The organism is Coraliomargarita sinensis (genome assembly GCF_003185655.1).
Classification (GTDB): Bacteria; Verrucomicrobiota; Verrucomicrobiia; order Opitutales; family Coraliomargaritaceae; genus Coraliomargarita_B; species Coraliomargarita_B sinensis.
In genome coordinates this window covers 1-57671 of sequence record NZ_QHJQ01000011.1, presented here as the reverse complement: position 1 = coordinate 57671, position 57671 = coordinate 1, and the positions used below count along the sequence as shown (strand labels likewise).

Genomic DNA, 57671 nt, shown 5'->3' with positions numbered 1-57671 from the left:
CGGTAAGATAGCCGAGGCCGGCGAACTGGGCGTCTTCCACGCCTCCGCCAAGACCACGCGCGGATGCCTCAGCTCGGACGACGGTTGGGTCGGTGGCATGTTGGCCGCCATGGCCGGCACCGGAACGCTGAAACATGTTTACGTTGAAATGTTCGACCACGCCGACGAAGCGCTCGGCGCCCTACGCGAATTGGAGCCGGGCTTCGGCATCGATACCCGTGACGGCCGCAGCTACAACGAGGCGGTAGCCGACGCGCTTGGCGATGTGGCCCGGCGCCTGAATAATCTGGCAGCACGGGGGATTCTTTAGAAGGTCGCCCCGAGCGAAGCGCATTTTCTGCGCGCTCTGATCCGTCGCGTAGAGGCTTTCCTCGTGGAAGCCCGCGAACATTTGGAGGCTTACCGTCTCTTCGGAGGGCCCCGCCGGATTCGCGGGTGGCGACGAGCACCACCCCTACAAGTTTCTCTTCGCTTCGCGGAACACCTTCACTTGGTCCGGTCTCCCGCTCCGCGGGATCCGGTCATGTCGTCGCTTCGCTCCTCGGAACACCTTCACTTTCACCTTCACTTTCACAATTATTCCACGCAAGCTGCGCGGCATGTCTAAAGTGATTATCATTGGCGCCGGCGGCGTCGGCAACGTTGTCGCTCACAAGTGCGCGCAACTCCCTGATATTTTTACCGAGATCGTCCTCGCTTCGCGGACCGTGCAAAAATGTGAGGCCATCGCGGAGGACGTGAAAGCCAAGCAAGGTGTGACCCTTCGCACCGCGGCTCTCAATGCTGACGATGTCGATGCCACCACGACTTTCCTGAAAGAGGAAAAGCCGGAACTCGTGATCAATGTGGCCCTGCCCTATCAGGACCTGCCGCTGATGGATGCCTGTCTGGCCGCCGGAGTCCACTACCTCGACACCGCCAACTACGAACCGCCCAACGAAGCAAAATTTGAATACAAGTGGCAGTGGGCCTACCAGGAGCGTTTCAAGGAGGCCGGGCTGACCGCTCTCCTCGGCTCGGGATTCGACCCCGGTGTGACCAATGTCTTCTGCGCTTACGCCCAAAAGCACCTCTTTGACGAGATCGAGACCATCGATATCCTCGACGCCAATGCGGGTAACCACGGCTACCACTTTGCCACCAACTTCAACCCGGAAATCAATATCCGGGAGATCACCGCGAACGGCCGATACTGGGAAGAGGGTGAATGGAAGGAGGTCGAGCCCATGAGCGTCCACCAGGTCTACGATTTTCCCGTCGTTGGCGAACAGGACGCTTACCTGCTTTACCACGAGGAACTGGAATCGCTCTGCCAAAACATCAAGGGCCTGAAGCGCATCCGCTTCTGGATGACTTTTTCCGAAAAATACCTCACCCACCTGCGCGTGCTGGAAAACGTGGGCATGACTTCGATCGAACCGATCGACTTCAAGGGCCAGAAGATCCAACCGATCGAATTCCTCAAAGCCGTGCTCCCTGACCCCGCCAGCCTGGGCCCTCGCACCAAGGGGAAGACCTGCATCGGATGCGACATCGTCGGCACCAAGGACGGTGAAAAGAAGCGCGTCTTCATCTACAACACCTGCGACCACCAGGAGTGCTATGAGGAAGTCTCCAGTCAGGCCATCAGCTACACCACTGGCGTGCCTGCCATGATCGGTGCGCAGATGATCCTGAGAGACCTCTGGAAGGAACCCGGCGTCTGGAACATGGAGCAGCACGACCCCGATCCCTTCATGGAACAGCTGAATCAGCGGGGACTCCCCTGGCAGGTCATCGACCTGCCGTTGGAGAATTAGTACTCTCAGTTTGGAAAAACTGACAAAACTTTCGTTGAGTTTTCGTAGCTGTGTTGAAGAAGCGGACAGAAATGTCCGCTCTCCGTCTTCGGCCTACCGGAGCCAGGACATTCTTGTCCTGCCGTGCACTGTGGCTCTCGGACAGGATCTGCTGTCGCGGTCATGCAATCGTGTTCGTCGACCAGTGCGCTGCCCGGAGAAATCAAGAAAGGTTTTCTCTTCTCGAAATCGAAAGTGCCTGCTCTAGCGTCGGCGGGTTGCCGCCTCTCCCTTGTCTCCTAACTCGATAACTACTGTCATCGCATCCGCCGATTCGACTTCGTGGTCAAGCTTGAGTCCCTCCATCGTATACTTCACGCCATCCTGAAACCATCGAAGATTGGCGTTATTATGCCGATAGCGAAAGGGCTCAACCTTGTTCAAGGAACGGCTGCCCTGAGCGAGCCGGTTTGCGGTGACCACGATCCCGTCACGGGGGACGGCCAAGCGGAAGCTTTCAATATCCGAAGAACTGCGATTCACAATCTCGATGCCATCAATCGAGGGAGCGTGCCCACCGGGATTTGTCGCGGCACAGGCAGCCAGCAGGCAGGTCGCCCCCACCGCTAAAATGCGTTCGAGGTATTTCACCATTAAAGAATACCCTGGGGCCCGCCCCAAAGCAATCTAAACCAAGCGGGACCGTTCCTGAATCGGCGCGCTTCGCGCAAAAAGAAAGGCCGCCCTTTCGGGCGACCTTTAAATGGTGGTGGGAGCCGGATTGGTTCCGCTTGCGCGGAATCGCTGCGCGATCGCCCTCCGGGCGCCCCATCTCCAGTCGCTGCGCTCCTTACGTCGAACAAGTCCTCATCCGGCGCGCTTCGCGCAAAAAGAAAGGCCGCCCTTTCGGGCGACCTTTAAATGGTGGTGGGAGCCGGATTCGAACCAGCGAACTCATAAGAGAACAGATTTACAGTCTGCGTGCTTTAGCCACTTGCATATCCCACCGAAAGTGAGGAAAAGTCGGTGACAGTAGGTCAGAAGTCGTTCTTGCCAAGTAATTTTTTTGAAAATTCTGTTGTGCCCCCTAATTCGGCTCCTGTAAGGCAGAGTATGCCGCCGGTCGGAAGTTCGGCGGTTTTCTTTTTTCCGCGCGACTGCCGCCCATGACCCGAGAATCTTTCAGCCTGAATAATCTGCCCGATTGGATGCGGGGCCGCTTCGACGATGGCCAGCGCTTCCTCATGCTTTGTATCTGTGCGGGTGTGCTCTGCGGCTTGGTCGGGGTCAGCTTCCACCTGGCGATTACCAAGCTCTTCAACGGCCTCTTTGGCTTTTATCAGGAGCTCGGAGTCTGGGCCATCCCGGCCATGGTCTTTTCACCGGCACTGGCGGGCCTGATCGTGGGTTTGATGATCCGCTACATTTCGCCGACCGCGGCAGGTTCGGGCATTCCCCAAACCAAGGCCGCCTATCATCAAAAGTTCGGCGTTATCAAGACAACCGAAGCCTTTTGGCGCTTTATCATCGGTACGATTTCGGTCGCCTTTGGCAACAGCCTCGGGCGTGAAGGCCCTACTGTGCATATCTGCAGCGCTGTTTCTTCAAAGCTGGGTCGACTGTTTGGCCTGGGTAAACTGCGTGTTCAGGCCATGATCCCTGTCGGCATGGGGGCGGGTATTTCGGCTGCCTTCAATGCCCCGATCGCAGCGATCACCTTTGTGTTCGAAGAGCTGTTCGATAACAATTTCAGCAGTAAAGCACTGGGTGGGATCTTAATCGCCGTAGTGGTCGCTGCGGTTGTCGAGCGCAGCATTCTGGGAGAGCACAGTGCCCTCTACGCCACACGGGAAACCTTCGAAACCTCCACCTGGATGCTGGTCTGCTTGTTGATTGGCCCGGCTGCAGGTCTGCTGGGGCACGCTTTCACCACGCTCCTGCTCTTTCTTCGAGGTCATTTTATGCAATGGCAGCGCTTTCCCAGTTGGGCCAAACCGGCCCTGGGCGGCCTGAGTGTCGGCCTGATCGGCGTCACGGTCTGGCAGTTCAGCGAGGGTCATCACGGCGTTTTCAGCATCGGCTATCAGGACCTCAATTCAGCACTGAATGGACAGCTAATCTGGCAGGTCCTGCTTTTACTCTTTATCGGTAAATTTTTGGCGACCGTCATTTGCTACGCCTCCGGGGCCAGCGGCGGCATCTTCGCTCCCGTACTTTTCCTCGGCAGTATGCTGGGGGGTATCTTCGGCGCGCTCATGGTCCAATTCCTGAACTTGGACCACTCTGTCGCTGCCGCTTGCGCCTTATTGGGAACCGGAGCTTTCTTTGCCGCCGTCATTCGCTGTCCGCTCACGTCCGTGCTCATCATCTTTGAGATGACGCACAACTACTCGCTGATCCTCCCGCTGATGATCGGTAACTTTCTGGCCTATATTATCTCAGTGAAGCTGCGGCAGATCCCGATCTATGATGCACTGCTGCTTCAGGACGGAATCAGCTTGAAAAAACTGCCAGCCTATCAGGGCCAACAAGACTGGCGCAATTTGCCAATCAGCACGATCATGACCCATGATTGCCGCACCGCGGCGGGTGACCTGAACGCACAGGAAAATCTGGATGCGATTAAAGAGAGTGCATACACCCACCATGGCTACCCGGTTATCGAGGCCACTAATTCGCAGGCTCTCATCGGTATGGTCATGCACCACGAACTCGAAGAATTAATTGCTGCGGGCAACGATGCGCCGCTGAGCGAGATTCTGGCCGGGCAAAAAATTATCTCTATTAATCCTGACGATTCGATTCGAGGAGCAGCCAATACCCTGGTGGTCAAAGATGTGCTCCAGGCACCGGTGGTCAGTCGCAAGGATCCCCGCAAGTTGCTGGGCATCGTCACACTACACGACATCGCCCGCCAACAGAACGCCATCGAAGAAACCATGGAGCGGGAATGATACGCACCTGTCCTCTGAATAAAGACTAAGCTCCAAAAAAGAACGAGGCGAACTCGGCAAAGTACGCGTCCACGTATTGACTGAAACCGAGGAAGTAGATCAGGCCGGCCACAGCAAGCATCGGCCCGAAAGGCACCTGCGCGCCGAACTGTAGGTCCTCCTCGCAGTCGGCTTCTTCAACGACTGGTTCAGGCTCCTTCTTACCTCCGAAAAGGTGCCCCGCCAGGAGTATCGGCAGCAGAATAACCGATCCCACAAAAGCGCCGCCAAACATAGCGAAAATCGCGCCCTGCCAGCCACAGAAAGCCCCGATAAAACCGACGAACTTCACATCCCCCTCGCCCATCGCCGGCTTGCGGAAAACGATTTCACCAAGAACCGCGATCCAGTAAACCAGACCGGAACCAATCAGGGCACCAATTATCGAACTGACAACCGACTGTATCGCTGCCCCCAGCCAGAGCCCCTCAAACCCGTGCAGGCCGGGGACGGCAAAGGACAAAAGTACACCGATCACCATACCACCGATGGAGAAACGGTCCGGAATGATCATATGATCCAGATCGATAAAAGTCGCGCAGATCAAAAATGCAATAAAGAGCATGCCGACCAAAGCGACCAGGGGCGTGTAAATCAACCAGGCCCAAAGAAACAGGCAGGCCGTCAGGAGTTCGATACCCGGGTATCGAACACTGAACGAGGCGCCACAACAGGCCGCCTTCCCGCGCAGGAGAAGCCAGCTCAATATGGGGATATTGTGATAAAATGGAATCGGCTCGCCGCAGGCACAGGTGGAGCCCGGAGAGACCACGGATCGCTCTTCCGGGATGCGGTAGATACAGACATTGAGAAAACTTCCGACAATAGCGCCAAAGATAAAACTGATCCCCGCGAAAAACCAGGGGAAGTCATGGTTGATATATTCAAAGGTTTCCATCGTCGTATTGAACTCGGTGCCCGTTTATAAGTAGCCTGCTGAGTCTCGGTTTAAAGCTTAAAACCAAGCTTTGGCGCGGACAGTTGACAGAAGCGGACAGTCGATTGACCCTGTATTGATGCGATTTCTACTACTCGGAGCTACCGGCCAAATCGGGCGCCTGCTCGTGCCAAAATTATTGCAGGACGGCCATGAACTCACCGCACTTGTACGGGATGCCTCAGCCGCATCGGACCTTGCGGAAATCGGCGTTCAACTGGCGGAAGGTGACCTTGAAAACACGTTCGATGAAGCTGTCGCCAAAGGCTACGACGCAGTTATATTTACCGCCGGTTCGGGTGCCTCGACCGGAAAGGATAAAACCCTGACCGTCGATCTGTGGGGCGCAGTCCAGGCGGTACGCTACTGCGAGCGGCACAGCACGCCCCGTTTTGTCATGATCAGCGCACTGAAAGCACAGGATCCGAATCAGGGCAAGGAAGCGATCAAGCCCTACCTGGTGGCCAAACATGCTGCCGATGAAATTTTGAAGGCATCCAAGCTGGATTACACGATCCTTCGCCCGGGGCGCCTCAGCGACGAACCGGAAACCGGAACGATTCGGGCCGCCTCACGTCTGGATGACTTCAACGGAGTCATTTCCCGGGCCAATGTCGCCGAAAGTATCCGACAATGCCTGAATCACGAATCGACAATCGGAAAAACCATCGACCTTCTGGATGGCGACACACCGATCCCCCAAGCCTTGAGCCGCGTCGGGGAAGCCAACACGTAGAGGCATCCGCTTACGGATGCCGGAATTGAACGTCTATTCAATAACGCGGTGGCAGCTTCAGCGCGTGACAGGCTGCAGCCATCATGGAGTGGGCATTCACCTCGGTCTTCGACCAGATTTCCAGCGAGCGCGCCCCTTGGTGTACGAGCATGGACAGCCCGTTGGCCGTGGCCAGGCCGCGCTTGCCCGCCTCCTCCAGCAACTTGGTCGCCGCTGGGTTGTAGATCATGTCATACACCTTCCAACCGTCCGGCAAAAGCGCTACATCAAATGGCGCCGGATCATCGGTTTTAAGACCCAGGGAAGTGGCATTAATCAGGACACCGGTTTCCGGCAAATCCCTGGGCGGCGTATTCAAGGCGAATGCTTCGGCACATTGGCCGCCCGGCATTTCGTGAACGATCTCCATCAAGCCATCCAGGCGCGAAGGCGTGCGATTGCCCACATAGAGTTTTTTACAGCCATCGAGCACACACTGGACCGCAGCGGCCCGGGCGGCGCCACCGGACCCTAAAAGAATGACGGTTCCGTTCTTTAGATCAAAATCGAGATCTTCGAGCAGGCCCTTCTTCAGACCGTAACCATCGGTATTGAAGCCATCGTAGCCGAACTCGTTCCACACGAGTGTATTGACCGCCCCCATGCGCTCGGCATCCGGCGAGATACCTTTGATCAGTTCCATCGCCTGCACCTTGTGCGGGATGGTCAAATTCAAGCCCAGAAAGTTATGTTCGAAAAACCTGGGCACGGCACCAGCGAACGCTTCCGGTGGAACGTCAAAACGGAAGTAGGCCCAATCATTAAAACGGCTTTCCTGTTCGCACAGCTTTTTGATTGCCGCGTTGTGCATCGCCGGGCTGACGGAGTGCTGAATCGGATGGCCGATTACGGCCAGCGCCGTACCGCCGAAGTCAAACTTACCGAGATCATCGACGGTGTAGGTAAACTCTGTGTCTGGTTTTTTGCTCATGCCGCAGAACAACCCGCAAGGTTACTGTCGGGTGTAAAAGAGGCGACCCATATTTGCTGAAAGTCTAAGCCGGGGCTCCGGCGGGTGCTTCTTCACCGGACAGGCCACCCTTGTCCTCGTCTTCCTTGGCAGTCTTTTTCTTGTCCCCGTCTTCGGAAGATTCTTCCGGCTCGGGCTCGGGAATCTCGCGTTTGATGATCGGCGAACGAATTTCCCCATGATCGATAATCTCGTGAACATGCCGACCTTCGATGGTCTCGTGCTCTAACAATGCTTCGGCACAGACATCAAGCGCCTTGCGGTGCTCTTTGAGAATGTCCAGACAGCGGTGGTATTGCTCATCGACGATCCGATGTATCTCAAAATCGATCTTCTGGGCCGTTTGCTCGCTGTAGTTTTGAGAGCGCTGAATCTCCTGTCCGAGGAAAACATGATCCTTGTTTTCGCCATAGGCGACCGGACCTAGTTCCGTCATGCCCCAGTCGCAAACCATGTGACGAGCCGTCTTCGTGACCATACGAATATCACCAGACGCGCCGGAAGTAATGTCACCCATGACAATCTCTTCCGCAGCACGTCCGCCCATACCGCAACAAATCTGATTAAGGAGACGGCGCTTGGAGTGGTTGAGCACATCCTTCTTCGGCATGAACATGGTCGAACCCAGGCTCTGCCCACGTGGAATAATCGTAACCTTGTGGACCGGGAGATGCCCGTCATCAACGACTGCCTGTACAATCGCGTGCCCAGCCTCGTGGTAGGCGGTGATCTTGCGGTCTTCGTCGTCCATCAACTTGCGACGCTCGCGGCCAAAGGAAATTTTATCGCGGGCTTCGTCGATATCCTGCATCTCCACCACCTTCTTATTGAAGCGGGCGGCGATCAGGGCGCCTTCATTGAGAAGGTTGGCAAGGTCGGCACCGGAGAAGCCGGGGGTGTTCCGTGCGACGTGCTCAAGATTTACCTCTTCGGCAAGCGCGATCTTCTTGGCGTGCACTTTGAGTATTTCGTGGCGGCCATTCAGATCGGGCAGGTCGATCGTCACCTGACGGTCGAAGCGACCGGGCCGGAGCAGTGCGTTATCGAGCACATCCGGGCGGTTGGTTGCCGCAATGATAATGACACCCTCGTGACCATCAAAACCGTCCATCTCCACAAGCAGGGAGTTAAGCGTTTGCTCGCGCTCATCGTTACCCCCTCCCAGGCCGGCCCCGCGTTGACGGCCGACAGCATCAATTTCATCAATGAAGACGATACAAGGCGCATTCTTACGGCCCTGCTCGAACATGTCGCGCACGCGGGCCGCGCCCACACCAACAAACATTTCGACGAAGTCGGAGCCGCTGATGGAAAAGAAGGGGACATCCGCCTCACCGGCAACTGCCTTGGCCAGCAGGGTCTTACCTGTGCCGGGAGGTCCTACCATAAGAACGCCTTTGGGTATGCGGCCACCGATGCGCTGGAACTTCTTGGGGTCTTTGAGGAAATCGACCACTTCGGCAACTTCCTCCTTGGCCTCATCACAACCGGCAACGCCTTTGAACGTAACCGAGTCCTTCTCACGTGTCAGCATCTTGGCCTTGCTCTTACCGAAACTCATCGCTCCCCGGCCGGCATTCTTGAGCTGCCGAACGAAAAGGAAATAGAGGAGCCCGATAATCAGGACGAAGGGCAGCAGGCTGATCAAGACGTCCTGTAGTGCCGTACTGGTCGGTTTTTCCGTGAGCACTTCACGTAAAAGCAACAGATCTTCCTCGGTCACCCGGCCACGGGCAACGTAGGGAACCTTTTCAGAAATTTCATTAGTGGAGAGCCCGTCTTCCCGCGCCTGCAGGAAGGCATCGTTCACCATTTCGCCCTTGATGACGTACCCATCACGACCGTAAGAGGGATCGTAAGTCATGATACCGTCACCCTCGGCGATCTTTTCCCGCTTCACGGCATCGACTAACTCACTGATGGAGAGCTCCTTAACATTGGATCCGGCACCGGGATTCGCGAACCATATGGTGAGAATTGCAGCCACAATTACCAGGTAAATGAGCAGCACTTTAGGCTGGAAACGCTGGGGCGAGCCATTGTTTCCATTATTGTTCTTTTGTGGCGTGTTGTTCTCTGAAGACATTTGAACGGGTCAACGTGGATTTCTCGGCCGGTAAGTCAACCTAAGAGCCTGCTTGGTGTCGCGATTGATTTTGTAGCGATCGGCGGGCGGGAAGCCGGGCACCCAGATGACTTCACCGGATGCTGTGGTGACAACAGGCAATCGTTTTCGTTCCTTTCTGGGGATTCCGCGGTCAATAAACCAGTCTTTCAATTTTTTTGCCCCTGGCGACCCGAGTGGGGTGAAACGGTCCCCCGGGCGCCAACCCCTGACATGCAGGGACTCTTCGGAAGGTAAAATGAGCGTTGCCTCGAAGGACGGGTCAATTCGGCCGCAGAGGATAGCATCCCGTTTTTTCTCATCCAGCGTCTGCAGATCGGATTCGATCAAATATCCACTGGAAAGGACGACGGTCTCGCCCGGCTCGAATTGAACATGTTGCAGAGCGGCCTCCCCCTCCTCTTCTTCTTCAACCCAGATTGATTTTTTATCGCTGCAAATAAAGCTGGCACCGGCACTCTGTTTCCAGGTCCTGCGCTGACTGAGCAGGCTGTCGATCAGCATGTCCATTGCCGAAGCACTGAAAGATTCGGTCAGTTCATGAGCGTTCAGCCAGGCGACCAATGCGCGGCGCATCAGCGCACGCGGAAGTGCGCAGAGGTCCACCCTGGAAAGGCGCTCCTCGCTGGAAAACGCTTCCGGCATCCGTTCGCGGGCCAGCAAATCCAGCGCACATGCATCTTCCTCCAAGAGCTGGCGACTGCGCGCAGCACCCGTTGACGGATCGCGATCCAGGGCCTCGATCAAATCCGGGATCACTTCATGACGGAGCATATTCCGGGCGATGCTGGTGTCTTCATTGGAGCCGTCCTCCCGCCAGGGTATGCCAACCGCATTAAGTGTCATACGAATATCGCCGGAACGCAGGTGCAGCAAGGGCCGCAAATGAGTTGGCTGACCACTGAATTCGGCAACCGGTCTGGGGGCCGCCAGCCCTTCCGTGCCCACCCCGCGGGCAAGTCGTTGTAGCTGGGTCTCCAGAATATCGTCAAGCTGGTGGCCGAAAGCGATAAACGGACAATCCGCCTCCCGTGCCACCTTGCGCAGGAAATCCAAACGCAGCGAGCGGGCGGTCGTTTCCGTAAATGCGGCTTCGTTTTCGGGACGCTTCTCGAAATAAAAGGGGAGCTTCAAGCCTTCTGTGATGCCTCGCACAAAATCCTCATCCTGCTGGGACGCCTCGCCCCGCCAACGGTGGTTGTAATGGGCGACATGAAGCTCTAGGCCAAGTTCGGCACGCCGCGCCGCAAACAGGCAGAGCATGAATACGGAATCTGCCCCGCCGGAACAGGCAACCAGCAGACGGTTGTTGCGACCGGCCTTCAACCGGCCCCGCACGCTGCTTTCGATACAGTCGACATCAAACCGCTCACCGAGTTCGTCGGCGACACGGGGCCAATCCAAATTATCGCGGGGCTCCATCATGGATCCTTAATTTATGCCTCTCGGGAACGATTTCAGCAAGCACTCTTGTTTCGCCATGCCAACCCGGTTCGTCTTTTACCCGGAAAGAAACCGGACCGCTGAAATCCATGAATCGGATCTCAGGTAGCCAGATAAGTATGGCCCCGGAGGAATTCAGCATACTCGTCCAACATCCTTGTGCCTTCGCGAGGTTTGATCTCGTCGTCCTTGGTCGCCCGGTCGATCTGCTTCTTCATGCGTCGGGTTAGAATGTGCCCGTCATATTGGGTGAAGCCCAACACATCGGAAACAGCAAAACCTCGGATACTGTCTTCGATGTAGAAGCCATCCTCTTCATCGTCCTCCAGGAAAACATGCACTTCGTTAACCCGCCCGAAAAGATTGTGCAAATCCCCCATAATATCCTGATAGGCCCCGACCAGAAATACTCCAAGGTAGTAAGCCTCCTTCGGCTTCAGATCGTGCAACTTGAGCGTTTGGCGTACGTCCTCGACATCGGTGAACTTGCTCACCTTGCCCTCACTGTCACAAGTGATATCCACAAGCGTCGCATCCACTTCCGGTTCCTCGTTCAGGCGCTGCAAAGGAGCAATGGGGAAGAGTTGGTCGCATGCCCAGTGATCGATCAATGACTGAAACACGGAAAAGTTGCAGACATACTGATCCGCCATCATTGCGGGCAAGGATTCCAATTCTTCCGGAGTGTAACTACCATTTTTGGAAAGATTCGAGAGCTCCTCGCAAATTTTCCAATAAATCGCATCCGCCTGGGCGCGTTCCCTGAGGTCAAGGTATCCCAGATTGAAGAGATTGTTGGCTTCCTCGCGTTTTTGTTGGGAATCGTGAAACCGCTCCAGCGGGCTGGAACCATGCTCGTTTTCGAGTATGGCATTCAGGTCACGCAGGACCGGATTCTGTTTTTTGCTGGCTGCGGTTTTCTTGGGTGGGACGGATTTTTTCGAAATTCGGTCACAGACCTCGGTGACCAGAATCGAATGAGGCGCAACGATGGCTCGCCCACTCTCCGTCACCAGATCGGGCACCTCCACATCCGCGTCCGCGCAGACTGTTTTCACATTGTAGACCACATCGCGCGCATATTCGCGCATGGTGTAATTCATCGAGCTTTCGTAGTTGCTCCGGGAACCGTCGTAGTCGATGCCCAAACCACCGCCTACATCCAGCAACTCCATGGGAAAGCCCATTTTCTTAAGTTCGCAGTAAAAACGGGCGGCCTCGACGGTCGCTTTCTTGATCGTCTGAATATTCGGCACTTGCGAACCGATATGAAAATGAACCAGGCGCAAGCTGTCGGTCAGTCCGGCCCGTTTGATGCGACGGGTCGCATCGATAATCTCCGGACTGGTCAGTCCGAATTTCGCGTCTTCACCGGAAGAACTGGCCCATTTCCCCTCCCCCATGGTACTAAGTTTCACGCGCAGCCCGATCAGGGGTTTAATCCCAAGCTTCTTGGAAATCTGAATAATGCGGGGCACCTCGCTAAGCTGCTCCACTACAAGGTAAATCTCCTTACCCAGCTTGCGCCCAAAAAGCGCGAGGCGGATAAACTCATCGTCTTTGTATCCGTTGCAGATAATGAGTGACTCCGGGTCCTTGTGCATCGCCAGCGCAATCATGAGTTCGGGCTTGCTGCCACACTCCAAACCATAGTGGAACGCTTTACCGGCATCGCGGATTTCCTCCACCACTTCCCGCAACTGGTTGACCTTGATCGGGAAAACGCCGCGGTATTTCCCGCCATAACTCTCGTCCTGGATCGCTTCGTCAAACAGTTGGTTCAGTTCAACAACACGCGTGCGCAAGAGATCCTGGATCCGAATGGTAAGCGGCGGCTTGTAGCCCTTGCCGATCGCCTCAGTTACAATATCGTGTATGCGAATACTGCGATGGTCACCAAGAGGATGCACCTGCAGGAAGCCGGCATCGTCTGCGGAAAAGTGACGACCACCCCAATTCTTCAGACCGTAGTAGGTGGTCGCATCGGCAGTGGTCCACTCACGGCCGTGACCTTTCGCGGTAGAAGGCATATGAATGCTTGGATCAGCGGTAGGCTAAACGATGCTCTCGTAGGCATCCGCTTTCAGAAGTTCATCCAGTTGCTCCGGATTCTGAAGCTTGATTTTCAACAGCCAGCCTCCCTCGTAGGGTTCCTGATTCAGAAGTTCCGGCGAGGCATCCACGTCCTCATTGATTTCAATCACCTCGGCATCCACTGGCATAAAAAGGTCGGAAGCGGCCTTGACCGACTCCACCACGCCAAACGTATCACCGGAAGTAAAGGACTCTCCATCCTGGGGAAACTCAACAAATGTGATGTCGCCGAGACTTTCCTGAGCGTAATCGGTAATCCCGACTGTGGCGGTGCCGTCATCGTGGACTTTTACCCACTCGTGGTCTTTCGTATAGAGGAGATCAGCTGGAATGTTACTCATAAACTCAGGTAGAACGCAGCTGACTAACCTTGCGACTCAAAAAACTCAATGATCTGCTCGATAATGTATTTGTGTTCGAGCGGAGTGATTTCACCCGCCTCAAGCTTCGCATCAGCTTTGAGAGCTTGGATGGCCATTTTCTCAAATGGATCTGCCCCGGTGGAACTGGGCACAAGCTCGCTACGCATTTTGGCTTTCATCTTTCCGGGCTCGAGGTCGACATAATAGCCGAGGTCTTCCTGCAAACCAAAACGTACGAAATTCTTCGATTTTTCGTTGGGCACCGGCGTAAAGTATTTAACTGCCGGATTGTAACCGAGCTTCTCGAGCCGGATCTCGTGATTCATCTTACGGGGCAGTTCCAAGGTCATCGGAGTAATACCGGCAGCCTCTCCGTTAATGTAAACACTGGCCTCAGTCGGGAAGGATAAGATAACGACCTCTTGCGGCACACCCGTACGCATGTGCTCGCAACCGCTGAAAAAGGTCACAGATGTCAGAATAGTGAGTAGGGGTAAGAAATTTTTCATATTAATAATAAACTGCCGATAAGACAGAAAGCATCGGCGTGTCAGGTCAAGATTATAGCTTTGGTTCTTGGTAGGATTTAACCACTGCTAAAAATGCTTGAAAGCGATGCGAGGCGCGACACTACTGCAGGTGTGTCGCTCAGATTACTTATTTTAATAGGCATTTTACAGGGCCTGTCGACACCGTCGCAATGATAACAGTCTTTATTTTAGCTATCGTCTTCACCATAGGCGTCTCCGCCCTATGCTCAATATTGGAGGCGATGATCCTCAGTACCACAACCGCGGAGATCGAAGGCTTGAAAAAGTCGCACCCGAAGCGGGGTGAAAAACTGGAGCGGGCAAAGCTGGATATCGAAGAAACCAGCTCCGCCATCCTCAGCCTCAACACCATCGCAAACACCCTCGGAGCAACAATCGTGGGGGGACTCGCGGTGCAGATTTGGTCGGAACATGACAATGTCCTGTTCAATGTTTCTCTGACCATGGCTCTGGCCATCCTCTTTATTTCCGAAATTATACCGAAGAATGTCGGCGTGCTCTACCGGGCCAGTTTACAACCCGTACTGATTTTCCCGCTCATCTGGATCTGCAGGATCATGACACCGATCTCCAAGGTGGTCGGCCTTCTTGTCCGGTTCCTGCTGAAGAGCCAGGAACCGGAAACGGACAGCGATGAGGAAATCATGCTCCTGGCCGAGAAAAGTGAGAAAGACGGCACACTCTCCTCCAACGAACGCGAAGTCATTAATAATGCCCTCAGTCTCGACGAAATTCTGGTCGATGCCATCATGACACCACGCACGGTGGTTTACTCCATCGATGGCGAAGAAACGGTTGAATCCATTTTCGAGAAGGAAAGGAACATCCCATTCGCGCGAATCCCCGTTTACGAAGATCAGGCCGATAATATCCGGGGTATTGTCCGACGCAGAGACATCCTAAGCGCGATTGCCGAGGAGCGGGAAAACCTGCGTATTGCCGACCTGGCAACGGACGCGATCTTTGTGCCGGACACGGCGACCGCCGACGACGCGCTGCAAACTTTCCTCAAAAATCATCAGCAACTTGCCATCGCGGTTGATGAGTTCGGCAACATGTCCGGCGTGATTACGATGGAGGATGTGATCGAGCACATTATCGGGCAGGAGATCTTCGAAGCGGACGACCCGGCCGTGGACATGCGTGAACTCGCCCGAAAGCGGCAGTTTGCGGAGAAGCACCGGGCGCGAAAAGGAGCAGACAACTAAGTCAACCTTAGGGCGTATTCCTTCGCGAAATAGCTCAGTATCATATCCGCGCCGGCGCGTCGAATAGCCAGTAAAGACTCGTCACGACACTTCTCCAGATCGAGCCAGCCTTTCTCGGCAGCAGCATGGATTTGAGCGTATTCGCCGGACACCTGATAGGCGGCCAGCGGTAGATCCGTTTCCTCGCGCACTTCGCGGATAATATCGAGGTACGGTCCGGCCGGCTTCACCATCAGAATGTCGGCCCCCTCCTCCTCGTCGAGCGCCACTTCGGTCAGCGCTTCGCGGCGATTCCCGGGATTGAGTTGGTAAGTGCGTTTATCCAGGGCATGCGTGCCCGCGCTGGCCGCACTGCCCAACGCGTCGCGAAAGGGTCCGTAAAAGGCCGATGCAAATTTCGCGGAATAAGCCATGATCGCCGTCTTCTCGTGATTATTGTCATCCAGTGCTTCGCGGATCGCACCGACGCGCCCGTCCATCATGTCTGAAGGAGCCACGATATCGACACCCGCCTCAGCGGCCAGAACCGCCATCTCGGCCAGAACTTCGACCGTCGGGTCGTTCGCCAAGTCTTGGGCCGCCGTATCCCAGAGCCCGTCGTGCCCGTGCGTGGTGTAAGGGTCGAGCGCCAGATCAGTGATGACCGCGATCTGCGGCACTTCTTTTTTGAGCGCACGAATCGCCCGCAGGACGAGCGTATCCGGATTGGTGGCCTCGCGCCCGTCATCGCTTTTCACCTTGGAATCCAGTTTTGGAAACAGGGCCACTGCGGGAATCCCGAGGTCGGCAAGCGCCTTGCACTCTTCAATCAGTTTCGGAATGGAAAGACGAAACTGGCCCGGCATGGACTTGATCGGCTCCGAAGCCCCCTCCCCTTCAATGACAAAAAGTGGCTGAATCAGGTTGCCGGCCTCCAGTGTCGTTTCATTTGCGAGCGAACGCAGTGCAGCCGTCCGCCGCATACGACGGGGGCGCCGGGTGAGATCTAATTGATAAGAAGGCATGAAGATTTACTATTGGCACTTAGTCAGACAGTGGCACAACTCTCAACTCTCAACTCTCAACTCTCAACGCACAACTCAGAAATGTCCGTTCAACTCTACGATACCCACAGCCGTTCCGTAAAAGATCTCGCGCCCGAGGTCGGCCAACCGCTGCGTTTTTACTGCTGCGGCCCGACGGTCTATGGCCCGGCACATATCGGCAATTTTCGCACTTTCCTGATTCAGGATGTGCTCCGCCGCGTACTGGAGGTGGATGGCATTGAGGTGAAACACGTCCGCAACATCACCGATGTTGACGACAAAACGATCCGCCAGTCACAGGCGGATGGCGTCAGCCTATCCAAATTCACCCAGCAATGGGCGGAAAAATTTCACATCGATTGTGAAGCGCTCAACATGTTGCCGCCCACGACGGAACCGAGTGCGGTCGAGCACATCCCCCAGCAAATTGCGATCATTGAGCAGCTTGTCGAAAAAGGCCACGCCTATGCCACTGAAGACGGGTCGGTTTACTTTCGGGTCAACTCCTTTGAAAACTACGGCAGCCTCTCCAAGCTGAAACAGCGCGAACTCAAGACCCAGGAGGAGAACTCCGCGGGACAAGTCAACGACGCCGACGAATACGACCGCGAATCGGTGACCGACTTTGCGCTCTGGAAATCCCGTAAGCCGGAGGATGGGGAGAACTACTGGGATAGCCCCTGGGGTGAAGGCCGCCCGGGCTGGCACCTGGAATGTTCCGCCATGGTGGAGAGCGCCTTCGGCGGTGAGACCATCGACCTGCATGGAGGCGGCATCGACCTCTGCTTTCCCCACCACGAAAACGAAATTGCCCAATCCGAGTGTGCCCAAGGGCGCGATTTCTGCCGCCATTGGTTTCACAGCGCCCATCTCATGGTGGAGGGCGCCAAGATGTCGAAGAGCCTCGGTAACCTCTTTACCCTCGACGATTTGCGCGAGAAAGGCTTCAGCCCGATGGTCGTCCGCTACACCCTGATCGCCGGCAGCTACCGACAACAGCTGAACTTTACCTTCGACGGGCTCCACGCCTCGGAGAGCGCTTTGACCAAACTGGAACGTTTCGCCGAGACCCTCCTGGGAAAAACCGGCGAAGACCGCGATGCGCTGGCTGGCTATATTTCCAAAGAGGCCGCGAGGGACTTCGGTCGCTTTGCCAAGGCCTGGGATGCCCTGCGCCACAACCTGAATACGGCCGCCTGCCTCGGCGCGATCTTCGGCGTCATTGGCTCCAACCCCGCCGCCTCACTCGACAGCGACGGTGCCCGCGAGATGTTGAAGGCCTTCGGTAGCCTCCTCTACGCGCTCGGGATCGAACTCTTCACCGTCGAAGAAAAGAAAATCGACGCACCGGAAGAAATCGTCGCCCTTGCCCAGGAACGCTGGGACGCGAAAAAAGCCAAGGACTTTGCCAAAGCGGACACCCTTCGCGACGAGTTGCTCGTAAAGGGTTGGGTCGTCAAGGACGGTAAAGACGGGTTCGATCTGGAGCCAAAGTGAGCCACTGACTCCCGGTCAGGTTCAGTTGACCCAGCGACAGCTTGCTTGCTAGAGTCACCAAATGGAAAAAATAACCGTAAAAACTATCGGCTCGCGCATCTCGAAATGGGGCGAGGGGCCCATCTGGTGGCAGGACAAGCTCGTCTATGTCGATATCGAAAGACATGCCCTGATCGAACTCGCTCCGGAGAGCGGAGCGGAAACCGTTTACGAAATTGGCGAACGAATCGGCACCGTCGTGCCGCGCGCCAGTGGCGGCTACCTTTGTGCGGGCGACAGCGGTATCTATTCATTCGATCCGGCCACAGGTGATAAGCAAAACCTCGCCGACCCCGAGGCGGAAAAGCGCCCCGACAACCGCTTCAACGACGGCAAATGCGATCCGGCCGGACGCTTCTGGGCCGGCACGATCAGCCTCGTCAAAAAAACGGGCGATGCCAAGCTCTACCGCCTCGACGAAAATCACGATCTTTCAGTTCAAATCTTCGGCGTCACCAACTCCAACGGCATCTGCTGGAATGCCGCGGCGAACCGAATGTATTATATCGACACCCCGACGCGCGAAATCCGTGCCTACGATTTCGACAGCAAGAGCGGCCGGATCGCCGACGCCGGGGTGATTGTCGACACCGAGGCCGCCGGCTACGACAGCTCACCCGACGGCATGACGATCGATACCGAGGACAAAGTCTGGGTGGCCTTCTGTCACGGTGGCTGCGTCGTGCGATTCGATCCCAAAACCGGCGAAAAACTTCAACAGGTCGACATCCCGGCGGTCGAAACCACCGCCTGCGCCTTCGGCGGCCCAGAACTGGACCGCCTCTTTGTCACCACCGGAATAAAAAAGGACGCCGACGAACCGGACGCGGGAAAGGTCTTCGTGGTCGATGGTCTCGGCGTGCAGGGCGTGCACACAAACGCCTACAAAGGGTAACAACTTCGCGGTCCTGCCGTAGCAGAAAATCAACTACCTTCGCATCCCGGACACTATCGAACCGATCTGCTGATCGCGCTTTAATTCGGGAACCGGGCGTGGTAGTCTCACAAAAATTGGGACCACCCGAATGCCTGAATCATGAACGCATCCAACAAAACCAACTCCGCAACCTCGAACCAAAAACGTAAGGACAACCCCGCTTCCGAGAAATTGGACACTTTTCTCCAAGAGCTTGCCGAGCGCCATCCCAACGAGCAGGAATTCCACGACGCGGTGCGGGAATTCATGCAAACCGTCTTTCCCGAAGTCGAAGATTGGGAAACATTGCATCGCGATGCGGTTCTGGATCGTCTGGTCGAACCGGATCGAATTTTCAGCTTTCGTGTTTGCTGGGAGGACGACTCCGGACGCGTCCGGGTGAACCGCGGCTACCGCGTGCAGTTCAACAGCACCCTGGGACCTTACAAGGGCGGATTGCGTTTCCACCCCTCCGTCAATCTGGGTATTCTCAAATTTCTAGCCTTCGAACAGGTTTTCAAGAATGCGCTGACCCAGCTTCCGCTGGGAGGCGGTAAAGGCGGCTCGGATTTCAATCCGCGGGGCAAGTCGGACCGGGAGGTCATGCGGTTTTGCCAGTCTTTCATGACCGAGCTGGCGCGACACATCGGGCCCGACCGTGATGTTCCCGCCGGCGATATCGGTGTCGGCGAGCGCGAGATCGGCTATTTGTATGGTCAATACAAGCGCCTGCAGGACGAGTCGCGAGCGGTCCTGACCGGCAAAGGTGTCGGCTACGGCGGCAGCGTGCTTCGCACCGAAGCCACCGGCTACGGTGCGGTGCTCTTTGCCGAGACAATGCTGCGGCGGCACAAGGACGGGCTAGAGGGGAAAATCTGCGCCCTCTCGGGAGCCGGCAACGTGGCGCTGTTCGCCGCCGAAAAACTGACCAGCCTTGGTGCCAGAGTCGTCACGCTTTCCGACTCGGACGGCTTTATCCACTGCCCGGACGGCTTGGACGAAGAGGCGATTGCCTCGATCAAGGAGCTGAAATTTGTCCAGCGCGGGCGACTCAAAGAATACGCCGAAGCGACCGGCTGCGACTACCACGCGGACGAGGCGCCCTGGGGAGTGAGCTGCGATCTGGCTTTTCCTTGCGCGACACAGGGCGAACTCGACGGCGAGGCGGCGAAGACACTGCTAAAGAACGGATGTCTCGGCGTCGTCGAAGGGGCCAACATGCCCGCAACTTTGGAGGCGATCGACCTTTTCCGTCGCAACAAGTGCTACTTTGCACCCGGCAAGGCCGCGAACGCCGGCGGCGTGGCCGTATCCGGACTCGAGATGACGCAAAACAGCATGCGCCTTTCTTGGGACCGCGAGCGTATGGAAAAGGAACTGGCCGCAATTATGCAGACCATCCACGAGCAGTGCGTTCGCGAGGGCGACGAGGGCGATTGGGTCGACTACGTGAAAGGTGCCAACCTCGCCAGCTTCAAGCGTGTGGCAGACGCCATGCTCAGTCTCGGGATTCATTAACCTCCGAGGGCATCTGTACTCCGGCTCCCTGCTGATAAACCAGCCCAGCTCCCAGGTGGGACGTCCACGCCACCAGACCACAGGACGCGACCAGTCCGATCATAACCAGAAGGGTAAGATACTTCCGGTAAGAACGAAGCCTTGAAACGAAAAGCCGCAAGCCCTCAACAAGAACCGTCGCGCTCAACACCCAGCTGAAACCTAGGCCGAACCGCTCATGATCCTTTAGGGGCCGCGGATCAAAAAGCTCCCGTCCCACCGCATGATCCGCCCAGAACCCGGTCTGCAGGCTGGCCCAGCTTGCGAGGCAAGCCAAGAGGAGCAGCCACCAGGCGGTCAGGCGGAACGATTGGCAAGCGGGATAACTCGACCCTAAAAGACCCACCAGATAGAAGAGGCTGCCCACAACCGTGAGCGCGACGGAAAAATGAACCACGGCGGGATGCAGCAATTCGATCCGCCACATGCTCGAAAGGCCGTCCGCTCCGGCACTGGCCAAAAGCCCCGTCGTGATCATGAAAATGAAAGTGCGTTGGCTCTCAGCAAGCCGCTAGAGCAACACAACCCGGACAGGGATATTCCGGTTTCCCTCTCGGGCCACGGTGATCTCCACGGAAGCATTTTGGGTGATGGTCGAGAAATCGACCGCCTCGTCGCCCTTCACCAGTTCGGTGTCTTCATTGAAGTAAAGCTCGAGCCGCACACCGTTCTCCAGAGTCACGTAAATTTCTTCTTCTTCCGGAACCACCTTATCGATTGTGCCCTTGTAGGTACCCGCATCGACCACCCCGATCGACTTACCGCAACCAGTAAACGCGACGAAGGAAAAACAAAGACAGATGAACGAGAGTATGGAGAATTTATTCATGACGGTATGATCAACTGACAAAAAATTTCGTCAAGTGGGAACGATCGAAAGCAGGGGATCAAAGCGTAGGGCCTGACCACTGGCATCCTCCTGAAGGCTCGAAGAAAACAGGGTGCCGCTGGTTGCGACACCCTGTTCGAGGAGAAGGCTTCGTTTAGTTTTGGCGGCTCAACCTTTCGGCCTGCCGGACCAGTTCGGTGAATTCGGATCGGTGCCCTCCGGAATCGAGACCGATAGCCCCCGCGGCGATCCGCTCAATCTCGGCGTAGTTAAATTCACCGATCGTCTCCGAACTGCGCAGCTTGAAGCCGAATGCCGCTACCGCCGCCCCAAAGCGGAAGTCATCGTTGGCGTCGTTGAATTCCAGCAGATCGCCACTATGAGCCGTCTGCATGATCAGGCGACTGGTATCGGCATCGGGGCGCTTGTAACGAAGTTTTACCGTCGCGACTTCGCCCGGAACCGGTTTGGCCTCCGCGCTTTTCTGGTAACGCAGCTTATCGACACCGGGAAGATCCATTTCGATGCCGGCGGGCACGACCTCGTAGAACGCCACCACGGAGTGCCCCGGACCGATATCGCCGGCTTTCTTTTTGTCGTCATTGAAGTCCTCGGCCTTCAGGCGGCGGTTTTCGTATCCGATTAATCGATACGCTTGAACCTGTTCCGGATTAAACTCGACCTGGATCTTCACGTCCTTGGCAATCTTGAAGATATTACTGGCAAGGTCCTCGAGGAAAACCTTACGGGCCTCGGCACGGGAATCGATATAGGCATAGCTCCCCTTCCCTTTATTGGAAAGGTCTTCCAACATGTCATCCTTGTAGTTCCCCATCCCGAAACCGAGAATGGTCAGTGAGACGCCTTCGCCGGCCTGCTCGTCGGCAATGCTGGTCAGCTCACCACGATTGGTCTGGCCGACATTGAAGTCGCCGTCGGTGCAGAGGATGACCCGGTTATTTCCGCCCTCGATAAAGTGCTCGCGGGCCACTTTGTAGGCCAGATCGATGCCGGCACCGGCATTGGTGGAACCCCCGGCCTTCAAGTTATTGAGCGCATGCTCAATCGTCTCGCTGTTGTTCGCAGTCGTCGAGGGCAGCACCAGACCGGATGCCCCGGCATAGACCACAATCGCCACCCGATCGCGTTCATCCAATCGACGAATCAGGATCTGCATGGCTTCTTTGACCAGCGGCAGCTTATTAGCGCTGCTCATGGACCCGGAGACATCGAGCAGGAAGACCAGATTCGATGCCGGGCGTTCGCTCCAGGGCATTTCGTAGCCTTTTAGGGCAATGCGCATCAGGCTGTGCTGAGGGTTCCACGGAGCACTGGCCTGAGCCATGTGCACCGCGAAGGGATCACCACCTTCTTCCAGCGATTCAGTTGGCGCGGCATCGTCGTAGTTGAAGTAGTTGACTAACTCCTCGATCCGCACCGCATCGGCCGGAGGCAGTTGTCCCTGATTGAGAAAGCGGCGGACGTTGGCATAGCTCGCCGTATCGACATCAATGGAGAAGGTCGAGAGCGGGGCCACAAGTGGGGAGCGAAAATCCGTATCCTCAATCGGATCATACTTCTCCGTGTTCCAATCCTGCCTCGACCCCGGCTTCGGCTGAGTAACGGGTGGCGGCAGTGCGTCAGTTGCCTGCCGCTCGGAAGCATTTGCAGAGTAGCCGTATTGAGTTGATCCATCCGATATATCCCGGACTGCGGACAACCCTCCGGCAAAACCTCCTCCACCGCGATTGTAGACAGCGCTGGAGTCGGCGTTGACATCAATGTTCAATTCCGGGACGGCCACATCCGAAGGATTATTGACCACAATCGTCGGTTTTCGTGGCGGCGGCGTCGAGCTGCTACGTTGCTCAACTTTAGCTGTATACTCAGGTTCTTTCTTGGGCTCAGCAACGAAGATACGCGGAGCACTCGTTGGAGCTGGTTCGAGATTGGGCACCTTAATCGGCTGCGGCGTGCCCTCGATCAACTCAGCCGGAATATCGACTTTGAGTTCACGGTAGCGCACCGCAGCGCCATCATTCTCCGAGGTTTGAATCTCGGGAACTGTCATCTTAATCCGGTCCAACTGCGGAATGAATAACAATGCGAGAACAGCAGCCGCTGTCGCTGTCGCCACCGGCCAGGAAAGCAGTAATTGTACGAGTGTACGCTTCGGCTTCGCCGCTGGCACTTGTTCCAACTTGGCTTTTTCGAACTCACTGAGTCCGGGTGCGGCTTCGTTTTTGAGTTCACCGATGAGCAGGTCGCTCATGCTGCGGATACTCTGAACTTCGGCCAGCAACTCTGTGTCGGCCGCGACGGCCTCTTCGATTTGATTGCGCTCTTTGGAATCATCGATTTCGCCAAGCGCGTAAGCGGTCAATCTGGGATCTGTTTTTGAAATTTTCATAGCTAATCTCCTTTCGGATTACTCTCCGATAGCCGCGACTTGCGCGCGGAGGGTTTTGAGTGCGGTGTGGAGAAGGAAACCGACATTCGTGACCGAGAGCTCGGTCACGCTGGCAATCTCCTTGTAACTGAGGCCGTTCTGAAACTTCAGACGCACGACCTCTCGCTGGTTCTCGGGCAGCTGCTGCATCAGGCGCAATACCTGTGCGTGGCTGTCGCGCTGCTCCACCCTTGTTTCCGGACCCTGCTCTTCGGCCGGCCGGGTTGCGGTATCAACTTCGTTGAGCGGTCTCATGCGGCCTCCTTTCCGGCGCTGGTCGAGGGCACAGTTTCGGCAGACGCGAAACAGCCAGGGGCGAACGTGATCTTCGACCTCCTCGCGCGGCTCGCGCCACAGACGAATAAAACTTTCCTGCACAACATCCTTGGCGCTATCGGTATCGCCAAGAATGGAAGCGGCATATCGGGTGAGGTCTGCCGCGTGCGCGTCCACCAGGGAGCGCATCCACTCTGAATCGGGACTTGGTTGTTCATTTTTCATTGTGATTAGGGGTGATGGCCCGGCAGCGCTACCAAGCGGTTTCACATGAACAACGCATCAGAGTGATGCTTTATTAGAAAAAAGTGGGGGTTATTTAAATTAAAGGGGCACTCCTGAAGACTACCATGAAAGCTTTCGGGATTTGCGACTGCACCACACTGGCATGCGCAAGCGCAGCCACTACCATATCAAAAACTTAGCAGACCCAGGTGCAATTAAAAGTGACGTCCAATGGAGCGCGGACATTCCTGTCCACCTGCAGGAGCCAGCTGACAAAAAAGGCCTCCACGGTCTACAGAAAGTCAGTTTTACCCGAGGAATTTGGGCAACTGCGTCTTCGGATCAACAGCAACACTGCCCTGACCATTCAGCAGGTCCTGCAATGCTTTGCCGCAGAACTCGCCGCGCCAGCCGGAAAACAGACGGTGACGGGTGGGACAGGCACTCTCGATTTCCAGGATAAAAGTGGTGATTTCCGCGCGGTTACCAATCAAAGCGGGATCGATCTGGGCCGCCAGGCAGGTGCCTTTAATGAAAGCCAGAGCCAGATCAACACGGGCTTCGTAGCCGTCGTCCGGCTGCGGGCCCTTGTGCTTGTTATTGGGCAAATCCGGCATCTCGCCGTTACGGCCGCGCTCGATCGCCTCCCAAATGGCACCACGGTTACGGTTGGCGTTGCGCTCACTCAACCCTTTCATTTGACGGATATCGTCAGGCTTCGAGGGCGGTCTCTTTATCAGGGAAATAATACCATCATCCGAAAGCACAAAGCCGCGGGGGAGGTTACGACGGCGGGCCTTGAGCTCGCGCCAGGAACCGAGTGCCCGCAACATTTCGCGCTGCTGTTTGGTCAGTGAACCGCTGCCACGAACGCGTGGCATCTCGGCGTCGGGGTCGCGTTCCTCGTAGAGCGACTCCTCCTCATACATCCGCATCTCGTCTTTGATCCAATCGGCGCGTCCGAGCTCTTCCGCCTTCTTCATGATCTTGAGCATCAGCTCGACGGAATGGGCCACGTCTTCCTTCGCGTATTTCTCCTGCGCCTCGGTCAGCGGTCGGGCCGTCCAGTCGGAACGGGTCTCGGTTTTCGCCAGGCGGACGCGGAGCAACGTCTTGAGTGCTTCACTCAGAGAGATCGTAGAAGACAAGCCAACAAAGCCCGCCGTGCGCTGGGAGTCGAAAATATTTTTCGGCAGGCCGCCACAGGCGCGGTAGAGGATATTGAGGTCCTGCTGGGCATCGTGAAGAATTTTGACCGTGTCGGGGTCGGACATCAATTCGGCCAACGGCGACCAGTCCTCAATCTCGGGTGCATCAATCAATACGGCTTCGCCGTCAGGATACCCGATCTGCACCACGCCGAGCGTGGGATAATAGGTTCGCTCCCAGATAAATTCAGTGTCGACGCCGACAGCTCCCGCTTCGCGCGCACGGCGCACGACATCGGCCAAGGCATCGGTAGTAGTAATCATAAGCCGTAACGCTCTCGCAAACCGGCCGGTTTGAAAAGGAGATTTTTACGATTCATCCCCGCGGTCGAGCCAGCCGCAGGGAACGCGGGCAATTTACTCGCGCAATGCCCCGGAGGCCTTCTCTTGCAAAAACGATTGGTAAGCCAGAGCGACTCCCTCTTCGATCGGGATCTTCGGGCTCCAACCGGTTTCCCGAATCCGGGAGATATCAGTCAACTTACGCGGCGTGCCGTCCGGCTTGCTCGTATCGAAGCTGAGCTTTCCCTCATAACCGGTCGCAAGTTGAACCAGCCGGGCGAGATCGGCGATGGAAATGTCCGCCCCACAGCCGAGGTTCACCCAATCGGGAGGCGACTCGAGTTTGAGCAAGTGCAGGATACCGGAGGCGGCATCGTCCGCATGCAGAAATTCGCGAAGGGGCTCCCCCGTCCCCCAAATGATTACTTCGGGCGCACCGTTTTCCTTGGCCTCGTGAAAACGACGGATCAAAGCCGGGAGCACGTGCGAGTTCTCCGGATGATAGTTGTCTCCCGGCCCGTAAAGATTCGTCGGCATGGCAGAGTGGTACGTCAACCCGTACTGCCGGCGGTAGAACTGGCATAGCTTCAGGCCGGCAATTTTCGCTATCGCATAGGCTTCATTGGTCGGCTCAAGCGAACCCGTCAGAAGTGATTCTTCCTTGATGGGTTGTTCCGCAAGTTTCGGGTAGATACAGGTGCTGCCCAGAAAGAGTACGCGCCCCACCCCGCCACGGTAGGCTTCATCGATGGTGTTTTGCGCAATGGCCAGGTTCTCAAACATGAATTCGGCCGGGTAGGTATTATTCGCATGAATGCCACCGACCCGGGCGGCCGCAATCAGAGCGATTTCAGGTTTCTCCGAGGAGTAAAAGTCCCTTACCGCCGCCTGGCTGGTCAAGTCGAGTTCTCCGCGCGTGCGGGTCACGAGATTTGTATACCCTTCCGTCTCTAGCGCCCGGACCACCGCAGAGCCGACCATGCCACGATGACCAGCGACGTAGATTTTGGCGTTTTTGTTCATACGTTTTTTCTCTTAATCCTACTACTAATCGTAACCTTAATCTTAATCCTACTCTTACTCTTAATCGTATCTTCCCCTCCAGAATCGATGACGAACACGATTATCATTAAGATTCCTGCTACGCGTTGATCGCCTGTTGATAGGCCAACTCCTGTTTCGCAATTACCAGATCGGCATCCACCATAATTTTTACCAATTCCTTGAAACGCACTTTGGGCTCCCAGTCGAGTTGACGTTTCGCCTTGGAAGCATCCCCGATCAACAGGTCCACCTCGGCCGGGCGTTCATAGCGTTGATCGTAGTCCACGTACTCTTCCCAATCGAGATCCAAAAGCGCGAAGGTTTCCTGGACAAACTCCCGCACGGAATGGGTTTCATTGGTCGCCATGACATAGTCATCCCCCTTGTCCTGCTGCAGCATCAACCACATCGCTTCCACATACTCCTTGGCATACCCCCAGTCCCGCTGAGCGTCCAGGTTCCCCAGATAAAGTTTTTCCTGTAGCCCCATCTTGATCCGGGTGGCGGCTCGGGTAATCTTGCGAGTGACAAAAGTCTCTCCGCGACGGGGAGATTCGTGATTGAAGAGAATACCGTTCGTCGCATGGAGGCCGTAAGACTCCCGGTAGTTTACCGTCAGCCAATAGGCGTAAACCTTGGCACAACCATAAGGGGAGCGAGGATGGAACGGTGTCGTTTCCGTCTGCGGCACCTCATGCACCAGCCCAAACATCTCGGAAGAGGAGGCCTGATAAAAACGACACTTGTTATCGAGACCGACTTCGCGAATCGCCTCCAGGATGCGCAGCGTTCCGAGGCCGGTCACATCTCCGGTGTACTCCGGTACGTCAAAGGACACCCGTACATGACTCTGCGCTCCAAGATGGTAAATCTCATCCGGCTTGAGCGCGTAGAGCAACTTCACCATCTGAACCCCGTCAGCAAGGTCACCGTAATGGAGAAAAAGCTTTGTGCCATGGATGTGCGGATCGTTGTAAAGGTGGTCGATGCGATCCGTATTAAAAGTCGACGCACGACGGATAATGCCATGCACCTCGTAACCTTTCTCGATGAGAAACTCTGCCAGATAGGATCCGTCCTGACCGGTGATTCCGGTAATAAGCGCTTTTTTCATATTCAGAGTATACGACATCGCTCCACGCTTGTCTTTTCGTATTTACGTATTTTTATTTATATATATGCGTATTTTACATGAAAAACAGCCCTGACCTGGTGGCGATTGCTTATGATCTCAACTTCAGGCATGCCGCGGAAATCTTCAGTGGCGTCAGTGATTTCGTGCAGAAACAGGGCCTGAGCTGGCGTTTGTTGCCCTTGAATTTTGACTTCGAGACCAAGCTCATGGAAATAGCCGCTTCGGGGCGTCTGAGCGGAGCGATCGGCACCTTCGTGAGTGATAGCTGGATAGAGGGGCTAAGTGCCCACCAAGTGGTCGCCGTGAATCTCTTTAACTTTTCCAGGATCACCAAAGTGCCAAGCATTTGTCTGGATGATCAATCCATCGGACAAACGGCCGCGCGACACCTACTCGAACAGGGCGCCAGATCACTCACCTTTATCAGTCAGGATGAAGCTTACTTTAACCGGATTCGGCAAACGGCCTTTGTCGAAAGTTGCCCGCCACAGCGTTACCACAAGATCAGTCCCACCACGCTGCGACGTGTTCAGGTCGAACGCTTGCATGATCTGGATGCACCGGTTGGCGTGCTTTGCTCGAACGATCGTATCGCCCGGGAAGTGTGTCAAGAGGCACGCCTTTTCGAGATGGAAGTGGGCAAGGACTTGCTCGTCGTCGGCGTCGGTAACGAGCCTGCTGAATCAACCTTTGCCGGCACCGGGCTTAGCAGCTTCGAAATCCCCGCTCGCGAAATCGGTTACCGAGCAGCCCAACAGATGGAAAAACTCCTTCAAAAAGAAGACCCGCTTTCATCAAGAACGGGCGTGGAGTTAATCACGGCAAAACTTATTCCCAGAGAATCAACCCTACCCTCTCCCCAAGCCCGGCTGGCCGAACGGGCTACGGCCTTGATCGAAGAATCAATGGGACAAGCTGGATTCGACGTTGCGTCTCTCTGCCATACTCTGGGCATTTCGCGCCGGGCCCTGGAGCTTACCATACGTCGTCAGCTGAACAAAAGTCCCTACCAAATGATCAGCGAAAGACGCCTCGCAGCTGCAATGACTCTGCTGACTCAGACAAATCACACGATCACGAAAGTAGGTGAAGCCTGCGGCTATCCAGAACCACACCACTTTTCCGCCTGGTTTAAACAAAGAGCCGGCCTCTCACCAAAAAAATTCCGTCAGGCCCGCTCATAAACGACACGGCTGTTAACGGATTTCCTCGGGCACCTCAAAGAGCGAAGAAATGACGCCCGTATTGATACGGATCGAATCAATCGCCACCTCGTTGTCCAAATCACCATTCCGGAATAACTTGGTTTCATAGGGTTCAATCACACCTGATACCATTCGATGATCATCATAAAGAACGGTAAACTTGTCCGAACTGTTCTTCCCGCTCACGGTTTCTTCGGTTTTTAAGAGATATAGTGTCTCTTTGTCCAAAATGGCCAGAAACTCATCACCGCTCTCTTTCGTTCGGCTCACTTCGTAGCAAGGTCTGCCCAGATGATCGACTTCACGAACCGTAAGATCGGTGATGGCCCCCTCCAATGCGATTGTGCGAAATGTATTATGCACACGCAGGCTCCACTTTAATGACTGCGTGCCCTCTTCATCCAGGCGCGAAACGGTGCGTGACCCATCTTGTTTCTCCATCACCTGCCAGGCATATTCACCATTTAGCATTAACTTGAGGTTGCCCGGCTCACCGGGATTCGTCACCAGCATCCCCTTGTCCGGTTTCATGAGGAGCATTTGGAAGTTATTCTTGCCTGAATTAAAAGTAACCTGGCCTTCGTAACGAACGGAGCGAACCTGCGACAAGGCTTCGCGTCCTCCGATCGCATTAAGATGGGCCGCCATTAGTTCGGGAACCTCGACCTCACCCGATGATGGGGTAAAGGCGACGTCCGTTTCCTTGGATGACTCGGATTTTTCATCAAATTGATAGTTCAGTGCAAAGTACGCTCCACCCAGAATGATCAGAAGAAAGACGAGTAAGGGCACTAGCCAGTAAGCGGCGACTTGAATGCGCTGCTTCAACTCAGAAGGCGGGGAATCCTGGGATTGATCACTAAACTCACGCAACGGGCGCGGACGCTCGGTTTGCTCGGATTTTTTGGGGCCCTTGCCCTTATTTCCCTGGCGGAATCGATTCATAAGTCTTTGTTGATGGTGGGTGGGGAGACAATTCTTTCAAGTTCAGTAATCCGGCCGGCTTCCGTGCAACTTTTGGGATTCTTTTAATGCTCCGACTGCAAATCAAGCATGATCGCCCGGTTTTCAAGGACAAGAAGCCATCCATCGATAAGCTGTACCCGGAATCTCCAATGGAAAGCATGGCTAAGAAACCACCCCACTTTCATTGTTTTGCACATGTCTAGACCGATTCTTCGTTTACCATAAATGATGATTTTATTCACGGAGCGCAATGGGAACGATTAGAATCGAATCCTTTCGTCCACGGTAATCTGAGTCCGAAACCAGGTGCGCTGCTTTTTTGCCAGACGAGTCGTATTTTGAACGATGGCAGGCACAAGCGCATCACGATCCAGCTCTCCTTTTAAGCAGGCGAGTGTTTCACGGTAGCCAATAGCTGAGGCCGCGCTGGAATTTTCTTCAATCCCCCGATCACGCAGTCGGCGCACTTCTTCGATCAGGCCCTGGCGCATCATAAGCTCAACCCGCAGCTTGATTCGTTCATTCAACTCTTCCTTCTCCCTCTCCAGCAGGATCACCTTTTTCGCAAAATCCGCGTAGGGCCGGGGCCTAGCCGCAAACTCAGCTTGAAGCTCGCTCAAAGTCTTACCCGAGACGATGCAACGCTCCAAAGCGCGCATTAGCCGCCGAGGATTTTTGACATCCAGATTCGCCACGCCGCCGGGGTTCAACTGCTGCAGTTGACGCTGCAAAGCTTCCAGACCCTCTTCCTCAAATAACGTGGTAACTTTCTGTCGCACTTCGTCCGGCACGACCAAAGTATCAATCACGGGAGCCAGAAAACTTTTCAGGTAAAACCCGCTCCCCCCCGTCACGACAACTGACTTGCCTCGCGAGGTGATCTCTTCAATTGCGCGACGGGCGTCCTCCACATAAGTTACAATATCGTAAGGCTGGTTAACCTCGCAGATATCAATCAGGTGATGCGGCACGCGGGCCATTTCCGCAGCTGTCGGCTTGGCCGTGCCGATATCCATACCGCGGTAGAATAGGGAGGCATCGCAGGAGACAATCTCCGCATTATGCGCTTCGGCATAGCTTAAGGCATAGTCCGTCTTGCCGACGGCGGTGGCCCCGGTAATGATGTGTAAAGTCTGTGTCACCGAATCGTAAAAAAAGAAACAGTTGAAAATCTGTGCCGCTACCACGACAAAGCAATAGTCGATCCGGCCATGAAAATCTGCATTGTTACCGAAACCTACCCGCCTGAAGTCAATGGCGTGGCCATGACTTTGCACCGGATCAGCGGCGAATTGAAACGTCAGGGCCACCATGTCGATATTGTTCGACCACGGCAAAGCTCTGAATCGCAACACGCGACTTACGAGGATACCTTCATCATTACCGGGCTGCCACTGCCCGGCTACGATGGCTTGCGCTTCGGTCTGCCCTGCCGGGCCAAGCTACGCAAACACTGGAAATTCAAACAACCGGACATCATCTACGTCGCCACCGAAGGCCCGCTCGGGCAATCGGCGATCCGGGCGGCGGAAGACTTGGAGACCCCTGTTGTGTCCGGATTTCATACCAATTTCCACGAATACATGAAGCACTACAAGCTGCCCATTCTGGAACGAATGGTGCGCGGCTTCCTCCGAAAAACCCACAACCGCACACGACGCACCTTTGCGCCCTCGCAAGATGTGATCGCCAAACTCGATGCCATGGGAATTCAGCACACGCGCTTGCTGGGCCGTGGCGTCGACACGAATCTTTTCAATCCGGACAAGCGTGACCCGGCGCTGAGGCAGCGCTGGGGCATTCAAGGCGATAACGGCATCGTGGCCATTTTTGTCAGCCGGCTCGCGGCCGAGAAGAATATCCCGCTGGCGGCAAAGGCGTTTGAAGCCATCCAGGCCCGGCTTCCCGAAGTCTCCTGTGTTTTGGTCGGCGACGGACCGGAGCGTGCCAAGCTGGAAAAAGCCCACCCGGAGTTCATTTTCTGTGGTATGCAGCAGGGTGAAGATCTGGCCCGGCACTACGCCTCGGGTGATATCTTTGTCTTTCCGAGTGTGACGGAAACCTTCGGCAACGTCGTGACCGAGGCAATGGCTTCGGGGCTTGTCACCGTCGCCTACGACTACGCGGCGCCGCATCGTTTCATCAAGGACGGTGGCAATGGCTTTCTTGCCACCTACGACCGGGAAGAGGAATTCATAGCGACCACCCTCCGGGCATTCGATGCGATCGACCACTGGCCCGAAGTGAGAAGCGCTGCTCGAACCACCGCCGAATCCTTGGGCTGGGATGGCATCGTCCGCGACTTCGCCAAAGAACTTCAGAGCATCCTCGACGAATCCTAGAACTGCTTGAAGCTGCCTTCATAGCGGCGGGTGATTTTCTCCATCGCTTCGGCATCTTCCGGCTCAACCCTGAATCCTATACCGTGGATTCTTGGCTCGATCCCATACTCCCGAATCAACCGGCGTAAAGTGCGCTCAACATCATCCCAGGGAACATCGCCACGATCGGAAAGGTTGCGCTGAAAGTCTCCGTCCGAAATCAGGAAAATCACATCGGGTTCCATCTGAAAGGCCACGGATAGCGCACCCTGCACACCATCGACTTCATAAGGCAACCCGGTTTGATGGCTTTGGGTGCGAATGCGCGACGAAATCCAGTCCGTCGCTGTGCGTTTGTTTCGCATCCCTGCCGCCACCATGTAGTCGCGAAAAGCACCCACATCCCGCGAGAAAGGAATCAAACCGAACAGTGTGTTCGCGTTCAGTCCGTTGATCAAACCAGTCAGCTCTCTCACAAAACGGCTGGTACTGACACCAGCCTGGCTCGCCTTGTTTAAAACGCTCGAGCTGTTATCAAACAGGATAAGGATACGTTGCCCACTGTCTTCGATACCAAAAAGCGAGGCCGATGACGACTCGGTCTGTAATCCCTGCAGGGCGCCGAGAATTCCGGATTGCCCGAGTAGAGCATCCGACTGCATGGCAGCAGGATTTTGTTCGATAGGCTTGAAGTCGCTTTGAGGCAAATCAGGAAGCGATGGCAGGCTATCCGGCAAGAGTGCCTGAGTACTGATACGCTCCAACTGCATTGGCGAACTGGCGGCATTTTGAAATTCGGCCACCGCCACCTTGTGTTCGAGTTCTTTCTGCGGCAGGTAAATCTTCTTCCGCGCAACAAACTCCGGGTCGGACTTGAACTCGGGCACCAGAACCACCACGAAGACGGCGAGAAACAGCAAGCCGACCTGTAGGATAATCGCCAGAGCCAGCGGTCCAAGCTTTGAACGCTTCGGCCTGCTTTCGATTGAAGTTTCTGCAGAGGTTGACTGCATGGTAGATACTCTGAGTCTGACGGGAGGGAGTGCAAAACTGAATCATGACAAAAATCAAGTGCTGGCAGTGGCCCAATCTACTCGCTGTTGATGCGAGCGTTATTGCGGTCGCATGGCTAAGGGTCTTCGCGGAGGAACAGAATATGGGCCCCGGACTTGGCGCCTATCCTGTGCTGGCTCTCTCCGTCTGGCTGACTTATCAGTCCGACCGCCTGTTCGATGCCGGTCCACGACAGTCAAGTCAGCTCATCTCAGCACGTCATCGATTTGCCAAGCGCCACTACCGAGTTCTCTGGACCGTCTGGGGTGCAGTTCTGGTGTTCAACATTTCCCTGGCTTTTGCCTGCTTGGGGCAGGCTCAGCTTTTTAAGGGATTCATCCTGCTCCTCTTTTGCCTGACCTACACCTGCTTGAACCATATTTATTCGAAGCGTTTCTTTCCGAAAGAGTTGATTGTGGCAGCAATCTTTGCCGGAGGTAGTCAGGTCTTTTTAACTGAGACCATTCAGTGGGCCTCCCTTCTGGGTTTCACCTTGCTGTGCCTGATCAATTGCCTCGCCATCAGCTGGAAAGAAACCTCTGTCGACACACGGCTCAAAGTACAATCCATCTCGAGCATCCTGAAGCCATCATGGGGCTTCCCCCTTCTGGCTTCAGGCATCGGCGTTTCCTTTTTCAGCGACTGCCTGACTGCCCTCTTACCCTCAATGCTTCTCCTGAGCCTGCTACAGATTAAGCGAAAAAGCTTCGATCAGGAACTGTTTCGCGTACTGTGCGACTCGGCCCTGCTGGTGGGCCCGCTGCTCTATTTGTTCGGCTCCGGCGTATTAGTCAGATAAGTTTGGTGCCTGGCCAATTGCTGATCCAGGGAGCTGGCGACGACGACTGAAGTGGCGAAAAACATGACCACGGCATTGCTGACGGCATCGCTGCAGGATGACTTCTGGATGCGTTTTGAAAAGTCACGATTCAGGCCCTCCAGCAAGTCGTACAGTTCTTTCAATTCCTTCATCTCCCAATCAGGCACGTCACCTTTCAGCTGCTTAAAGTATTGCTGAATCAAATAAGAACCCACGGTGCGATGCAGCGTTTCCCGAGTGGTGCAAAAAGGGATATGAAAGCTCGCCATAGCGCCGAGCGGCTTCAGAACCGGGCAACCGCTTGTTGCCATCATTAAGCCAAGCATGGAATTGATGCCGACCTGCAGGTCACATTCTTCATAGTACGTCCGCTCAGCCGTTTTTACCGTCACCTTGACCGATTCGGTCGAGTCGTGATCTGCAAAAGACTCCATCACCTCATTAATCTGCTTGGCCGCAGGACAGTAGGCGCAGTCTTTTTCCTTTAGAGGACAACAGGCACACTGCTCAAAACCCAATCGCGCCCATTCCGGGAAATCATGACTCTGGTCAAGCTCATGAGGTTCTGTGGCAACGTCGAAGACGACCTCTCGCGCTTTGGCAAGTTTGAAGCTGTAACGTACATTACCACTCATTACGTGCCCTAATAAAGACCATCTGAATCCTTACGTCGATCCTTCAATTTAACGATTCGTGCCCGACAAGCTTTAGTTGACGCAGGGAGGTCAAAACCCTATCTAGAGGTTTCTCATGCTGAATGGTATTTCCCCCTTGCTTAGCCCCGACTTACTGAACGCGCTCTATCGTATGGGGCATGGCGATGAAATTTTGCTCGCCGATACGCACTACCCCGGAGACAGCTTCGGCAGGCGGGTGATCCGCGCCGACGGCCTCGGCATACCTGAATTACTTTCGGCCACACTCGCCCTCTTCCCCCTCGATCGCTATGTCGATGCTCCACTCGCGATGATGGAAGCTGTCGACGGAGACAACCTTGATCCTCAGGTGGAAAAAATATACCGGGCCGCAATGTCAACGGCAGGCGTCGATAACGACATCTCAATCGAACGCATTGAACGCTTCGCCTTCTACGAACGCAGCAAGTCCTGCTACGCCATCGTGATGACAGGCGAAATGGCCAAATACGGAAACATTATCCTCAAAAAAGGCCACGCGAACACAAAAATCTGAATTCACTCTCAGCTTCACTATACCTTTCACTTTCACCCCGCAGAAAAACATCATGGCAAAAGCTAAACAAAAAACCGTCCTTCTCGTCGCCAACGGCGACCTCCGCCTCTCGGCCAACCAAAACTGCTGGGCCAAGCAGGATGAAATGGAGAAAGAACTCGCCAGCGTGGTTGCAGAGCTCGGCGCTAAGATCAAGCGCGCCCACCCTTACAAACCGGATGAAAAACACGGCTTTATTGCCAGCCAGCGAGAAGGCATGGACGTCTTTGCCAAAATTGACCGGAAGGCACCGATCATCATCGCCGAAGCGGTCTGGCAGTACTCTCATCATTTGCTGCACGGCCTGATCTCTCATCAGGGCCCGATCCTGACTGTGGCGAATTGGAGCGGCACATGGCCGGGGCTCGTCGGCATGCTCAATCTCAACGGTTCACTGACTAAAGCCAGCGTCAAATACTCCACTCTTTGGAGCGAGAATTTCGGCAGCGACAAAAGCTTCCAGAAAAAGCTCAGAAAATGGCTGGAAACGGGCGAGGTCACCCACCGAACGGGACACGTCAAAAAATACAAAAGCAAAAGCGCCCCCGCCAAAACGAAGAAGGTGGCCGCGAAAATCGCAGCCGATTTGGACAAAAACAAAGCCATCATGGGTGTCTTCGACGAGTTCTGTATGGGAATGTACAATGCCGCAATCCCCGACGAACTCCTCTTTCAGACCGGCGTCTTCAAAGAACAACTCAGCCAGTCCGCCCTCTTCGCCGAAATGCAAACCGTCACACAGAAGGAGGCGGAAGAAGTCTACGGATGGATTAAAAAGAAAGGATTTAACTTCCACTTTGGCCGCAACGGCAAGACCGGTCTGATCAAGGCTCAGGTGATTGAGCAGTGCAAAATGTATATCGCGGCCTGCCGCATCGGCGACCGCTTCGGATGCGATGCCATTGGCATCCAATACCAGCAGGGACTCAAGGACCTCTGCCCTGCGTCCGATTTGGTCGAAGGCATGCTCAACAGCACGGACCGGCCACCAGTAAAAAACGCCGAGGGCAAGATCATTCTCAAAGGAGAAACCTTCCCTCACTTTAATGAAGTCGACGAATGCTGCGGCCTCGATGCCCTGCTCACCAAGCGCCTGCATACCGCCCTCAAGCAACCCGTTGAAACCACGCTGCATGACATCCGCTGGGGCGACTGGGATCAATCCGGCACCACCAAGGATTACGTATGGGTCTTCCTCATCTCGGGGTCCGCCCCGGTCGAGCACCACGTTGGCGGATGGAAAGGCAGCCACGGCTACCGTCAGCCCGCGATGTATTTCCCTAAAGGCGGCTCCACCCTGCACGGTATCGCCAAACCGGGCGAAATCGTCTGGAGCCGGATTTTCATCGAAGACGGCAAGCTCAAGATGGACCTCGGGCGCGCCAAGGTCATCGAATTGCCGAAGGAAGAAACAGAGCGACGCCTGAATGAGACCACGCCTCAGTGGCCCATCATGCACGCGGTCACCTACGGCGTGAGCCGCGACCAGATGATGGCACGCCACAAGGCCAACCATATCAATGTCGCCTACGCCCACAGCGCAAAGGATGCCGACAAGTGCCTCTACGCCAAAGCCGAACTGGCCAAGCAGCTGGGCATGGAAGTGTCCCTCTGCGGCACCGACGCAAAAGGAAAGCTGCTTTAATACCACTTCTAAAAAATCATGATTTTTTAGAAGTGGTATTAAAGCAGCCACCAGAAGAAAATGCCTGGCTTGCCTGGGCGTAGTTCTACCGGGCGTGAGGGGCCCGGCTTGGGGCTTCGTTACTCTACGCCCGCACAAGACGTTCCTCTACGCCGGGACAGGCTTCGTAGCTTCGCTCCGCTTTTTAAAGTACGCTGTAGCCGCCAAACTTTGGTGTAGACTCAAGCTGGCATGCCAAGCCGTTTGATCACGCCGTAGCCGCAGCGCGCGAATGCGGAAGTCAGGAGCGAGAGCCGCTTGCCGTTCGGTCCGCCTACGCTTCAACCCGTGAAGCCTCCGGCGTGACAGCCTTCGCTGTTGCGTCGCTCCTGCGAAGGCTGGTGCGGGTAGAGAGAATCGAACTCTCAGCTCAACCTTGGGAAGGTCACGTGTTACCACTACACCATACCCGCAGAAAAGGACGAGTTTAGGGAGAGGGGCGAATAGTCAATCCGGATTCACTGAGGAATCCGTGATTCTAACGTCCCCGTCGGATTTCCGACCCCTTGAACTGGGTGCGTACTCGATAGACCCGTTTGATGCGGGTCTTGATCTTAAAGGTCTTCGGGTCGATCGACTCGGGGATCTCTTCTCGATTGAGATCGATGATGGCGTGGTAGCCGCGTTCGGAGAAGATATCGATCATCATGGCGAGCGCGTCGGGATCCTGGAGCACCGGACTTTCGGTGTTAATCACGGCACTACCGGAAATAGCATGCCGCTCAATGATCGGGATGAACTCTTCCTTGATCAGATCGATGACTTTCTCAAAGAGCTCGGTATGCCGTTCCGCGTAACTATCCAAGCGGTCCACCAGATTTTGTCGGGCATGCTTGGAGATCGTAGCCGCCACCGGGATCTGTGAAATACGGTCATAGGTGGCTTCGTCGAGTTCCAGCGAGCCCTGGTAGCGGAGCTCTTCGTCGATTCGCTTACGCACTTCCTCCAGCGGGCCGTGAGCATTGATGAAATGGTAGAAAAAGATCTCACGCAGGTCTTTCAAAGCCCCGTAGGTCTTTTCCTTAAACGTGCGATAGCGGTTGAGCGCGGCCTTGGGGTCAAGGTCGGTGGGGCGTAGCTCCATCTTTTCGCCGATCCCGGTTTCCTCCACCTCGGCATTGTGCGACATCGTCTCGCGGCCGCGGTTGAGTTGGCGTTCCACACTCTCTTTCTCATCGATAAAGAGCACCACAATATGAAAGTGTGGCTTTTTGAAATGCTCGGCAAAAAGCGTCTCGCGAAATTTGTTACGCAAATCAATCAACTTTTGGTAAAGCATTTTCACACACTCCACCTGCACCTTGGTGCGGGGAAAGCCGTCCACAACCGCGCCGGACTGAAAGACCGGATCCAGCAAGCGCCGGAGCATAATCTCCACGACCTCTCGGTCACCGACCAGCAGGCCGGCATCCTTCATTTTTTTCGCCTCGGGCGTATCGAGTAGCGAACTCACAACCAGCGGCGGCGCCGTCAGGTCACGGTATTGCATGATGAAGTCGGTATTCGTCCCTTTACCGGCACCGGGCGCACCGTTCAGCCAAAAGATCTCCTTTGGAAATCGCAGATTCTCCTCCCCGATTTCCTCTTCGAGCGCAGACCAGACGGAGTTAAAAATAATCTGTGCGTCCTTCACCTCGAGGTCCTGGACTTTATCGTTTTCTGAGTCGCGCGCTTCGGCTTCTTTGGTTTCAGCCATGTTTGTGGTCGGTGAGTGTTCGTTATCGGTAAAAGGAGGAATGTTTAGTAAAGAGCCGGATGCTTCAAGCACTGATCTGATCCAGGATCTTCAACTTATGTCCAGGGTGCACGCGTGATCGAAGGTTTTTTCGTGCGGGGTAGGCAAATGCGGGCGGCAGCATCTTCGAAATCCTCGCCACCGGAGAGAATATCGATTTCAAGCCGGAGGTAATAGACCGGGATGGGCGCTTTGATATCCTCGAAGAGGCGGACCGCGTCCTTTTCCGTGGTGACGATCATATCGAGTTCGAGATCCCCGGCTTTCTTGTAAAGGCGCTCGATTTCGTTGCGGGTGAAGCGGTGGTGGTCGAGAAAACGTTGGTTGTATCGAATCTCCGCCCCGAAATCACGGAGCATTTTCTCAAAGCTCTCGGGCGAAGCAATCCCGCTGAAGGCCGCGATCCGGGCATCCTTGAGCACATCCAGTGGCAACTCTTCCTCGGAGTCAACAGCCCTGAGAAATTGAGGCTTATGGGCACACTCGATAATCTCGGCCTTGGGATTGTTCTCGCGGATGAGTTCGAGCAGGGCTTCGTCCTCGGCACCATCGGACTTGGTGAGAAAGATGTAACTGGCACGGTTAAGGTGTTTGACCGGCTCGCGCAAAATGCCTCTCGGCAGCAAGTGCTGGTTCCCGAAGGGGTTGGTTTTATCGACGAGCAGCAGGTTCAGCTTGCCCTTCAGCGGCAAATACTGAAGACCGTCGTCGAGGATCAGGGTGTCACAGCCGAACTTCCGGATCGCGAAGGATCCCGCCTTCACCCGGTTCTTGTCGCAGAGTACCACCACTCCGGGAAGGTTGCGTGCCAACATGTAAGGCTCGTCGCCGGCCACTTCAGAATCGAGCAGAACTTCGTCGCCGTTGCTCACGATCTTGGGCGGCGCTTCTTCGCCGTGCGTGAGTTTCCGCCAGAGCATTTTCGGCAGAGGTTCTTTCTTACTCTTATAGCCACGGCTGAGAATGGCCACCTTGCGGCCACGTTCGTTCAGGATCCGGGCAAACTTTTCCACCACCGGAGTTTTTCCGGTACCCCCGACGGTGAGGTTCCCCACCACCACCACGAGGCAACCGAGTGGCTTGTTGCGCAGAATACGGTGCTCGTAAAGATAGTAGCGAAACTGGACGATTCCGCTAAAAAGATAGGAAAGCCCATGGAGGAAACTTGCCATGATCTCCGCCGCACGACCGTGCCGCCGATCATAGATCACATCCGCGGTGAATTGGGCAAAGTCATTGGCCCGGCGGATGATTTTGTAGCGGTATTGGCGAAGCTTCGACATGGAAAAAGTTATTCCTCATACGAGAGGAGGTAGATTTTGAAAAACCAGAAAGAGGATTGACGCCAGTATTATTCACCGCTTTCTACGCAAAAATTGACCAGCACCCGTAAATTGCGGGAGCTTCGACGCATTTATCGTCCGCTGCAGCACTTACTACATGAAATATTTGATTATCGCCGAAAAACCTTCCGTCGCGACGGACCTCTCACGTGCACTCGCCAGCAAACTGGGAAAATTCACCAAGAAGGGTAAATCGCGCGATGCCCAATATTTCGAGAATGACAATGCGGCGATCACCTCGGCGGTGGGCCACTTGGTCGAATTGAAGATGCCGAAAGGCCCCAACGGCAAAAATCTGCCATGGAAGTTCGATGTACTGCCCGCGATTCCGAAAACGTTTGAGCTTCAGCCCATTGAGAAGACCCACGCCCGCCTGAAGCACGTGCTCTCGCTGGCCAAGAAAAAGGATTTCGACGTGATCGTAAATGCCTGCGACGCGGGCCGTGAAGGTGAGCTCATCTTTCAGTACATCATGGACATCGGCAATATCCAGAAGCCGGTCAAGCGCCTCTGGATGCAATCCATGACAACGGGTGCGATTCAGGAGGCCTGGGACAAGCTGCGTGACGGCGAGCAAATGACGAATCTCGCTGACGCGGCAAAATGCCGCTCCGAGTCGGACTGGCTGGTCGGGCTCAATTCCACCCGTGCGCTGACCTGCTTCCGCTCCCGTCACGGCGGCTTCAATATCACCGCAGCCGGCCGGGTGCAGACCCCGACCTTGGCCATCCTGGCCAAGCGCGAGCGGGAAATCAAAGCTTTCAAGCCGGAAGACTACTGGGAAGTACATGGTGATTTTGCCGTCGCCAAGGGCAATTACCCGGGCAAGTGGATCGATCCGGACTTCAAAAAGAACCCCGACAAGCCACACGGGCGCGCCGAACGCATTTGGGACAAGCCCACTGCTGATGCCATTCAAACCCGCTGCGAAGGTAAGACCGGCATCGTCACCGAGGAGAAGAAGCCGACCAAACAGATTGCGCCGCAGCTCTACGACCTCACCACACTTCAGCGCGAGGCTCCCTTTACCGCGAAGAACACACTGGCTCTGGCCCAGGCTCTTTACGAGCGCCACAAGATGCTCACCTACCCGCGGACGGATTCGCGCTATCTTCCGGAAGACTACATTGCACGGGTCAAGGAAACCACCCGTGAATTGGCCAACTCCGGACACCCCGTCGCAAAATGGGCTGCAGATTCGCTGGAGAACGACCGGATCCAGTTCAGTAAGCGCGTCTTCAATAATGCCAAGGTTTCCGATCACTTTGCCATCATACCGACCGGCCGTGTGGTTAAATTGAGCGATGCCGAGGCCAAGCTCTACGACATGGTCGTGAAGCGTTTCATTGCCGTCTTCTTTCCCCACGCCGAGTTTGAAGTCACCAAACGCCTGACTACCATCAACCACACGGATGCTACCGACACTTTCCTGACCAATGGTAAAACTCTTACGAATCCGGGTTGGCTTGGCGTCTACGGTCGTGTCGCCGGTGTTGCTGCCTCCAAGGACGAGTTGGTCGCGGTCGACGAAGGCGAGGATGCCAAGGCCGACGCTGTCGACATTGAAGAGAAAGCCACTCAGCCTCCGGCACGCTACACGGAATCCACTTTGCTCTCCGCCATGGAAGGCGCCGGCAAACTGATCGACGATGATGAACTTCGCGAAGCCATGGTCGAACGCGGTCTCGGCACACCAGCGACACGTGCGGCGACCATTGAAGGCCTTCTCCGTCAGAAATATATCGCCCGTGAAGGTCGCGACCTCAACGTCACCGGCAAGGGCCTCCGCCTGATCGAACTCTGTGAGGAGATGGACATCAAAGCGCTCAGCTCTCCCTCCATGACCGGGGACTGGGAAGCCAAGCTCAACAAAATGGAGCGTGGCGAAATCAAGCGGGATACTTTCATGCAGGAGATCAACGAGTTCACCGAAGAGGTCGTGGAAAAGGCCCGCAGCCATATGCAGGCTGCCGTGAACCGGGTGTTCCCGGACCTGGAGTGCCCCTGCCCGGCCTGCGGTGCGCCGCGCCTCAAGCAGACCGATGCCACTTACGAGTGCCGCGAAATGGAGTGCGACTTCCGTGTTTCCAAGCACATTGCCGGCCGCAGGTTAAGCGAAGAGGAAGCGAAGGAACTCTTTACCAAGAGGGAACTACCTGAGCTCGATGGCTTCGTCTCCCGTTTCAACAAGCCGTTCAGCGGCGGACTTCGCCTCGTGCAGAACGTCACCAAGACCGGCAAGAAGGGTAAATGGAAGACCGAGTTTGTTTTCGACGGTGATGAACCCGAATCCGCCGAGGAACTCAGCGATGACCAGATCCTGAAATCCATCACTCTTGAAAACGGCACCGAAGCCAAACTCTACGCCACGGATAAGGCTTACTACGTCCCGCAACTCAAGACCAAGGATGCGCCGGAAGGTTTCCGCCTCGGCAAGACAATCCTGCAAAGAGAACTTCAGCCCGGCGAAGTCGAAAAGCTGTTCACCGAGGGCAAGACACCGCTGATCAACGATTTTGTCTCCAAGCGCACCAAGCGGCCATTCAAGGCCTACCTGACCCTCAACTTCGACAGCGGCAAAATCGGCTTTGAGTTCCCGCCGCGGGCGGCCAAGAAGAAAGCTGCGAAGAAAAAGGCTTAATCACTCTCTTCCAGCCTGCGCTGAACCTCTTCGAGCTTCAGCTCGCTTTCGATCTGCTGCGTGACATCGCGTGAGATCCCCATCGTGCCGATGATAGCTCCGGCTTTATTGTGCAACGGCACCTTGGTCGTGTTGACCCATTTTGTGCTGCCATCCGAAAAGGTTTCCTTTTCGATTTTACCGACGATTGGCTTTCCGGTGCGTATCATCTCCTGCTCGTCCTCGTAAGACGGACGCGCGTGTTCCTCCGTAAATAGTTCGAAGTCGCTCTTACCAACCAGACTGTCCAGACTGCGGCCGTAGTTTTCCGCCATGGCCTTATTGACACGGATGAAACGACTTTCCTTGTCCTTAAAGTAGATCGCGTCCGGAATATTATCCAACAACTCATTGAGCAGTTCCTGGTCCCGCTCGCCTTCTTTCTGGGCAGTGATGTCACGCGAGATCCCCATGGTGCCGATCACCCGTTCGAACTTATCTTTCAAAACGAGTTTTGATGTATTCACCCAGCCGACACTACCGTCCTCGAAAGTCAGTTTTTGCACTTCACCGAGCACCGATTCGCCGGTTCGCATGATCTTTTGCTCCTCTTCGTAGGCCGGACGGGCACGTTCCTCGGTAAAATAATCGAAGTCGTTTTTACCCATCATCTGCTCCGGACTCTCCTTGTGCTTGCGCGCCTTGGCGGGATTGACCCGAATAAAGCGGCAGTCCCGGTCTTTGAAGTAAATGGAGTCGGGCACATTATCCAAAAGCGCACTGAGCAGTTCCTGGTCCTGTCGGCGAGCCAGCCCGGCCCTCCGGTTCTCAACCGCACGAGTGATCCGCAGCGGCAACTCACCGGGCTGCAGTCCACCGGCCAGCAGAATATCATCCACCAGATGGAGGTGCTCCTGGTAGCTCTGCATCTGGTTGCAGTCTCTACATAAACAAAAGAGAGCGACCGGACATTGAAACTCTCCCACCCACTCGATCAAACCGGCAACAGAATCGTCTGCACTGCGCAGATCCAATACGACGACGTGACAGTAGCTGGGTAAGTCGATCGCCTTTAGTTTTGCGGCGGAGCTGAATGTGCTAATATCATAATCGCCGTCAGCAGCTTCGTCCAACATCGAACGAATCAGCGTTTCGGCATCCCCATCGCTGCCAAAATAAACAATCTTGCGGGGATGGTCTTTTAAAAAGTTTGGGGTATTCGACATGGTTTAATGTTTGTAAGCGCGAATTCAGGAAACAAGAAATTTTTACGCACTTTTTAAAACCAGCGTGAGTTCTAATCGGTTTGATAGGAAAAGATGGGGCGTCCAAATGGACGATACCCGAGAATCCAACATTGACTAGGCGTAGTCAGGCCTCTCTCTAATCTCCCTCCACCCGACTATGGGCGGATTTTAAATTTTTACTTTTTGCCATGAAAGACATGTCCCCCCTCGAGGAACTTCGCCACTCTGCTTCGCACGTGCTCGCTACTGCAGTGCTCCGTCTCTACCCGGAGACCAAGCTCGATATCGGCCCGCCCACGGAGAACGGCTTCTACTACGATATCGATCTGGACAAGAAGCTCGATGCCGCCGACCTCGAAGCGATCGAGGCGGAGATGAAAAAGGTGATCAAGGAAAACCAGAAGTTCGAACGTATCGAATGTTCGCGCGAGGAGGCCATTGAAAAGATTAAAGCCATCGGTCAGGAGCGCTACAAGCTGGGCCGTTTGGATGATATCCCTGAGGGTGAACAGGTCAGCTTCTACCAGAATGGCGAGTTCATCGACCTCTGCGGCGGCAGCCACGTCAACTACACCAAGAAGATCAAAGCCTTTAAGCTTCTCTCCATCGCCGGCGCCTATCACCGGGGCGATGAGAAGAACAAGCAGCTTCAACGCATCTACGGCACCGCCTTCCCTAGTAAAGACGAACTGGCGGACTACCTCGAACGCCTCGAGCAGGCACGGGCCCGCGACCACCGCAAGCTGGGCAAGGAGCTCAAGCTTTTCCATATCGACGAAGCGGTCGGCTCGGGCATGGTTCTGTGGACCCCGAACGGAGCCGTCATCCGGCAGGAGTTACAGAACTTTATCGCCGAAGAACTGCAAAAAACCGGTTACGATCAGGTCTTCACCCCGCACATCGGCAAGCTCGGCCTCTACCGCACTTCCGGCCACTTCCCCTATTACAAGGAGTCCCAGTTTCCGGCCATCGTCGAGCCGGGTACGGTTGAAGAACTGGCCAAAGAAGGCTGCACCTGTGCGGAACTTTCCAACCGTCTCGATTCAGGCGAGATCGACGGCTACCTGCTCAAGCCGATGAACTGCCCGATGCACATCAAGGTCTTCGACAGTCAGCCACACTCTTACCGCGACCTGCCGGTGCGCCTGGCCGAATTCGGCACTGTCTATCGGTGGGAGCAGTCCGGCGAGCTCAACGGCATGACCCGTGTGCGCGGCTTCACTCAGGACGATGCCCACCTCTTTTGCACGGAAGATCAGATTGCCGATGAGATCAGCGGCTGCCTCGATCTGGTGAAACTCGTTTTCAACACCCTGGGTATGTCGGACTACCGCGTGCGGATCGGTCTGCGCGACCCGGATTCGGACAAGTATACCGGCGACGCGGAAAAATGGGACAAGGCGGAAGCCGCCCTCCGCGACGCCGCCAAGACGCTCGGCGTGAATTATTCGGAAGAGCCGGGCGAAGCCGCCTTCTATGGCCCGAAGATCGACTTCGTGGTTAAGGACGTGATCGGACGCGAATGGCAACTCGGCACCGTCCAAGTAGACTACAACCTGCCCGAGCGCTTCGACCTGACCTACATCGGCGCCGACAATGAGAAGCACCGCCCAGTCATGATCCACCGCGCGCCTTTCGGCTCGATGGAACGCTTCTGCGGCGTGCTCATCGAACACTTTGCCGGTAACTTCCCCACCTGGCTCGCACCCGAACAGGTCCGGATCCTGCCGATGAACGACGACCTCGTCCCGCAGGCCCGGGAGATCGAGAAACTCCTCAAAGCCGCCAAAATTCGTGTCAGCGTCGATGCGATTGCCGACAAGCTCGGGGCCAAGATTCGGAAGTGCCACGTCGAGAAGGTCCCGAACTTCCTCGTCCTCGGGAAGCAGGAAGCGGAACAGGGTCTGGTCAAGGTCAACTCACGGGCCAACAAGAATCTTGAGGGCCTGAAAAAACCACAAGAGTTCCTGACCGAACTGCTGGAAAACATTGCGAACAAGACCCTGCCGGATCCAAAAGAAAGTTGACGAAAAGACTACAGGCAAATCAGGAGATTTGCGCTCCCGGGAACGCAGATCTCCCGATCTGCGACACTCGCGATTTGCCATAGGCATCATGATCCATAGCTTCAGCAACTGCTTGTAGTCGCAGCTCTTTAGCTTCGGTAAAGAACAAGGCTCGACCTTGATTCCTCCAAACGCGAAGGCGTTCGGCTACACTCATAACTCACTCCGAAAGTGAAGGCCCGGCGACGCATAATCCACATCGACATGGACTGTTTCTACGCAGCTGTGGAAATACGGGAGCGCCCGGAACTCAAGCATCGACCGGTGGCGGTGGGCGGTGCTTCCGGACGCGGTGTGCTCACTACCTGCAACTATCCCGCCCGTAAATTCGGGGCTCGCTCGGCTATGCCGGTTTTTCAGGCCAAACAACTTTGTCCGGATCTGATCATCCTTCCCGTCCGCTTCGACCTCTATCGCGAAGTGTCGGCACAGGTGCGCGCGATCTTTGCCCGTTACACCAGGCTGATTGAACCGCTCTCACTCGACGAGGCTTACCTTGATGTGAGCCACCTCAAAGAACGTGGTCACGATATCGCCATTTCCATCCGCAATGATATTCGCAACGAGACCGGGCTGACCGCCTCGGCCGGAATCGCCCCGAACAAGTTGGTCGCAAAAATAGCCAGCGATTGGAACAAGCCTGACGGTCAACTGGTGGTACCTCCCTCGAAGGTGGAAGACTTCATGCGGGATTTACCGGTGAAGAAAATCTGGGGCATCGGCCCGAAGAGCGCCAAACGTATGGCCGCCGAAGGGATTGAAACCTGCGCCGACCTGCAAGCACTGGACCGCACCCAACTGGCACAACAATTCGGCAGTTTCGGCCTGGAGCTCTACAAGCTCTGCCGGGGCATTGACGAACGCCCGGTAGAGCCAGACCGCATCCGCAAAAGCCTGAGTAACGAACGCACCTTTTCGGAAAATCTGACCGACCTGGAAGCTTGCCGGAAAGCCCTGCAGACTCAGTTTGCCGAACTGATGGATGACCTGCGCAGCAAGAAACCGGACCGTCAAATCGCCAAACTCTTTATCAAACTTAAGTTTGCCGACTTCCGGCGCACCACCGCCGAGACCGGTGGCAGCCAACCGGACCTGAAGATTTTTGACGCCCTACTGAAAGAAGCCTGGGGGCGAAGCGGCAAGGATGTCCGCCTGCTTGGGCTCGGCGTCCGCTTTGCCGAACATAACGAAGCCGCCGAACAACTGGAGCTCGGTTTCTAATCAAATAATCGAAATACCGTACTATAATCTCATTTAATTGGTTAGAGTCGGTGACTCCTGCCAGCATTGGCAAGACATGTGCTGAACTTCCACTGCACAAGTCTGTGCAAAAATCACATAAACTAGTTGATCTGGAAAAATGAAATATAACGAATGCAATCACGAGGTGTCTTTTGCCACCAGCTTGCTTGTTACCAATCCATACAACTACCCCTGCCCGCACTGCCAGAAGAACCTGACCCTGGATAAAACCGGTCGCCGGTTTCTCCTGGGAATCGCAACGTCTGCCTTCCTTTACGCCGGCGCCATTGGCACCGTATCCATACTGGCGGCGTTCCAAGGCATTGCCATCGCACAGCTCGCACTTCTTAACATCGCGGGCCTGGCTTCAGGCGCACTCTTCGTCCTGCCGCTCATTTATATCGCCTGGAAGCACAGTCGATTCATCGAGCGCAGGAAGCTTGAGAACGTCCGGCAATTTACCCGTGCGAGGGCTGATTCTGAGAAGACACCTTTCCGGTATCGTCTCATACTGAGTCCATCGAAGTGCTGAGCGCACGGGACGTCAGCGCCATATTTTGGCGCTGCGTTAAAAATGTTTGTGACCTGATCGAGGCTGCTTATACCGAATCGACATGTCCAACCGTGCCATCACTATTTTCAACATCGCGCTCAGCGCCGTAATCTACGCTGGGCTTATGTGGCTCATATACGCCTTTGAGCTGAAAGATCGCTGGAGTGACGGCCTGCCTTGGTTGCCACATTCTAATGCTGCCTGCAATGCGACCAGCGCCACCGCAGTTGCACTCGGCGTGTGGTTCATTCGTGGCGGCAAAAAACAGGCTCACGCTGTCGCTATGATCTTTGCGACATTCGCATCGGCCGCTTTTCTGATCGGCTATCTCACGCACCACACACTGCACGGCGACACACCGTTCACGGGTGAGGGAGCGATTCGGACGGTTTACTTCGCAATTTTGATCTCACACATCATACTGGCAGCGATCGCCCTGCCACTGATTCTCAATACTCTTTCCTTCGCCGCTCTGAGACGCTTCGATGCTCACCGCCGGATCGCCCGCTGGACCTATCCGATCTGGCTCTATGTCTCAATCACCGGAGTGATTGTCTGGTTTTTCCTGCGGGTTTGGTTTCCGGCTGCCCCTTAGGGCCGAAATCGTTCTTCCATGGTGGCCACAATTTGCGGCCTCGCCTCAACGGCGGGGTTGCCGTAGCCAGTGTTATTTACACATCCTCCACCACTTCCAGGTCGAAGGGGACGAACCTTTCCTGCCCATCGACCACGAGCTGTGCCCATAATCGATACTTCCCGGGGTCGGCAGGAAAGAAATTAAAGCGAAGATCAGGATTGTTGGGATCCTGTTCCTCGACGAAGGGGTTCTGCGGATGCAGGTGCGCGAAGCCTTTGCCGTCTTCGTCAAAGACGACCAGATGCGCGTAGGCCCCCATCACGAGACCGAAATCGACGGGACCATTGCCCTCCCTGGGGAGCACACTGAGTTCCAGTTGCGACTCTTCGCCGGCGGGAAAGCTTCCTTCTGATGGTGTTTGAAGTTTAAAAGTGTAGCCGTCCAAAGGATAGGTCGTGCTTTTGCTGATTTTGGGGCCCGTAGCAGATCCTTCCACATTGAATTCGGATTTGGCCAAGACCCGGCGCTGGCTGATAAGAGAAATAAAATCCAGATATACTTTGTAAGTGCCGGACCGGGACGGGTTGAGTTGGAACTGATAATGCCCCGGCGCACCGGCTGGCTGCGGATGCAGGTGCTGGTAATCGGTCAGCGAAGGGTCGACCGCCATCAGATGAATCCGCTCGGTATGACTGACTACGATATCTTCGTAATTAATCCCTTTGCCCATATGATCATGCAAGTAGAGATCAAACGTGGCTGTCTCTCCCGGCACAACTTCGCCCTGAGGCTGCAGTTTTACTTCAACCGGGTAGCGAACTTTCGTCATGTCGAAAAACGAGGTTTCTTCATCACCGCAGTTTTCGACTGCACCCTCTTCGTTCATGTAATCCCCGTAGTGCAGCACTTCGCAGGGCTCGACCGGCGCGTTACGAATCGCGACGAACAAGAGCACAAAAGCCAGGCTGATCCCGACCGTAAGCTTCAATTTTTTATCATTATTTTCCCCCATCACGCTTCGTGCTAATTTTTTTGATTCGATTTAAAAAGTCATCGGTCCCCCAACCGCTGCCCGGCACCTGATAGATAATTTCACCCGACGGGTCGACGAGGATCGTGCGCATGGTGTGGTCGATAATCGCCTCCGGATCTCTTGAGGCAAGGATACCCAGCTGTTTCTTAAGATCGAAAAGCGCCTGCCTTGGCCCGGCGAGGAAATAAAAATTGGATCCGTCGATTTCGCGACCGGTCGCGTAAGCATTGAAGATCCCGGGCGTGTCAAATTCGGGATCAAGCGTCATTGAGATAAACATTACGTCTTCTAGGCCGGCTTCTTCCACCTTCTTCTGTAGTTGATGCATCCGGGTCGTGGCGGCCGGGCACATCCGTGGATTCATACAACGGGTGAAAATAAAATTAATCACACAGGTTTTCCCGAGCAGGTCGCTGGATTTGATCAATTCGCCAAATTGATTGTAGAGGGCAAAGGGTGGAAGGTCTTCCCCTATACTGCGGTAAACTTGACGACCGCGAACGGCCGTATCACGCCTGAGCCGACTGTTAATCGCCAGCATTTGTGCTTCTATCTTTGGGTCGTTGGGCCAGACGGTTTCCAGTAGATAGCCATTCGGCTGCTGGACCATTTTGCCGCGAATACGGTCTCCGGCTTCAAGATAGGCCCGATCACCGGTTGACAGGCGAACATCCCGGGTACCCGCCCCTTCGTCCAAAAGAAGCTCAGCCTGACCCTTATCGTCAAATGATTGAAGCACTCCGGAAACGGGAACTGGTTGACCGGCAGCGACTTGTGCCACAATCAAGCCGATCAGCGCTAGGGGGCCGAGCAAACGCCGGGACACTTTCTGTAACGTAAAAAGTTGCATCGTTGTGGAAATAGATAACACAAAACTCCAAGTTGCAAGTGGGATAGATCGGCTCAAGGTTTTGCTCCGACACAACCTGTTCAAGCCAGAACCCATATCAGCAGGATTGAATTTTTTAACAATTCGGCGTTGTCCCGCCTAGGCAAATCATACTAATACCCCTGAGATTCGGCTCTAATGCCCCCCTGTTTTGAAATCAAGATCGACAACTTATCGCCCTTGGCTAGCTCGCTACAGCTTTGCTGCGCTGGTGGTTACGCTCTTCCTGCTCTACGCAGGAGGCTTCACCACGACCATCGGGGCAGGTATGATCTTTCCGGACTGGCCACTTTCGAACGGCTCGCTCAACCCGGAGGGCTGGACGCAGAACACGGCCATGGCGGCGGAGCACAGCCACCGTCTTCTGGGCATGATCGTGGGCAACCTGACACTGGCACTGACATTCTGGATCTGGTGGGTGGACGGTCGCCGCTGGATGCGCCGCATGGGTATTGCCGCCCTCATTCTGGTTGTTTTGCAGGGTATCCTCGGCGGTGTCAGAGTTCTGGAAAACGAGGTCAACTATGCCATCGTCCATGGTTGCCTGGGGCAGATCTTTTTCTGCGTTTTAACCGCTATCGCCATCGGGCATACCCGTGTCTGGCACAAGCTGCGTGAAAAATCGGACAGCCCGGTAAAACTCTCCAGGACGACCGGCGTAGTCTTGATCGCATTGCTCTTTGTGCAACTCATCGTGGCGGCCATCATGCGGCACAAGGGCGCCGGATTGGCGATCCCGACATTTCCGCTCACTCCTGAAGGCGGCCTCCTGCCTGCCAACTGGAATTTCGGCGTAGCGATACATTTTGCCCACCGGGCACTGGCGGTCGTCATCCTGTTCGCTTACTCTTTCTGGATTGTCAAATTGATGCGCTCGACCCGGCAGAATTTCATTCGCGGCCTCGGTCTATTCGCCTGCATCCTTTTATTCGTGCAAATTACCCTCGGTGCGGCTGTCATTTGGATGGGGCGCGCACCTATCATCACCACAATGCACGTGCTCAACAGCGCCTTTCTACTCGCCACCACCTGGGCGACCCATTTTTTCTGCTACCACGCCGCTTTGGAGAAAAGCGAAAATGTCGCCACAGCTCCAGCCAACCAGGCAGATGGCTCTACCAACCCTCAAGCTGTCGGCCTATAAGTTTACCCTCCCATGCCACCCGAAAAAATTGCTTCTTTTAATGACACCGAGACGATTCCGGAAATGAGTCTGAGTCGCTGGGCTCCTCTGGCCGCCTATTGGGAGCTGACCAAGCCCCGCCTCTCCATGATGGCAGTCATCACGGCCTTGCTCGGCTATCTGGCAGCCTCAAGTGGCGATGCGCTTACTTTGATTGCAGTTTTTGCCGGCACGGCTCTCGCTGCAGGCGGTGCGGCAGCTCTTAATCAATGGTGGGAACGCGATGAAGACGCGCTCATGCACCGGACGGCGGACCGGCCTTTGCCGATGCGCAAGCTCAGCCCGCAAGCGACCTTCATCTTCGGCGCTGTACTTTGTCTTCTCGGTCCAGCTGTCCTCTGGTTTGGCGGCAATGCCCTCTCCGGAGTGCTCACAGCGGTCACTGTCGTGACTTATGTTCTCCTTTACACACCTCTGAAAAAGGTCACCCCGTGGTCCACTGAAATTGGGGCGATTCCGGGCGCCCTGCCACCTTTGATCGGTTGGGTCGCGGCAGAAGGTTCCATTGGCTGGGTCGGACTCTTTTTGTTTGCCGTCCTCTACGTCTGGCAATTGCCCCACTTTATGGCAATCTCCTGGCTCTACCGCGAAGATTACGAGCGTAGCGGCTTCCGCATGCTCAGCCTCTACGACAAAACCGGCCGGGTTGTGTCACTACGGGCCGTCATTTGGGCGGTGCCGCTTCTCGTGCTTACTGTGCTTGCCTGGCTCACCAACGAGAGCGGCTGGCTTTTCCTCGTTGGCGGATCGCTCCTGTCCTTTGGTTATTTACGCGAAGCCGTCCGTATGTTGACTGCCACAGAACGCGACAAACCAGCACGCCGTCTCTTTCTTGCCTCAATAATCTTTCTACCCTGCTACCTGATCCTCATGGTGGCCGACCGTATTCTATTTTCCCTATGAGAATTCTGCGAATCCTAACTCTCAGCGTCACGCTTCTCAGCCTGCTACTCTTCAGCGGCTGCTTAAAGATAGACCAAAATCAGTCTGCCCTTGATCCCAAGGGCCCGGTGGCCAGCCAGCAGGCGGATGCCTTTTACGTCACCCTCTACCTGACGACCTTCCTCTGGATTGTCGTCGGTGGTGCGATGCTGTATGCCGTCTGGAGATATCGTTTGAAGAAGACTGACGATCCCAATGAAATTCCCGAGCAATCGCACGGACATCCGATCATTGAAGTCGGCTTGATTCTTTTCTCGGCCGCCTGCCTGGTCGTGGTGGCCGTGCCAACTCTGCAGGGTATCCTGATGACAAAATCGCTCCCAGAAGAGTATCAGGAAGGTGCGATCACCGTTGATGTGACCGGATACCAATGGTGGTGGGCCTTCGACTATCCTGAAGAGGGCGTGACCACGGCAAACGAACTTGTTATCCCGGTCGGGAAGGCAGTGAAGCTCAACCTTCGCAGTGCCGATGTCATCCACAGTTTCTGGCTGCCCAAGCTTGCCGGCAAAGTCGACTTGATGCCGGGCCAGGAGAATTTCATGTGGATTCAGGCGGATGAGCCGGGGATGTATTGGGGACAGTGCGCCGAGTTCTGCGGCGACGCTCACGCCTACATGCTTTTCCGCGCTAGAGCGGTCCCGCAGGAAGAATACGAAGCATGGTTGGCCGATCTTAAGGATGGCCCGGAAGTGCCGGTCGATGCACCCGAAATGCCCGAAGAATACTCCGAACAAGTCGTTCAGGGTAAGAAAGTCTTCATGCAGAATTGTTACTCCTGCCACATGGTCGGTGGCAAAGGCGGCGTGAACGGGCCGAACCTGACCAACTTTGGTAGCCGTGCCACCATCGCAGCCGGTTGGATGGAGAATAACACCGAGAACTTGTTTAACTGGATCAAGAAGCCCCACGAAATCAAACCGGGTAACTACATGTGGTATGGCGTCCCCATGAAAACGCCCGGCGGCGGCATTATTACCATGGAAGGCTTGAAAGAAGCTGACCTCTCGGACGAAGACATTCATGCCGTCGTCGCCTACCTGCAAACTCTTAAATAAACCTTTTCGAAATTACCCATGGCTAACGGCACAACTACCACAATTCCCCACGATTCCGGGCACGACGCAGAGCACGATAAACCGCAGCGTTCGTTTTTCAGGCTTGTTCAACGACCACAGCAAGGCTGCCATCCGGTCATCGACTGGCTCACGACGGTCGACCACAAGAAAATCGGTATCATGTATGGCGCATTCGCCCTGCTCTTTCTGCTCGTAGGTGGGGTCGAGGCGCTGATGATCCGCGCCCAGCTCTTTCTTCCGGAGAACGACTTCGTTACTGCCCGGCTCTACAATCAGCTCTTCACCATGCACGGGACGACCATGATCTTCCTTGCGGTGATGCCGCTGAATGCCGCGTTCTTCAACTACATGATGATCCTGCAGATCGGCGCGCGGGATGTGGCCTTCCCCCGGCTGAATGCGTTCAGTCTCTGGTCATTTGTTGCCGGCGCCGTGCTCATCAATCTCTCCTGGTTCTGGGAGGCCTTCCACGGGGGGTGGTTCGGCTATGCCCCGCTCAGTACCAAAGACTACAATCCGGGCATGGGGGCCGACTTCTGGATCCTCAGTCTGCAGATTCTCGGGGTCGCTTCGCTCGCCGCCTCCTTTAACTTCATCACCACCATTTTAAACATGCGGGCCCCCGGCCTGAAAATGATGCGTATGCCGGTCTTCACATGGATGACCCTCATTACCAGCTTCCTCATCATTCTGGCTTTCCCCGCGATTACCATCGCGTTGGTTGAACTCATGTTCGACCGCCACTTTGGCACCCACTTCTTTGACGCCACCTTCGGGGGCAAACCCATCCTCTGGCAGCACCTCTTCTGGATCTTCGGACACCCTGAAGTTTACATCCTCATCCTGCCAGCCATGGGTATCGTTTCCGAGGTCCTGCCTACATTTAGCCGTAAGCCACTCTTCGGCTATCCGCTTATTGTCATGTCAGGTGCTTTCATCGGCTTCCTTGGTTTTGCAGTTTGGAGCCACCACATGTTTACCGTCGGCCTCGGCGTTGTCGCCACGACGGCCTTCTCCCTCATGACGATGTTGATTGCCATCCCCACAGGGGTGAAAATCTTCAACTGGATCGGCACGCTTTGGGGCGGCAAGATCCATTTCACCACACCGATGCTCTATTCCTTGGGCTTTATCTGGATGTTCATGATGGGGGGCTTCACCGGCATCATGCACAGTAGTGTGCCGGTCGACCACCAGCAGCAGGACAGCTACTTCGTCGTCGCACACTTCCACTATGTTCTTATCGGGGGTGCGCTTTTCGCCCTTTTCAGCGGCATTTACTACTGGATGCCGAAAATGAGTGGTAAGCTGATGAACGAGACCTGGGGCAAGATCAGTTTCTGGATCATGTTCTTCGGCTTCAACCTGGCTTTCTTCCCCATGCACCTGCTCGGTATGGCGGGCATGCCGCGCCGGACCCATACTTACCTCGGTGACATGGGCTGGAACGAATGGAACATGTGGTCCACCGCCGGAGCCATGATCCTGGGCGTCGGCATCGGCAGCGCAGTCGTTCAAGTCGTCTACACATGGGCCAAGGGCAAAAAGTGCGGCATGGACCCGTGGGATGCCCGGACCCTGGAATGGGCCACGGCAAATCCGCCCAAGGATTACAACTTCGCCCGTATCCCCGAGATCAATGCCCGAGACCAGGTTTGGGCGAACAAGTACGGTAAACCGGAAGAAAAGTCCGGCCCCGGCGAACCCGAACCGCACGGTATCCACATGCCGGATCGCTCCTGGTATCCGATGTCGGCTTCGTTCGGCCTCTTTATGGTCGGTCTGGGCATGGTCTTTCACAAGCAGAATTTCCTCGGGTGGGACCACACCCTTGAGATGGTCTACATAGGCGGCGGCATCCTTCTCTTGTCCATTTACCTCTGGGCGCTGGAAGGCCCCCGTGGCTACCACGTCCACCCGGAAGAGGATTAAACCGGAGCACCTAACTTAAATTCACGTTTTCCACCTTTAGATTCAATTACTCCCATGTCAGAAGCCACTGCACAACACAGCCACGATGAAGCCGACTCGCATCACGTGGCAGCGACCAATACGGGGATCCCGAACAAGAAACTGGCCATGTGGGCTTTTCTTGCCTCGGACTGTATGTTCTTCGGCACGCTCATCAGCACCCACTTGATTTACCGTCGGGTCAATCCGGACGTCGTCATCGATGGCAACGTCGTCCCCGTCACCAGCATCTTCGACATCGAGCTCACCAGTGCGTCGACCTTCATCCTCTTGATGAGTTCGTTGACCATGGCTCTGACGGTCTCGGCCATGCACAAGCACAACGTCAAGGCGGCGCGCTGGTTCCTCCTGTCCACGATATTTTTCGGCAGCCTCTTCATCGGGGCACAGGTCTATGAGTTCAACCATTTCGTGCACAACGAAGCGCATCCGCTCACTCTCACAAATACGATTTTCGGCTCGACATTCTATGTTTTGACCGGGACGCACGGGGTGCACGTCCTCATCGGCCTGATCTGGCTGACAACCTGGTATTTCTATTCCTTTTCGCCAAAGTTCAACGAAGAGAATGTCATGGATATCGAAGTCACGGGGCTTTACTGGCACTTCGTCGATATCGTTTGGATCCTCATCTTCCCCTTAGTCTACATTCTCGAGTACATTTAGCGCCATGTCCGAAACAACACGCAAACCCAACTTCAGCCCTGCTTCCAAAAAAACGATCGAGGGTGAGAGCACGCGTTTCTTCACGTTCTTTAACGTCATCCTGACATTGATCGGGCTGACATTCCTAGAGCTGATCCTGATCATCCTTCCTTTTCACGAGTATGTCCTGTTGACCGGACTCATCGTCCTATCTATTATAAAGTTCGGCTTGGTCATTTGGTATTTCATGCACCTGCGTTGGGACCAGATCTTTCTGACTGCTTTGTTCATGTTGGGCCTCATTCTCGCCTCGGGCACCGTGGCAGCACTCTATTTACTTTTTCCCGCCGGTGAAAGTGCCGCAAACAAAGAAGCGCCGGCGGCTCAGTCCGGTGCACATTAAACTCGCCTTATTACACCAAAAGGTGTAGTAATTATATATGATTGAGTGGACCCATTGGCACACTGAACCACTGCTCGTCGGCAGTATCTTGGCGGTAGCTTGGGCCTATAGCTTAGTCATCGGCCCGTATCGAAGCTCGGAGCATTCCTTCCCGAAAAGGCAGTCGATCTACTTCGCGCTCGGGATCATTAGCTTTTATCTCACCGTTGGGTCTCCGCTCGATGCGCTGGGCGAAAATTTTCTCTTCAGCGCGCATATGGTCCAGCACAATGCCTTGATGTATATCTGCCCGCCGCTGCTCCTCCTCGGCCTCCCTGCCTGGTTGATCGATGGACCTTTCTCGCGGAAGGCTTGGCTCCAAAGCATCTTCAAGTTTCTGGTGCATCCGCTGATCGCCGGACTTTCTTTCACACTCGTTTTCTCCCTATGGCACATACCATTCCTATACGAATGGGCGCTTCACGACAAGGCCGTCCACATAATTGAGCACCTGACGATGCTCTTTGTCTCGCTCCAAGTATGGTGGTGCATCGTTAGCCCCTCGCAGCAGTTTCCGGCTTTGCGCTACGGCGGACAGATCGTTTTTGTTTTCCTGCTCATGGTCGGGCAAACGCCGCTATTCGCATTTTTGACCTTTAGCAGTGACGTTTTCTATCCAACTTATGCCTACGCCCCGCGCGTAGTGGACCTCTCCCCCATCCAGGACCAAGTACTTGGTGGAGTGGTGATGAAACTGGCCAACATGTTTGTTTCATTAGCGATCATGTCCGTCGCCTTCTACAAATGGGCGCAGGAATCAGAAAAAAGATCAGGGTGAGCGCACAGAGACACCTTATCCGAACACCTGCATCCTCAGTCCTTGAATGGTGGCAAGATCCTGCCAGTCGGCCCCGCGCAGTAGATTCGGTTTGGGCGGATATTTTCGTTTTTTCTCCCGTTGCCAGGCCCCCGCGTAACTCCGGACGAAGTCCTGACTGCCCAGGATGGCCCCATCGGTGAAGTAGCGCACCCGGCAGCGTAGCACAGTAGCTTTCGGCAGGAGCGCATCCTCTTTTTCAAGTACCTTCAGCGCCTTCTTCCGGCTGATTTCTGATACGGACCGATCACTGGCCCGCTTGCCAAAAATCAATGACCGGTGATCCCTCA

General features: G+C 55.2%; 50 protein-coding genes, 2 tRNA genes and 1 pseudogene (1 of these 53 running past the window's edge). 25 read left to right on the top strand and 28 right to left on the bottom strand.

The genetic code is table 11. The features are described from left to right. Both DDZ13_RS13320 and DDZ13_RS13315 read left to right on the top strand, forming a co-directional pair. On the top strand, positions 1–310 hold the final stretch of the coding sequence (locus tag DDZ13_RS13320) for a hypothetical protein (protein WP_110131955.1). It extends 797 nt beyond the left edge of the window; the window shows 310 of its 1107 coding nt (coding positions 798–1107); its start codon lies off the left edge, out of view; its stop codon occupies positions 308–310. Positions 311–599: 289 nt separating this feature from the next. Continuing rightward, positions 600–1799, top strand: coding sequence for a saccharopine dehydrogenase family protein (locus DDZ13_RS13315; RefSeq protein ID WP_110131954.1), 1200 nt, complete (start codon positions 600–602; stop codon positions 1797–1799). A gap of 243 nt (positions 1800–2042) precedes the next feature. Here the strand turns inward: DDZ13_RS13315 and DDZ13_RS13310 are convergent, their stop codons facing one another. Both DDZ13_RS13310 and DDZ13_RS13305 read right to left on the bottom strand, forming a co-directional pair. After that, positions 2043–2429 carry a hypothetical protein gene (locus tag DDZ13_RS13310; protein WP_233246164.1) on the bottom strand — a complete coding sequence of 129 codons (387 nt, stop codon included), beginning with the start codon at positions 2427–2429 and terminating at the stop codon, positions 2043–2045. Positions 2430–2700: 271 nt separating this feature from the next. After that, positions 2701–2786 (bottom strand) — tRNA-Tyr (locus DDZ13_RS13305). A gap of 158 nt (positions 2787–2944) precedes the next feature. On the opposite strand from DDZ13_RS13305, the gene DDZ13_RS13300 reads away from it, so the two are divergent. Then, a complete protein-coding gene (locus DDZ13_RS13300; protein WP_110131952.1) occupies positions 2945–4732 on the top strand; it encodes a chloride channel protein in 1788 nt (595 codons plus the stop codon). A gap of 25 nt (positions 4733–4757) precedes the next feature. Here the strand turns inward: DDZ13_RS13300 and DDZ13_RS13295 are convergent, their stop codons facing one another. Then, positions 4758–5669, bottom strand: a complete 912-nt coding sequence (locus DDZ13_RS13295) for a prepilin peptidase (protein WP_110131951.1) — start codon at positions 5667–5669, stop codon at positions 4758–4760. A gap of 118 nt (positions 5670–5787) precedes the next feature. Here DDZ13_RS13295 and DDZ13_RS13290 point away from each other — a divergent pair, with 118 nt between their 5' ends. Next, positions 5788–6444: an SDR family oxidoreductase gene (locus DDZ13_RS13290; RefSeq protein ID WP_110131950.1), complete on the top strand. Its 657-nt coding sequence runs from the start codon at positions 5788–5790 to the stop codon at positions 6442–6444. A 37-nt stretch (positions 6445–6481) separates the two neighbouring features. Here DDZ13_RS13290 and aroE read toward each other — a convergent pair whose 3' ends face one another. From aroE to DDZ13_RS13260, 6 genes are all read right to left on the bottom strand, one after another. Then, positions 6482–7414, bottom strand: a complete 933-nt coding sequence (gene aroE, locus DDZ13_RS13285) for a shikimate dehydrogenase (RefSeq protein ID WP_110131949.1) — start codon at positions 7412–7414, stop codon at positions 6482–6484. 64 nt (positions 7415–7478) lie between these two features. Then, on the bottom strand, positions 7479–9539 hold the full coding sequence (gene ftsH / locus DDZ13_RS13280; RefSeq protein ID WP_110131948.1) for an ATP-dependent zinc metalloprotease FtsH: 2061 nt from the start codon (positions 9537–9539) through the stop codon (positions 7479–7481). 9 nt (positions 9540–9548) lie between these two features. Further along, positions 9549–11003 (bottom strand): tRNA lysidine(34) synthetase TilS, encoded by a 1455-nt coding sequence (tilS, locus tag DDZ13_RS13275; RefSeq protein WP_110131947.1) that lies wholly within the window; start codon positions 11001–11003, stop codon positions 9549–9551. A 119-nt stretch (positions 11004–11122) separates the two neighbouring features. After that, positions 11123–13051, bottom strand: a complete 1929-nt coding sequence (gene speA, locus DDZ13_RS13270; RefSeq protein WP_110131946.1) for a biosynthetic arginine decarboxylase — start codon at positions 13049–13051, stop codon at positions 11123–11125. 24 nt (positions 13052–13075) lie between these two features. Beyond that, positions 13076–13456 (bottom strand): glycine cleavage system protein GcvH, encoded by a 381-nt coding sequence (gene gcvH / locus DDZ13_RS13265; RefSeq protein WP_110131945.1) that lies wholly within the window; start codon positions 13454–13456, stop codon positions 13076–13078. A gap of 23 nt (positions 13457–13479) precedes the next feature. Beyond that, positions 13480–13986 carry a PEGA domain-containing protein gene (locus DDZ13_RS13260; RefSeq protein WP_110131944.1) on the bottom strand — a complete coding sequence of 169 codons (507 nt, stop codon included), beginning with the start codon at positions 13984–13986 and terminating at the stop codon, positions 13480–13482. 191 nt (positions 13987–14177) lie between these two features. Here DDZ13_RS13260 and DDZ13_RS13255 point away from each other — a divergent pair, with 191 nt between their 5' ends. After that, positions 14178–15236 carry a CNNM domain-containing protein gene (locus DDZ13_RS13255; RefSeq protein ID WP_110131943.1) on the top strand — a complete coding sequence of 353 codons (1059 nt, stop codon included), beginning with the start codon at positions 14178–14180 and terminating at the stop codon, positions 15234–15236. On the opposite strand, the gene hemB is transcribed toward DDZ13_RS13255, so the two are convergent. Continuing rightward, a complete protein-coding gene (hemB, locus tag DDZ13_RS13250; RefSeq protein WP_110131942.1) occupies positions 15233–16240 on the bottom strand; it encodes a porphobilinogen synthase in 1008 nt (335 codons plus the stop codon). The genes DDZ13_RS13255 and hemB overlap by 4 nt on opposite strands. Positions 16241–16321: 81 nt before the next feature. Between hemB and cysS the strand changes: the two genes are divergently transcribed. From cysS to gdhA, 3 genes are all read left to right on the top strand, one after another. Continuing rightward, positions 16322–17758, top strand: a complete 1437-nt coding sequence (cysS, locus tag DDZ13_RS13245; RefSeq protein WP_110131941.1) for a cysteine--tRNA ligase — start codon at positions 16322–16324, stop codon at positions 17756–17758. Positions 17759–17819: 61 nt separating this feature from the next. After that, the gene (locus tag DDZ13_RS13240) at positions 17820–18692 is read left to right on the top strand and encodes an SMP-30/gluconolactonase/LRE family protein (protein ID WP_110131940.1); all 873 of its coding nucleotides are present in this window, start codon (positions 17820–17822) and stop codon (positions 18690–18692) included. Positions 18693–18833: 141 nt separating this feature from the next. Beyond that, positions 18834–20231, top strand: coding sequence for an NADP-specific glutamate dehydrogenase (gene gdhA, locus DDZ13_RS13235; RefSeq protein WP_110131939.1), 1398 nt, complete (start codon positions 18834–18836; stop codon positions 20229–20231). On the opposite strand, the gene DDZ13_RS13230 is transcribed toward gdhA, so the two are convergent. The 7 genes from DDZ13_RS13230 to gmd form a co-directional block, all read right to left on the bottom strand. Then, the gene (locus DDZ13_RS13230; RefSeq protein ID WP_110131938.1) at positions 20212–20748 is read right to left on the bottom strand and encodes a DUF2231 domain-containing protein; all 537 of its coding nucleotides are present in this window, start codon (positions 20746–20748) and stop codon (positions 20212–20214) included. The genes gdhA and DDZ13_RS13230 overlap by 20 nt on opposite strands. A 33-nt stretch (positions 20749–20781) precedes the next feature. Beyond that, positions 20782–21099, bottom strand: a complete 318-nt coding sequence (locus DDZ13_RS13225; protein WP_110131937.1) for a hypothetical protein — start codon at positions 21097–21099, stop codon at positions 20782–20784. Positions 21100–21253: 154 nt separating this feature from the next. Next, on the bottom strand, positions 21254–23509 hold the full coding sequence (locus DDZ13_RS13220; RefSeq protein ID WP_110131936.1) for a YfbK domain-containing protein: 2256 nt from the start codon (positions 23507–23509) through the stop codon (positions 21254–21256). Positions 23510–23527: 18 nt separating this feature from the next. Then, entirely contained in the window at positions 23528–24049 is a 522-nt protein-coding gene (locus DDZ13_RS13215; protein WP_110131935.1) for an RNA polymerase sigma factor, read from the bottom strand. A 308-nt stretch (positions 24050–24357) separates the two neighbouring features. Further along, on the bottom strand, positions 24358–25521 hold the full coding sequence (locus DDZ13_RS13210; RefSeq protein WP_110131934.1) for a ribonuclease D: 1164 nt from the start codon (positions 25519–25521) through the stop codon (positions 24358–24360). A 93-nt stretch (positions 25522–25614) separates the two neighbouring features. Next, on the bottom strand, positions 25615–26562 hold the full coding sequence (locus DDZ13_RS13205) for a GDP-L-fucose synthase family protein (protein WP_110131933.1): 948 nt from the start codon (positions 26560–26562) through the stop codon (positions 25615–25617). 118 nt (positions 26563–26680) lie between these two features. After that, the gene (gene gmd, locus DDZ13_RS13200) at positions 26681–27697 is read right to left on the bottom strand and encodes a GDP-mannose 4,6-dehydratase (RefSeq protein WP_110131932.1); all 1017 of its coding nucleotides are present in this window, start codon (positions 27695–27697) and stop codon (positions 26681–26683) included. A gap of 77 nt (positions 27698–27774) precedes the next feature. Between gmd and DDZ13_RS13195 the strand changes: the two genes are divergently transcribed. Then, positions 27775–28902, top strand: coding sequence for an AraC family transcriptional regulator (locus DDZ13_RS13195; RefSeq protein ID WP_110131931.1), 1128 nt, complete (start codon positions 27775–27777; stop codon positions 28900–28902). Between the two features lie 12 nt (positions 28903–28914). Here DDZ13_RS13195 and DDZ13_RS13190 read toward each other — a convergent pair whose 3' ends face one another. Continuing rightward, positions 28915–29868 carry a hypothetical protein gene (locus DDZ13_RS13190; protein WP_110131930.1) on the bottom strand — a complete coding sequence of 318 codons (954 nt, stop codon included), beginning with the start codon at positions 29866–29868 and terminating at the stop codon, positions 28915–28917. 281 nt (positions 29869–30149) lie between these two features. Next, positions 30150–31031 (bottom strand): tRNA (adenosine(37)-N6)-dimethylallyltransferase MiaA, encoded by an 882-nt coding sequence (gene miaA / locus DDZ13_RS13185; protein WP_199221129.1) that lies wholly within the window; start codon positions 31029–31031, stop codon positions 30150–30152. A 69-nt stretch (positions 31032–31100) separates the two neighbouring features. On the opposite strand from miaA, the gene DDZ13_RS13180 reads away from it, so the two are divergent. After that, positions 31101–32231, top strand: coding sequence for a glycosyltransferase family 4 protein (locus DDZ13_RS13180; protein WP_110131928.1), 1131 nt, complete (start codon positions 31101–31103; stop codon positions 32229–32231). On the opposite strand, the gene DDZ13_RS13175 is transcribed toward DDZ13_RS13180, so the two are convergent. Beyond that, on the bottom strand, positions 32228–33223 hold the full coding sequence (locus tag DDZ13_RS13175; protein WP_110131927.1) for a vWA domain-containing protein: 996 nt from the start codon (positions 33221–33223) through the stop codon (positions 32228–32230). The genes DDZ13_RS13180 and DDZ13_RS13175 overlap by 4 nt on opposite strands. A gap of 44 nt (positions 33224–33267) precedes the next feature. On the opposite strand from DDZ13_RS13175, the gene DDZ13_RS13170 reads away from it, so the two are divergent. Further along, positions 33268–34062, top strand: coding sequence for a hypothetical protein (locus tag DDZ13_RS13170; protein ID WP_110131926.1), 795 nt, complete (start codon positions 33268–33270; stop codon positions 34060–34062). Here DDZ13_RS13170 and DDZ13_RS13165 read toward each other — a convergent pair. Then, a complete protein-coding gene (locus DDZ13_RS13165; protein WP_110131925.1) occupies positions 34029–34718 on the bottom strand; it encodes a DUF6901 family protein in 690 nt (229 codons plus the stop codon). The two genes, DDZ13_RS13170 and DDZ13_RS13165, sit on opposite strands and share 34 nt — an antisense overlap. 115 nt (positions 34719–34833) lie before the next feature. Here DDZ13_RS13165 and fucU point away from each other — a divergent pair, with 115 nt between their 5' ends. Next, positions 34834–35274, top strand: coding sequence for an L-fucose mutarotase (gene fucU / locus DDZ13_RS13160; RefSeq protein WP_110131924.1), 441 nt, complete (start codon positions 34834–34836; stop codon positions 35272–35274). A 52-nt stretch (positions 35275–35326) separates the two neighbouring features. Next, a complete protein-coding gene (locus DDZ13_RS13155) occupies positions 35327–36958 on the top strand; it encodes a fucose isomerase (RefSeq protein WP_110131923.1) in 1632 nt (543 codons plus the stop codon). 378 nt (positions 36959–37336) lie between these two features. Here the strand turns inward: DDZ13_RS13155 and DDZ13_RS13150 are convergent. The 3 genes from DDZ13_RS13150 to lpxK form a co-directional block, all read right to left on the bottom strand. Continuing rightward, positions 37337–37410 (bottom strand) — tRNA-Gly (locus DDZ13_RS13150). A 65-nt stretch (positions 37411–37475) separates the two neighbouring features. Next, a complete protein-coding gene (locus tag DDZ13_RS13145) occupies positions 37476–38693 on the bottom strand; it encodes a nucleoside monophosphate kinase (RefSeq protein ID WP_110131922.1) in 1218 nt (405 codons plus the stop codon). A gap of 95 nt (positions 38694–38788) precedes the next feature. Then, entirely contained in the window at positions 38789–40015 is a 1227-nt protein-coding gene (gene lpxK, locus DDZ13_RS13140) for a tetraacyldisaccharide 4'-kinase (RefSeq protein WP_110131921.1), read from the bottom strand. A gap of 157 nt (positions 40016–40172) precedes the next feature. On the opposite strand from lpxK, the gene topB reads away from it, so the two are divergent. Further along, the gene (topB, locus tag DDZ13_RS13135; protein WP_110131920.1) at positions 40173–42716 is read left to right on the top strand and encodes a DNA topoisomerase III; all 2544 of its coding nucleotides are present in this window, start codon (positions 40173–40175) and stop codon (positions 42714–42716) included. Here topB and DDZ13_RS13130 read toward each other — a convergent pair. After that, positions 42713–43921 carry a PAS domain-containing protein gene (locus DDZ13_RS13130; protein WP_110131919.1) on the bottom strand — a complete coding sequence of 403 codons (1209 nt, stop codon included), beginning with the start codon at positions 43919–43921 and terminating at the stop codon, positions 42713–42715. The genes topB and DDZ13_RS13130 overlap by 4 nt on opposite strands. A 209-nt stretch (positions 43922–44130) precedes the next feature. Between DDZ13_RS13130 and thrS the strand changes: the two genes are divergently transcribed. The 4 genes from thrS to DDZ13_RS13110 all read left to right on the top strand — a co-directional run bounded on the left by thrS (position 44131) and on the right by DDZ13_RS13110 (position 48398). Continuing rightward, a complete protein-coding gene (thrS, locus tag DDZ13_RS13125) occupies positions 44131–45969 on the top strand; it encodes a threonine--tRNA ligase (protein WP_110131918.1) in 1839 nt (612 codons plus the stop codon). Between the two features lie 210 nt (positions 45970–46179). Next, the gene (dinB, locus tag DDZ13_RS13120) at positions 46180–47229 is read left to right on the top strand and encodes a DNA polymerase IV (RefSeq protein WP_199221128.1); all 1050 of its coding nucleotides are present in this window, start codon (positions 46180–46182) and stop codon (positions 47227–47229) included. Positions 47230–47368: 139 nt separating this feature from the next. Next, positions 47369–47782 carry a hypothetical protein gene (locus DDZ13_RS13115; protein ID WP_110131916.1) on the top strand — a complete coding sequence of 138 codons (414 nt, stop codon included), beginning with the start codon at positions 47369–47371 and terminating at the stop codon, positions 47780–47782. Between the two features lie 82 nt (positions 47783–47864). Beyond that, positions 47865–48398 (top strand): DUF420 domain-containing protein, encoded by a 534-nt coding sequence (locus DDZ13_RS13110; protein WP_110131915.1) that lies wholly within the window; start codon positions 47865–47867, stop codon positions 48396–48398. Between the two features lie 76 nt (positions 48399–48474). On the opposite strand, the gene DDZ13_RS13105 is transcribed toward DDZ13_RS13110, so the two are convergent. After that, positions 48475–49392 carry a hypothetical protein gene (locus DDZ13_RS13105; protein ID WP_110131914.1) on the bottom strand — a complete coding sequence of 306 codons (918 nt, stop codon included), beginning with the start codon at positions 49390–49392 and terminating at the stop codon, positions 48475–48477. Then, positions 49379–50263 (bottom strand): SCO family protein, encoded by an 885-nt coding sequence (locus DDZ13_RS13100; RefSeq protein WP_158279922.1) that lies wholly within the window; start codon positions 50261–50263, stop codon positions 49379–49381. Before DDZ13_RS13100 ends, DDZ13_RS13105 begins: the two co-directional genes overlap by 14 nt. Before the next feature lie 190 nt (positions 50264–50453). On the opposite strand from DDZ13_RS13100, the gene DDZ13_RS13095 reads away from it, so the two are divergent. Genes DDZ13_RS13095 through DDZ13_RS13065 form a run of 7 tightly spaced genes read left to right on the top strand, consistent with a single transcriptional unit; the run spans position 50454 to position 57342 of the window. Then, a complete protein-coding gene (locus DDZ13_RS13095) occupies positions 50454–51446 on the top strand; it encodes a COX15/CtaA family protein (RefSeq protein ID WP_146209370.1) in 993 nt (330 codons plus the stop codon). A 12-nt stretch (positions 51447–51458) separates the two neighbouring features. After that, entirely contained in the window at positions 51459–52388 is a 930-nt protein-coding gene (cyoE, locus tag DDZ13_RS13090) for a heme o synthase (protein WP_199221127.1), read from the top strand. Further along, positions 52385–53485 (top strand): cytochrome c oxidase subunit II, encoded by a 1101-nt coding sequence (gene coxB / locus DDZ13_RS13085; protein ID WP_110131911.1) that lies wholly within the window; start codon positions 52385–52387, stop codon positions 53483–53485. The genes cyoE and coxB overlap by 4 nt, the downstream gene beginning before the upstream one ends. Positions 53486–53503: 18 nt before the next feature. Next, complete coding sequence (gene ctaD, locus DDZ13_RS13080; RefSeq protein ID WP_110131910.1) at positions 53504–55438, top strand: cytochrome c oxidase subunit I; 1935 nt, start codon at positions 53504–53506, stop codon at positions 55436–55438. A gap of 54 nt (positions 55439–55492) precedes the next feature. Further along, positions 55493–56143 carry a cytochrome c oxidase subunit 3 gene (locus DDZ13_RS13075; RefSeq protein ID WP_110131909.1) on the top strand — a complete coding sequence of 217 codons (651 nt, stop codon included), beginning with the start codon at positions 55493–55495 and terminating at the stop codon, positions 56141–56143. 4 nt (positions 56144–56147) lie between these two features. Continuing rightward, complete coding sequence (locus DDZ13_RS13070; RefSeq protein ID WP_110131908.1) at positions 56148–56525, top strand: cytochrome C oxidase subunit IV family protein; 378 nt, start codon at positions 56148–56150, stop codon at positions 56523–56525. A gap of 37 nt (positions 56526–56562) precedes the next feature. Continuing rightward, positions 56563–57342: a cytochrome c oxidase assembly protein gene (locus DDZ13_RS13065; RefSeq protein WP_110131907.1), complete on the top strand. Its 780-nt coding sequence runs from the start codon at positions 56563–56565 to the stop codon at positions 57340–57342. Positions 57343–57357: 15 nt separating this feature from the next. Here DDZ13_RS13065 and DDZ13_RS15535 read toward each other — a convergent pair. Continuing rightward, a pseudogene (locus DDZ13_RS15535) lies at positions 57358–57671 on the bottom strand (transposase); the annotation flags it as partial.

Coding starts and splice junctions, on each gene's coding strand:
- DDZ13_RS13165 (WP_110131925.1), bottom strand. CDS start 34,718: ATGAGTGGTAATGTACGTTACAGCTTCAAACTTGCCAAAGCGCGAGAG.
- DDZ13_RS13210 (WP_110131934.1), bottom strand. CDS start 25,521: ATGATTACTACTACCGATGCCTTGGCCGATGTCGTGCGCCGTGCGCGC.
- DDZ13_RS13240 (WP_110131940.1), top strand. CDS start 17,820: ATGGAAAAAATAACCGTAAAAACTATCGGCTCGCGCATCTCGAAATGG.
- thrS (WP_110131918.1), top strand. CDS start 44,131: ATGAAAGACATGTCCCCCCTCGAGGAACTTCGCCACTCTGCTTCGCAC.
- DDZ13_RS13300 (WP_110131952.1), top strand. CDS start 2,945: ATGACCCGAGAATCTTTCAGCCTGAATAATCTGCCCGATTGGATGCGG.
- DDZ13_RS13100 (WP_158279922.1), bottom strand. CDS start 50,263: ATGCAACTTTTTACGTTACAGAAAGTGTCCCGGCGTTTGCTCGGCCCC.
- DDZ13_RS13110 (WP_110131915.1), top strand. CDS start 47,865: ATGTCCAACCGTGCCATCACTATTTTCAACATCGCGCTCAGCGCCGTA.
- DDZ13_RS13065 (WP_110131907.1), top strand. CDS start 56,563: ATGATTGAGTGGACCCATTGGCACACTGAACCACTGCTCGTCGGCAGT.
- lpxK (WP_110131921.1), bottom strand. CDS start 40,015: ATGTCGAAGCTTCGCCAATACCGCTACAAAATCATCCGCCGGGCCAAT.
- DDZ13_RS13255 (WP_110131943.1), top strand. CDS start 14,178: ATGATAACAGTCTTTATTTTAGCTATCGTCTTCACCATAGGCGTCTCC.
- DDZ13_RS13295 (WP_110131951.1), bottom strand. CDS start 5,669: ATGGAAACCTTTGAATATATCAACCATGACTTCCCCTGGTTTTTCGCG.
- DDZ13_RS13315 (WP_110131954.1), top strand. CDS start 600: ATGTCTAAAGTGATTATCATTGGCGCCGGCGGCGTCGGCAACGTTGTC.
- DDZ13_RS13215 (WP_110131935.1), bottom strand. CDS start 24,049: ATGAAAAATGAACAACCAAGTCCCGATTCAGAGTGGATGCGCTCCCTG.
- DDZ13_RS13105 (WP_110131914.1), bottom strand. CDS start 49,392: ATGGGGGAAAATAATGATAAAAAATTGAAGCTTACGGTCGGGATCAGC.
- DDZ13_RS13155 (WP_110131923.1), top strand. CDS start 35,327: ATGGCAAAAGCTAAACAAAAAACCGTCCTTCTCGTCGCCAACGGCGAC.
- topB (WP_110131920.1), top strand. CDS start 40,173: ATGAAATATTTGATTATCGCCGAAAAACCTTCCGTCGCGACGGACCTC.
- DDZ13_RS13180 (WP_110131928.1), top strand. CDS start 31,101: ATGAAAATCTGCATTGTTACCGAAACCTACCCGCCTGAAGTCAATGGC.
- DDZ13_RS13190 (WP_110131930.1), bottom strand. CDS start 29,868: ATGAATCGATTCCGCCAGGGAAATAAGGGCAAGGGCCCCAAAAAATCC.
- DDZ13_RS13130 (WP_110131919.1), bottom strand. CDS start 43,921: ATGTCGAATACCCCAAACTTTTTAAAAGACCATCCCCGCAAGATTGTT.
- DDZ13_RS13170 (WP_110131926.1), top strand. CDS start 33,268: ATGACAAAAATCAAGTGCTGGCAGTGGCCCAATCTACTCGCTGTTGAT.
- DDZ13_RS13225 (WP_110131937.1), bottom strand. CDS start 21,099: ATGAATAAATTCTCCATACTCTCGTTCATCTGTCTTTGTTTTTCCTTC.
- DDZ13_RS13230 (WP_110131938.1), bottom strand. CDS start 20,748: ATGATCACGACGGGGCTTTTGGCCAGTGCCGGAGCGGACGGCCTTTCG.
- DDZ13_RS13175 (WP_110131927.1), bottom strand. CDS start 33,223: ATGCAGTCAACCTCTGCAGAAACTTCAATCGAAAGCAGGCCGAAGCGT.
- DDZ13_RS13115 (WP_110131916.1), top strand. CDS start 47,369: ATGAAATATAACGAATGCAATCACGAGGTGTCTTTTGCCACCAGCTTG.
- fucU (WP_110131924.1), top strand. CDS start 34,834: ATGCTGAATGGTATTTCCCCCTTGCTTAGCCCCGACTTACTGAACGCG.
- DDZ13_RS13220 (WP_110131936.1), bottom strand. CDS start 23,509: ATGAAAATTTCAAAAACAGATCCCAGATTGACCGCTTACGCGCTTGGC.
- DDZ13_RS13290 (WP_110131950.1), top strand. CDS start 5,788: ATGCGATTTCTACTACTCGGAGCTACCGGCCAAATCGGGCGCCTGCTC.
- speA (WP_110131946.1), bottom strand. CDS start 13,051: ATGCCTTCTACCGCGAAAGGTCACGGCCGTGAGTGGACCACTGCCGAT.
- gdhA (WP_110131939.1), top strand. CDS start 18,834: ATGAACGCATCCAACAAAACCAACTCCGCAACCTCGAACCAAAAACGT.
- DDZ13_RS13070 (WP_110131908.1), top strand. CDS start 56,148: ATGTCCGAAACAACACGCAAACCCAACTTCAGCCCTGCTTCCAAAAAA.
- ftsH (WP_110131948.1), bottom strand. CDS start 9,539: ATGTCTTCAGAGAACAACACGCCACAAAAGAACAATAATGGAAACAAT.
- DDZ13_RS13195 (WP_110131931.1), top strand. CDS start 27,775: ATGAAAAACAGCCCTGACCTGGTGGCGATTGCTTATGATCTCAACTTC.
- DDZ13_RS13205 (WP_110131933.1), bottom strand. CDS start 26,562: ATGAACAAAAACGCCAAAATCTACGTCGCTGGTCATCGTGGCATGGTC.
- coxB (WP_110131911.1), top strand. CDS start 52,385: ATGAGAATTCTGCGAATCCTAACTCTCAGCGTCACGCTTCTCAGCCTG.
- cysS (WP_110131941.1), top strand. CDS start 16,322: ATGTCCGTTCAACTCTACGATACCCACAGCCGTTCCGTAAAAGATCTC.
- gcvH (WP_110131945.1), bottom strand. CDS start 13,456: ATGAGTAACATTCCAGCTGATCTCCTCTATACGAAAGACCACGAGTGG.
- hemB (WP_110131942.1), bottom strand. CDS start 16,240: ATGCCTTCTTATCAATTAGATCTCACCCGGCGCCCCCGTCGTATGCGG.
- cyoE (WP_199221127.1), top strand. CDS start 51,459: ATGCCACCCGAAAAAATTGCTTCTTTTAATGACACCGAGACGATTCCG.
- gmd (WP_110131932.1), bottom strand. CDS start 27,697: ATGAAAAAAGCGCTTATTACCGGAATCACCGGTCAGGACGGATCCTAT.
- ctaD (WP_110131910.1), top strand. CDS start 53,504: ATGGCTAACGGCACAACTACCACAATTCCCCACGATTCCGGGCACGAC.
- DDZ13_RS13075 (WP_110131909.1), top strand. CDS start 55,493: ATGTCAGAAGCCACTGCACAACACAGCCACGATGAAGCCGACTCGCAT.
- DDZ13_RS13260 (WP_110131944.1), bottom strand. CDS start 13,986: ATGAAAAATTTCTTACCCCTACTCACTATTCTGACATCTGTGACCTTT.
- DDZ13_RS13145 (WP_110131922.1), bottom strand. CDS start 38,693: ATGGCTGAAACCAAAGAAGCCGAAGCGCGCGACTCAGAAAACGATAAA.
- tilS (WP_110131947.1), bottom strand. CDS start 11,003: ATGATGGAGCCCCGCGATAATTTGGATTGGCCCCGTGTCGCCGACGAA.
- aroE (WP_110131949.1), bottom strand. CDS start 7,414: ATGAGCAAAAAACCAGACACAGAGTTTACCTACACCGTCGATGATCTC.